General features: G+C 73.6%; 42 protein-coding genes, 10 tRNA genes, 2 pseudogenes and 1 riboswitch. Of the genes and pseudogenes, 27 read left to right on the forward strand and 27 right to left on the reverse strand.

Translation table 11 applies throughout. The annotated features are described in order from the left end of the window. Positions 1 to 351: 351 nt before the first annotated feature. Positions 352 to 894, reverse strand: coding sequence for a MarR family winged helix-turn-helix transcriptional regulator (locus ACFWEG_RS08965; protein WP_387210988.1), 543 nt, complete (start codon positions 892 to 894; stop codon positions 352 to 354). A 122-nt stretch (positions 895 to 1,016) separates the two neighbouring features. On the opposite strand from ACFWEG_RS08965, the gene ACFWEG_RS08970 reads away from it, so the two are divergent. Then, positions 1,017 to 2,300: an MFS transporter gene (locus ACFWEG_RS08970; RefSeq protein WP_387211104.1), complete on the forward strand. Its 1,284-nt coding sequence runs from the start codon at positions 1,017 to 1,019 to the stop codon at positions 2,298 to 2,300. Positions 2,301 to 2,406: 106 nt separating this feature from the next. On the opposite strand, the gene ACFWEG_RS08975 is transcribed toward ACFWEG_RS08970, so the two are convergent. Together ACFWEG_RS08975 and ACFWEG_RS08980 are read right to left on the reverse strand one after the other, a co-directional pair. Next, positions 2,407 to 4,128, reverse strand: a complete 1,722-nt coding sequence (locus ACFWEG_RS08975; RefSeq protein WP_387210991.1) for a SpoIIE family protein phosphatase — start codon at positions 4,126 to 4,128, stop codon at positions 2,407 to 2,409. Between the two features lie 212 nt (positions 4,129 to 4,340). After that, positions 4,341 to 5,678, reverse strand: a complete 1,338-nt coding sequence (locus tag ACFWEG_RS08980) for an NAD(P)/FAD-dependent oxidoreductase (protein WP_387210994.1) — start codon at positions 5,676 to 5,678, stop codon at positions 4,341 to 4,343. Between the two features lie 340 nt (positions 5,679 to 6,018). Between ACFWEG_RS08980 and ACFWEG_RS08985 the strand changes: the two genes are divergently transcribed. Continuing rightward, complete coding sequence (locus ACFWEG_RS08985; RefSeq protein ID WP_387210997.1) at positions 6,019 to 6,822, forward strand: TetR/AcrR family transcriptional regulator; 804 nt, start codon at positions 6,019 to 6,021, stop codon at positions 6,820 to 6,822. Positions 6,823 to 6,982: 160 nt separating this feature from the next. Further along, on the forward strand, positions 6,983 to 8,866 hold the full coding sequence (locus ACFWEG_RS08990; protein ID WP_387211107.1) for a sigma-70 family RNA polymerase sigma factor: 1,884 nt from the start codon (positions 6,983 to 6,985) through the stop codon (positions 8,864 to 8,866). Positions 8,867 to 8,894: 28 nt separating this feature from the next. On the opposite strand, the gene ACFWEG_RS08995 is transcribed toward ACFWEG_RS08990, so the two are convergent. Next, positions 8,895 to 11,027, reverse strand: a complete 2,133-nt coding sequence (locus tag ACFWEG_RS08995) for an asparagine synthase-related protein (protein ID WP_387210999.1) — start codon at positions 11,025 to 11,027, stop codon at positions 8,895 to 8,897. 787 nt (positions 11,028 to 11,814) lie between these two features. Between ACFWEG_RS08995 and ACFWEG_RS09000 the strand changes: the two genes are divergently transcribed. The 4 genes from ACFWEG_RS09000 (at position 11,815) to ACFWEG_RS09015 (ending at position 16,867) form a co-directional block, all read left to right on the forward strand. Continuing rightward, on the forward strand, positions 11,815 to 13,272 hold the full coding sequence (locus tag ACFWEG_RS09000; RefSeq protein WP_387211002.1) for an MFS transporter: 1,458 nt from the start codon (positions 11,815 to 11,817) through the stop codon (positions 13,270 to 13,272). 104 nt (positions 13,273 to 13,376) lie between these two features. Next, positions 13,377 to 14,585 (forward strand): L-2-hydroxyglutarate oxidase, encoded by a 1,209-nt coding sequence (lhgO, locus tag ACFWEG_RS09005; protein ID WP_387211005.1) that lies wholly within the window; start codon positions 13,377 to 13,379, stop codon positions 14,583 to 14,585. A 29-nt stretch (positions 14,586 to 14,614) separates the two neighbouring features. After that, positions 14,615 to 15,421, forward strand: coding sequence for a tRNA (guanosine(46)-N7)-methyltransferase TrmB (trmB, locus tag ACFWEG_RS09010; protein ID WP_387211008.1), 807 nt, complete (start codon positions 14,615 to 14,617; stop codon positions 15,419 to 15,421). Between the two features lie 78 nt (positions 15,422 to 15,499). Beyond that, complete coding sequence (locus ACFWEG_RS09015) at positions 15,500 to 16,867, forward strand: PrsW family intramembrane metalloprotease (RefSeq protein ID WP_387211011.1); 1,368 nt, start codon at positions 15,500 to 15,502, stop codon at positions 16,865 to 16,867. A 25-nt stretch (positions 16,868 to 16,892) separates the two neighbouring features. Here ACFWEG_RS09015 and ACFWEG_RS09020 read toward each other — a convergent pair whose 3' ends face one another. The 11 genes from ACFWEG_RS09020 to ACFWEG_RS09070 all read right to left on the reverse strand — a co-directional run bounded on the left by ACFWEG_RS09020 (position 16,893) and on the right by ACFWEG_RS09070 (position 27,877). Beyond that, the gene (locus ACFWEG_RS09020) at positions 16,893 to 18,020 is read right to left on the reverse strand and encodes a M23 family metallopeptidase (protein ID WP_387211014.1); all 1,128 of its coding nucleotides are present in this window, start codon (positions 18,018 to 18,020) and stop codon (positions 16,893 to 16,895) included. A gap of 11 nt (positions 18,021 to 18,031) precedes the next feature. Next, positions 18,032 to 18,187, reverse strand: a riboswitch (cyclic di-AMP (ydaO/yuaA leader). Positions 18,188 to 18,437: 250 nt separating this feature from the next. Continuing rightward, positions 18,438 to 19,535 (reverse strand): PP2C family protein-serine/threonine phosphatase, encoded by a 1,098-nt coding sequence (locus tag ACFWEG_RS09025; RefSeq protein ID WP_387211017.1) that lies wholly within the window; start codon positions 19,533 to 19,535, stop codon positions 18,438 to 18,440. A 141-nt stretch (positions 19,536 to 19,676) separates the two neighbouring features. Then, a tRNA-Met gene (locus ACFWEG_RS09030) sits at positions 19,677 to 19,750 on the reverse strand. 74 nt (positions 19,751 to 19,824) lie between these two features. Continuing rightward, positions 19,825 to 21,024, reverse strand: a complete 1,200-nt coding sequence (locus ACFWEG_RS09035) for an FtsX-like permease family protein (RefSeq protein WP_387211020.1) — start codon at positions 21,022 to 21,024, stop codon at positions 19,825 to 19,827. Then, entirely contained in the window at positions 21,021 to 21,710 is a 690-nt protein-coding gene (locus ACFWEG_RS09040; RefSeq protein WP_387211023.1) for an ABC transporter ATP-binding protein, read from the reverse strand. The genes ACFWEG_RS09035 and ACFWEG_RS09040 overlap by 4 nt, the downstream gene beginning before the upstream one ends. Before the next feature lie 35 nt (positions 21,711 to 21,745). Beyond that, a complete protein-coding gene (locus ACFWEG_RS09045; RefSeq protein WP_387211026.1) occupies positions 21,746 to 23,335 on the reverse strand; it encodes a hypothetical protein in 1,590 nt (529 codons plus the stop codon). 63 nt (positions 23,336 to 23,398) lie between these two features. Then, a complete protein-coding gene (locus ACFWEG_RS09050) occupies positions 23,399 to 23,848 on the reverse strand; it encodes a hypothetical protein (protein WP_387211029.1) in 450 nt (149 codons plus the stop codon). Between the two features lie 309 nt (positions 23,849 to 24,157). Beyond that, a tRNA-Lys gene (locus tag ACFWEG_RS09055) sits at positions 24,158 to 24,230 on the reverse strand. A 134-nt stretch (positions 24,231 to 24,364) separates the two neighbouring features. Next, entirely contained in the window at positions 24,365 to 26,563 is a 2,199-nt protein-coding gene (locus ACFWEG_RS09060; protein WP_387211032.1) for a DEAD/DEAH box helicase, read from the reverse strand. Between the two features lie 256 nt (positions 26,564 to 26,819). After that, positions 26,820 to 27,383, reverse strand: a complete 564-nt coding sequence (locus ACFWEG_RS09065) for a hypothetical protein (protein WP_387211035.1) — start codon at positions 27,381 to 27,383, stop codon at positions 26,820 to 26,822. Between the two features lie 143 nt (positions 27,384 to 27,526). After that, positions 27,527 to 27,877 (reverse strand): metallopeptidase family protein, encoded by a 351-nt coding sequence (locus tag ACFWEG_RS09070; protein ID WP_387211038.1) that lies wholly within the window; start codon positions 27,875 to 27,877, stop codon positions 27,527 to 27,529. Positions 27,878 to 27,948: 71 nt separating this feature from the next. Between ACFWEG_RS09070 and ACFWEG_RS09075 the strand changes: the two genes are divergently transcribed. From ACFWEG_RS09075 to ACFWEG_RS09105, 7 genes are all read left to right on the forward strand, one after another. Next, on the forward strand, positions 27,949 to 29,514 hold the full coding sequence (locus ACFWEG_RS09075) for a metallophosphoesterase (RefSeq protein ID WP_387211041.1): 1,566 nt from the start codon (positions 27,949 to 27,951) through the stop codon (positions 29,512 to 29,514). An 80-nt stretch (positions 29,515 to 29,594) separates the two neighbouring features. Next, a tRNA-Glu gene (locus ACFWEG_RS09080) sits at positions 29,595 to 29,667 on the forward strand. Between the two features lie 37 nt (positions 29,668 to 29,704). Further along, positions 29,705 to 29,779, forward strand: a tRNA-Asp gene (locus ACFWEG_RS09085). Between the two features lie 27 nt (positions 29,780 to 29,806). Further along, a tRNA-Phe gene (locus ACFWEG_RS09090) sits at positions 29,807 to 29,883 on the forward strand. Positions 29,884 to 30,033: 150 nt separating this feature from the next. Then, positions 30,034 to 30,125 (forward strand) — tRNA-Phe (locus ACFWEG_RS09095). A gap of 128 nt (positions 30,126 to 30,253) precedes the next feature. Beyond that, positions 30,254 to 30,448: a ribbon-helix-helix protein, CopG family gene (locus ACFWEG_RS09100; RefSeq protein WP_387211044.1), complete on the forward strand. Its 195-nt coding sequence runs from the start codon at positions 30,254 to 30,256 to the stop codon at positions 30,446 to 30,448. After that, entirely contained in the window at positions 30,445 to 30,837 is a 393-nt protein-coding gene (locus ACFWEG_RS09105) for a type II toxin-antitoxin system death-on-curing family toxin (RefSeq protein ID WP_387211047.1), read from the forward strand. Before ACFWEG_RS09100 ends, ACFWEG_RS09105 begins: the two co-directional genes overlap by 4 nt. A gap of 44 nt (positions 30,838 to 30,881) precedes the next feature. On the opposite strand, the pseudogene ACFWEG_RS09110 reads toward ACFWEG_RS09105, so the two are convergent. Further along, positions 30,882 to 31,118, reverse strand: a pseudogene (locus tag ACFWEG_RS09110) (ABC transporter permease); the annotation flags it as partial. Between the two features lie 101 nt (positions 31,119 to 31,219). On the opposite strand from ACFWEG_RS09110, the gene hrpA reads away from it, so the two are divergent. From hrpA to ACFWEG_RS09125, 3 genes are all read left to right on the forward strand, one after another. Further along, positions 31,220 to 35,149, forward strand: coding sequence for an ATP-dependent RNA helicase HrpA (gene hrpA, locus ACFWEG_RS09115; protein WP_387211050.1), 3,930 nt, complete (start codon positions 31,220 to 31,222; stop codon positions 35,147 to 35,149). Between the two features lie 82 nt (positions 35,150 to 35,231). Beyond that, positions 35,232 to 35,306 (forward strand) — tRNA-Asp (locus tag ACFWEG_RS09120). Positions 35,307 to 35,424: 118 nt separating this feature from the next. Beyond that, entirely contained in the window at positions 35,425 to 35,631 is a 207-nt protein-coding gene (locus ACFWEG_RS09125; protein WP_387211052.1) for a DUF6274 family protein, read from the forward strand. 401 nt (positions 35,632 to 36,032) lie between these two features. Here the strand turns inward: ACFWEG_RS09125 and bldC are convergent, their stop codons facing one another. Both bldC and ACFWEG_RS09135 read right to left on the reverse strand, forming a co-directional pair. Next, complete coding sequence (bldC, locus tag ACFWEG_RS09130; protein ID WP_003949541.1) at positions 36,033 to 36,239, reverse strand: developmental transcriptional regulator BldC; 207 nt, start codon at positions 36,237 to 36,239, stop codon at positions 36,033 to 36,035. 513 nt (positions 36,240 to 36,752) lie between these two features. After that, positions 36,753 to 37,595, reverse strand: coding sequence for a hypothetical protein (locus ACFWEG_RS09135; RefSeq protein WP_387211055.1), 843 nt, complete (start codon positions 37,593 to 37,595; stop codon positions 36,753 to 36,755). Positions 37,596 to 37,772: 177 nt separating this feature from the next. Here ACFWEG_RS09135 and ACFWEG_RS09140 point away from each other — a divergent pair, with 177 nt between their 5' ends. Together ACFWEG_RS09140 and ACFWEG_RS09145 are read left to right on the forward strand one after the other, a co-directional pair. Then, entirely contained in the window at positions 37,773 to 38,876 is a 1,104-nt protein-coding gene (locus ACFWEG_RS09140) for a Leu/Phe/Val dehydrogenase (RefSeq protein WP_387211058.1), read from the forward strand. Between the two features lie 286 nt (positions 38,877 to 39,162). Then, the gene (locus ACFWEG_RS09145; RefSeq protein WP_387211061.1) at positions 39,163 to 39,423 is read left to right on the forward strand and encodes a DUF3073 domain-containing protein; all 261 of its coding nucleotides are present in this window, start codon (positions 39,163 to 39,165) and stop codon (positions 39,421 to 39,423) included. A 178-nt stretch (positions 39,424 to 39,601) separates the two neighbouring features. On the opposite strand, the gene purM is transcribed toward ACFWEG_RS09145, so the two are convergent. From purM to purS, 9 genes are all read right to left on the reverse strand, one after another. Then, positions 39,602 to 40,687 carry a phosphoribosylformylglycinamidine cyclo-ligase gene (purM, locus tag ACFWEG_RS09150; RefSeq protein WP_387211064.1) on the reverse strand — a complete coding sequence of 362 codons (1,086 nt, stop codon included), beginning with the start codon at positions 40,685 to 40,687 and terminating at the stop codon, positions 39,602 to 39,604. 65 nt (positions 40,688 to 40,752) lie between these two features. Further along, positions 40,753 to 42,276, reverse strand: coding sequence for an amidophosphoribosyltransferase (gene purF, locus ACFWEG_RS09155; protein WP_387211067.1), 1,524 nt, complete (start codon positions 42,274 to 42,276; stop codon positions 40,753 to 40,755). Positions 42,277 to 42,598: 322 nt separating this feature from the next. Further along, positions 42,599 to 43,558, reverse strand: a complete 960-nt coding sequence (locus ACFWEG_RS09160) for an META domain-containing protein (protein WP_387211070.1) — start codon at positions 43,556 to 43,558, stop codon at positions 42,599 to 42,601. A gap of 106 nt (positions 43,559 to 43,664) precedes the next feature. Continuing rightward, positions 43,665 to 44,450, reverse strand: coding sequence for a sterol carrier family protein (locus tag ACFWEG_RS09165; RefSeq protein ID WP_387211074.1), 786 nt, complete (start codon positions 44,448 to 44,450; stop codon positions 43,665 to 43,667). A 107-nt stretch (positions 44,451 to 44,557) separates the two neighbouring features. Continuing rightward, positions 44,558 to 44,716, reverse strand: coding sequence for a hypothetical protein (locus tag ACFWEG_RS09170; protein ID WP_387211077.1), 159 nt, complete (start codon positions 44,714 to 44,716; stop codon positions 44,558 to 44,560). Beyond that, the gene (locus ACFWEG_RS09175) at positions 44,706 to 46,064 is read right to left on the reverse strand and encodes a hypothetical protein (RefSeq protein WP_387211080.1); all 1,359 of its coding nucleotides are present in this window, start codon (positions 46,062 to 46,064) and stop codon (positions 44,706 to 44,708) included. Before ACFWEG_RS09175 ends, ACFWEG_RS09170 begins: the two co-directional genes overlap by 11 nt. 142 nt (positions 46,065 to 46,206) lie before the next feature. Beyond that, positions 46,207 to 48,456, reverse strand: coding sequence for a phosphoribosylformylglycinamidine synthase subunit PurL (gene purL / locus ACFWEG_RS09180; protein WP_387211083.1), 2,250 nt, complete (start codon positions 48,454 to 48,456; stop codon positions 46,207 to 46,209). Next, a complete protein-coding gene (gene purQ / locus ACFWEG_RS09185) occupies positions 48,453 to 49,133 on the reverse strand; it encodes a phosphoribosylformylglycinamidine synthase subunit PurQ (RefSeq protein ID WP_387211086.1) in 681 nt (226 codons plus the stop codon). The genes purL and purQ overlap by 4 nt, the downstream gene beginning before the upstream one ends. Next, positions 49,130 to 49,381, reverse strand: a complete 252-nt coding sequence (gene purS / locus ACFWEG_RS09190) for a phosphoribosylformylglycinamidine synthase subunit PurS (protein ID WP_387211089.1) — start codon at positions 49,379 to 49,381, stop codon at positions 49,130 to 49,132. The genes purQ and purS overlap by 4 nt, the downstream gene beginning before the upstream one ends. 300 nt (positions 49,382 to 49,681) lie before the next feature. Between purS and ACFWEG_RS09195 the strand changes: the two genes are divergently transcribed. The 8 genes and pseudogenes from ACFWEG_RS09195 to ACFWEG_RS09230 all read left to right on the forward strand — a co-directional run bounded on the left by ACFWEG_RS09195 (position 49,682) and on the right by ACFWEG_RS09230 (position 54,529). After that, positions 49,682 to 49,999: an Lsr2 family protein gene (locus ACFWEG_RS09195; RefSeq protein ID WP_387211092.1), complete on the forward strand. Its 318-nt coding sequence runs from the start codon at positions 49,682 to 49,684 to the stop codon at positions 49,997 to 49,999. 187 nt (positions 50,000 to 50,186) lie between these two features. Next, positions 50,187 to 50,258 (forward strand) — tRNA-Gly (locus ACFWEG_RS09200). A 77-nt stretch (positions 50,259 to 50,335) separates the two neighbouring features. Next, positions 50,336 to 50,408, forward strand: a tRNA-Gly gene (locus tag ACFWEG_RS09205). A 176-nt stretch (positions 50,409 to 50,584) separates the two neighbouring features. Next, the gene (locus tag ACFWEG_RS09210; protein ID WP_387211095.1) at positions 50,585 to 51,616 is read left to right on the forward strand and encodes an ABC transporter ATP-binding protein; all 1,032 of its coding nucleotides are present in this window, start codon (positions 50,585 to 50,587) and stop codon (positions 51,614 to 51,616) included. Further along, positions 51,613 to 52,434, forward strand: a pseudogene (locus ACFWEG_RS09215) (ABC transporter permease). The gene ACFWEG_RS09210 and the pseudogene ACFWEG_RS09215 overlap by 4 nt, the downstream one beginning before the upstream one ends. Positions 52,435 to 52,495: 61 nt before the next feature. Further along, the gene (locus ACFWEG_RS09220; RefSeq protein WP_387211098.1) at positions 52,496 to 53,734 is read left to right on the forward strand and encodes a sensor histidine kinase; all 1,239 of its coding nucleotides are present in this window, start codon (positions 52,496 to 52,498) and stop codon (positions 53,732 to 53,734) included. Continuing rightward, positions 53,731 to 54,420, forward strand: a complete 690-nt coding sequence (locus ACFWEG_RS09225; RefSeq protein WP_387211101.1) for a response regulator — start codon at positions 53,731 to 53,733, stop codon at positions 54,418 to 54,420. The genes ACFWEG_RS09220 and ACFWEG_RS09225 overlap by 4 nt, the downstream gene beginning before the upstream one ends. 36 nt (positions 54,421 to 54,456) lie before the next feature. Then, a tRNA-Gly gene (locus ACFWEG_RS09230) sits at positions 54,457 to 54,529 on the forward strand. Positions 54,530 to 54,550 lie beyond the last annotated feature (21 nt).

Raw genomic sequence — 54,550 nt, forward strand, 5'->3', positions numbered from 1 at the left:
CTTCCTTCGTACTCACCCTCTCGGGCTTTCCTCCGGGCTTTTCCCTTCGGTCTTGCGTCTCCGACTCTACCAGACTCTTTCGGGCCCGATTTCCTGTCAGAAACCTTTGTCTTCCCGGCCGTTGGGCCGGTCCGACGTCCCAAACTCTAGCGCTTTCCTCCGGCGACTCATAATCGAGTCTTTCGAATCGAATTCCGGGCACGCCGAAAAAGATCCGGTGGAGGAGGTCGAGCAAGAGGTGGGTGCCGCTCAGGCGGCTGAGACGCTGTCGCAGAACCGTTCCGGCTCCGTGACAACTCGAAGAACTCTACGCACCGGGCGCGGCGGAGTCAAACACGCAGTTCGCCGCTGTCAGTCGAGGTCGGTCAGCCGACCGCCGGCGTCCGGCTGGGCGTCCTCCACGCGGCGCAGCAGCCGGGTGAGGAGCTCGCCGAGCGTCGCGCGCTCGTCGGAGGACAGGTCCTGGAGGAGCTCCTCCTCGAAGACCGACGCGCGGCGCATCGCCTCCAGCCACTTGTCCCGCCCCTCACCCGTCAGCTCGACGATGACGCGGACCCGGTTGGCCTCGTCGCGCTCCCGCGTGACGAGGCCTTCGCCGACCATGCGGTCGATGCGGTGGGTCATCGCGGCCGGCGTGAGGCCGAGCCGCTTGGCGAGGTCGCTGGGGCCCATGCGGTACGGGGCCCCGGAGAGGACGAGCGCCTTGAGCACCTCGAAGTCGGAGTTGCTGACCCCCAGCGCGGCGGTCTGGCGCCCGTAGGCGACGTTCATGCGTCGGTTGAGACGGGAGATGGCCGAGACGACCTGCTCCACCTGCGGATCGAGGTCGCGGAACTCGCGCTGGTAGACGGCGATCTGCTCTTCGAGGCTGCGCTCGAGCGGGGTGTCACCCATGTCCCGAAGTATGACACGCGGTCGCTTGGCGTCGAAGTCCTTCAGCATGTACTGTTTAGCTTCGAAGTTTAGAGCTGAAGTCTTGAAGTCTGAGGGTCGAGGTAGGTGAAGTGACGAAGGCGATGGGTGCCGCGATGCGCCGGATCCAGATGGGGAACGCCCTGAGTGCGTTCGGTATCGGGTTCACCGTTCCGTTCCTGTACGTCTACGTGGCCGACGTGCGCGGTCTCGGGTCGAGCACGGCGGGTCTCGTGCTCGCCGTGTTCGCGGTGGCCGCGCTGGTGGTGCTGCCGTTCACGGGACAGGCCATCGACCGGCGGGGGCCGCTGCCCGTGCTGGTCGGGGCGGCGCTGGTGGCGTCGGCGGGGGCGCTGGTGCTCGGACTGTCGACGGGTGAGCCGGGGGTGCTGGCGGGCGCCGCGGTGCTCGGGGCCGGTCAGGCCGTCATGCAGCCGGCGCTCGCCACGATGATCGTCTGGTGCTCGACGCCCGAGTCCCGGACCCGGGCCTTCGCGACCCAGTTCTTCCTGGCGAACCTGGGGCTCGGCATAGGCGGACTCATCGGCGGCCTGCTCGTCGACGCGAGCGATCCGGGCAGCTTCGTGCTGCTGTTCTCCATCGAGTCGGCGATGTTCCTGGTCCTCGCGGGCATCGCGCTGACCGTCCGGCTGCCCCGCACGCCCCTCATCAAGGACGCGGTCAAGGCCGCCCCGGAGCAGGGCGGCGGGCTGCGCACCCTGCTGCGGCACCGGGCCATGGTGCAGCTGTGCGTCCTCGGTTTCGTCCTCTTCTTCGCCTGCTACGGCCAGTTCGAGTCCGGCCTCGCGGCGTACGGCGTCGAGGCCGCGGGGATCACCCCGCAGGTGCTCGGCTACGCGCTCGCCGCGAACACGGCGGTCATCGTGCTCGCCCAGTTCCTGGTGCTGCGGTTCGTGGAGCGGCGTCGGCGTTCGCGGGTGATCGCGGCGGTCGGCGTGATCTGGACGGTGGCCTGGTTGGTCGCGGGGCTCGCCGGCCTCGGGCACGGCAGCCAGGCGATGGCGACGACGGCGTTCATCACCACGTACGGCCTCTTCGGGCTCGGTGAGGCGATGCTGTCGCCGACCGTCGCCCCCCTGGTGGCCGATCTGGCTCCGGAGCAGCGGATCGGGCAGTACAACTCGGCGTTCGCGCTGGTCAAACAGCTGGCGTTGGCGATCGGGCCGGCGGTCGGCGGGCCGCTCGGGGCGGCGCTGCACGGGCCGTACATCGTGACGTTCGTGCTGTTCTCGCTCGCGATCGTCGTCCTGGGGCTGCGCCTGGGCGGGCGGCTGACCGCTGTCCAGGACCAGCCGTCGCTGGCGGCGTCCCGGGTGGTCGCCTCCGGTGCTCCCGCGCGGGAGGCCGCGGTGGGGGCGTCGGGCTGACGCCTCCGACCCTTGAACGCCCCCGACCCTTGAACGCCACCGCCCTCTGAAGGACGGCCCCCTCAAGGCCGGCCCGTTGGAGGCCGGCCCCCGGCACCCGACGGGATCAGGACGGCGCGCCGGGGAGCGCGAACTCGCACCAGACGGCCTTGCCGCCGCCCGGCGTGCGGCGCGAGCCCCACGAGGTCGCGATGGTGGCGACGATCGAGATCCCCCGGCCGGTTTCGTCCGCGGGCTCCGCGCGGCGCCGGCGCGGAAGGTGGTCGTCGCCGTCGGTGACCTCGATGATCAGCCGCCGGTCGGTGCGGCGCAGGCGCAGCCGCATCGGCGGGGTGCCGTGCTGGAGCGAGTTGGCGACGAGTTCGCTGGCGGCGAGGACCCCGAGGTCGTGCAGCTCGGTGGAGAAGCGCCAGGAGGCGAGGACGCCGGAGGCGAAGGCGCGGGCCCGGGGCGCCGCCTCGATGCCGCCGAGGAGTTCGAGCGCGGCGTTGTGGAAGAGCTCGGCGTCGGGGCCGGTGCGGGTGGGGTGCTGGAGGACGAGGACGGCGACGTCGTCGTCGTGCTCCGCGGTGACGCCGAGGGCGCGGATGAGGCGGTCGCAGACCACGTGCGGGTCGCCGGTGGCGCCGGCGAGGGCCGCCTCCAGGGCGGCGACGCCCTCGTCGATGTCCTCGCCGCGCCGCTCGACCAGGCCGTCGGTGTAGAGCACGGCGGTCGAGCCGGGGCCGAGCGGGAGCGAACCCGAGGTGTGGACCCAGCCGCCGGTCCCCAGCGGCGGCCCGGTGGGCTCGTCCGCGCGGTGGATGACGCCGTCCGCGTCGCGGACGAGGACGGGCAGGTGGCCGGCCGAGGCGTAGACCAGCCGGCCCTCGTTGGGGTCGTGGACGGCGTAGACGCAGGTGGCGATCTGGGAGGGGTCGATCTCGGTGGCCAGGCCGTCGAGGAGCTGCAGGACCTCGTGCGGCGGGAGGTCGAGGCGGGCGTAGGCGCGGACTGCGGTGCGGAGCTGGCCCATGACGGCGGCGGCGCGCACCCCGCGCCCCATCACGTCGCCGATGACGAGTGCCGTGCGGCCGGCGCCGAGGGTGATCACGTCGTACCAGTCGCCGCCGACGGCGGCCTCGGTGCCGCCGGGCTGGTAGGTGGCGGCGACGCGGAGGTCGTCGGGCTGCTCCAACTCCTGCGGCAGGAGCGAGCGCTGGAGGGCGACGGCGGTCTCGCGCAGTCGGCGCTCGCTGGCGCGCAGGCGCTCGGCGGCCTCGGCGTGGGCGGTGACGTCGACGGCGAAGACGAGCACGCCGGACTCGGTCCTGGCGGCGTCCGCGGCGGGGGCGGGCAGGACGGGGGTGCACGTGAACGTGTACGAGCGGCCGCCGGCGACCTTGCGGGACTTGACCGTGCGCGGTCTGCCGCTGCGCAGGACCTGGTCGAGCAGGGGCAGCAGGCCGAGTTCGGCGAGCTCGGGCAGCGCGTCGGCGGCGCGGGCGCCGGGCGTGCGGGGGCCGAAGGCGGCCTCGTACTCCGCGTTGACGTGGGCGATGCGGTGCTCGGGGCCCTGGACGAGGACGACCAGGGCGGGCACGCGGGCCAGGATGTCCTGGACGGTCAGGCCGTCCACGAGGAGGCCGTCGAGGGGGCCGGGGGCGGTCGTCGACGTGGCGAGGGCGGGTCCCGGGCCGTCCGCCGGACCGGTGCGGTCGGCGGGGGTGCTCGGGTCCTCCGGGCCGTGGTGCTCACCGCGGGCCGGCGGGACGGCTCCGTGGTCGTTACGCGCTGCGGCGCGACGCTGTGTTCCGGGGATCCGGGCGCTCCAGCGCGTGAAGTTCACTTCGAAGTACCTCGAACGGGCGGGGCGGCCCGTGGTGGGTCAGGGCTCAGGGGTCAGGGTCAGGCACCCGCGAACAGGAGCGGACAAGAGCGGTGCGGTGCGGGCCGGTTCGCGCGGGGTGGGGCCCGTACGAAGTCGGTCGGGGCCCAGTCTGGCCGACGGCACCGACAATATGCAGACGCCTCGGCATCCCGGGGAGTTCCGGACGGGGGTCAGGACGACTCCTTCGGGCGTTCCCTCCCGGCAGCCAGTTCGAACTCCGCACGCGGGTGCTCGAGCGAGCCCAAGGAGACGATCTCGCGCTTGAAGAGGCCCGAGAGGGTCCATTCGGCGAGGACGCGGGCCTTGCGGTTGGCGGTCGGGACCCGGCTGAGGTGGTACGCGCGGTGCATCAGCCAGGCCGGGTAGCCCTTGACCTTCCGCCCGTAGACGTGGGCGACGCCCTTGTGGAGGCCGAGCGAGGCGACGGACCCGGCGTATTTGTGCTCGTACTCCTTGAGGGGGCGGCTCCGGAGCGATGCGATGAGGTTCTCGGCCAGGATCTTCGCCTGGCGTACGGCGTGTTGCGCGTTCGGGGCGCACTCCGTCCCCGGGGCGGTCAGGTCGGGGACGGCGGCCGCGTCGCCGGCGGCCCAGGCGTGGTCGACGCCGTCGACCGTCAGGCGGGCCGTGCACGCGAGGCGGCCGCGGGCGTTCAGCGGGAGACCGCTCGCGGCGAGGACGGGGGCGGGTCGGACGCCGGCGGTCCAGACGACCGTGCGGGTGGGGAAACGCGAACCGTCGCTGAGGACGGCGACCCGGTCCTCGCAGGACTCCAGCCGGGTCTCCAGGCGCACGTCGACGCCCCGGCCGCGCAGCTCGCGGATCGCGTACCGGCCCATCTTCTCGCCGACCTCGGGGAGGATGCGGCCGGTGGCCTCGACGAGGATCCACCGCAGGTCCTCCGCCTTGACGTTGTGGTAGTACCGCGCGGCGTAGTGGGCCATGTCCTCCAGCTCGCCGAGGGCCTCGACGCCGGCGTAGCCGCCGCCGACGAAGACGAAGGTCAGGGCGGCGTCGCGGATCGCGGGGTCGCGGGTGGCGGAGGCGATGTCCATCTGCTCGATGACGTGGTTGCGCAGCCCGATCGCCTCCTCGACGGTCTTGAACCCGATGCCGTACTCGGCGAGGCCGGGCACGGGCAGGGTGCGGGAGACCGAGCCGGGGGCGAGGACCAGTTCGTCGTAGGGGATCTCGACGGAGCCGGTGCCGTCCTCGGGGGACGAGAGGGTGACGACGGAGGCCGTCCGCCGCGCGTGGTCGAGCGAGGTGACCTCGCCGATCACCAGGCGGCAGCGGCCGAGGAGCCGGCGCAGCGGGACGACGACGTGGCGCGGCGAGATCGACCCGGCGGCCGCTTCCGGCAGGAACGGCTGATAGGTCATGTACGGGTCGGGGGTGACCACCGTGATCTCCGCCTCGCCGGCCTTCAGCTTCCGCTGGAGGCACAGCGCGGTGTACATGCCGACGTAACCGCCGCCGACCACGAGAATGCGCGCAGGTTGTGTCATCACGCGTCCATGACGCACCCGCCGGGGGTTGCTTGTCCACAGGGTCGGCGATTTGTGTGACCGGTGGGAATTCCGGTGAGAGCGCTTGCAGAACGGTCTGGGGAAGGGCGTTCGGGCAGGTCGGGGGCGGTTTCGGCGGGTTTTCGCCAGCGGACGTTCCGGGCAGTTGGTATCCCCGCTCCGATGCGTGGACGGCCCGGGCGGAACTACCCCCTTCTTTCTTGACCGGGGCTCAACTATGTTCGTATCCGGTCGAGGTGTCGGGCGACGAGGCCTGCGCGTCGACGGCCAAGGGACGGGGAGTCTCCGGGGGGAGACGGTCATCACCGGGGGAACACGCATGCGCATTCACGATTCTCATTGGCCCACCGCCGTCACAGCGGGTGGGGGAGCGAACGCGGGCGGGAACGGGCGGGTGGCGGCGGGGGCCGGCACCGACCTGGTCCGCACCGCCCCGCTGCGGGTGGACGCCCAGCGCAATCTGGAGCACGTCCTGCGGGCCGCCCGCGAGGTGTTCGGCGAGCTCGGCTACGGGGCGCCGATGGAGGACGTCGCGCGGCGGGCCCGCGTCGGCGTCGGCACGGTCTACCGGCGGTTCCCGAGCAAGGACGTCCTGGTGCGGCGGATAGCCGCCGAGGAGACGGCCCGGCTGACCGACCAGGCGCGCACCGCGCTCGGGCAGGAGGACGAGCCGTGGTCGGCGCTGTCCCGCTTCCTGCGCACCTCGGTCGCCTCGGGCGCGGGCCGGCTGCTGCCGCCGCAGGTGCTGCGGGTGGGCGTCGAGGAGAGCGGCGAGCAGGCGGCGGACGCCGTCCGGGTCCCGCAGCAGCGGCAGGCGTCCGACGTGCCGGCCGCGTCGGCGGACCAACTGCCCGGCGAGCAGGGCCCGGAGGCCGCCGGCGGCCCGCAGGGCGCCGCGGCGGAGGACGACGGGGGCGCGGCGACGCTGCTCGACGTCGTGGGCCGGCTGGTGGACCGGGCGCGCGCCGCGGGGGCGCTCCGGGCGGACGTGACCGTGTCCGACGTGCTCCTGGTGATCGCCACCTCCGCGCCGTCGCTGCCGGACCCGGCGCAGCAGACCGCCGCCTCCACGCGGCTGCTCGACATCCTCCTCGAAGGGCTGCGGTCCCGGCCGGGGCAGTAGGCCCGACCCACCCGTTCGGGTGACGGTGGGCTCACCTGTTCCGGTGAGCCACCCCGGACGGGTGGTTGCGTGGCGGGACCACCCGGGCCCCGAGCCCGCTGTGGGACGCTCGGCACCGTGTCACCGGTGAGAGTGTGCTGCGCGCGTGGGGGCTTCCGCGATGGGCTTTGAGGAGCGGGACGACACCCCCGACGGGACGGACGACGCGGCCCGCGCCGTGCCGCAGCAGCGCGCGCGGGGCGGCGGGTCGGTGCTCCCGGGCCCGTGGCCCGGCGCCGTCTCCGACGCCGACCTGATCGGCCGGATGCGGGGCGGCGACGACACCGCCTACGAGGAGCTCTTCCGGCGCCACGCCGAGGCCGTCCGGCGGTACGCGCGCACCTGCTGCCGGGACGCGCACACCGCCGACGACCTCACCGCCGAGGTCTTCGCCCGGATGCTCCAGGCGGTCCGCGGCGGCTCGGGGCCCGAGCACGCCGTACGGGCCTACCTGCTCACCTCCGTGCGACGGGTGGCCGCGGGCTGGACGAGGTCGTCCCGCCGTGAGCAACTCGTGGACGACTTCGCGGTGTTCGCCGCCGACGCCGCCCGCGGGCACGACGCGTCCGACGACGACACCGTCGAACTCGGCGCCGACGTACGGGCGATGCAGCACGCCGAGCAGTCGATGGCGATGGAGGCGTTCCGCTCGCTGCCCGAGCGGTGGCAGGCGGTACTCTGGCACACGGCCGTCGAGGACGACGCCCCGAGCGAGATCGCCCCGCTGTTCGGCCTCGACGCCAACGGGACGCGCGTCCTTGCCAGTCGGGCCCGCGAGGGCCTGAAGCAGGCCTACCTCCAGGCCCATGTCAGCACCGCCCTGACCAGTGACGAGGAGTGCGCGAGGTACGCGGACCTGCTCGGCGCGCACGTGCGCGGACGGCTGCTCTCACGCAAGCAGAAGCATCTGCTCGCGCACCTGGAGAACTGCCCGAAGTGCTCGCTCGCCGCACTGCAGCTGGAGGAGATCGGGGCGGGCATCCCGGCGCTGGTGCCGGTCGCCGTCATCGGCTGGTTCGGAGCGGCGGGGTACTCGGCGAAGGCGCTGCTGCTCGTCGGCGGCGGGGCTGCCGGCTCGGCCGGGGCGGGGGCCGCGGCGGCCGCCGCGGGATCGGGCTCCGGGGGCGCGGCGGGGGCAGGCGCCGCGTCCGAGGGGCTCGGCGCGCCCGCGAAGGCGGCCATCGCGGCGACCGTCGTGGCCGCGACGGCGGTGGCGGCGTACGCGCTGCTCAGCGGCGACGGGACGGTACGCGACCGGGCCGATCCGAAGCCGCCCGCGGCGGCGCCGGCCGCCCCGCCGCCGTCACCCCCGCGGGAACGGGAGCGCCCGGGGGAGCCCGCCCCGGTCCGGGCGGCGCCCGCGCCCGCTCCGCAGCCCTCGCCGGCCGCCGTGTCCCCGCCCCCCGAACCCGTCCCGCCGGAGCCGTCCGAAGCCCCGGAGTCCCCGGAGCCCCCGGCGCCGCCGCGCCCGCAGCCCCCCGAGCCGACGCCGTCCCCCGCCCGCCCCGCGCCCGTACCCCCGCCGGCTCCGCCGTCGCCCGCTCCCCCGCCGCCGCCCGCCCCGGCCGCCTTCCACCTCGACGAGATCGGCTACGACCTGCCCGGCCTCGGCGACGGGACGAAGCCGGAGATCGTCATGGCGCGCAGCAGCCCGGTCTGGCAGCGCGGCGCGCTCGACATCGGCGGCACGCGGTACGCGCACGGCGTGACCGTGCAGGCCCCCTCCACCGTGACGATCGCGCTGAACCGGCGCTGCACCACCTACAGCGCGTCCGTCGGCGTCGACGACCTGACCCGGGGCCTCGGCGCGGCGCGGTTCTCGGTCTACGGCGACGGCGAGCGCCTCTACCGGTCGCCGCTGGTGCGCGGCGGGGAGCCCGCGGTGCCGGTGCGGACGGACATCAGCGGGCGGGAGACGCTGCGGCTGGTCGTCGAGCCGGGTCCCGGCGGGCTCGACGCGGTGGCGCTCGCCGGGTGGGCGGAGTCGCGGATCGCGTGCCCGTGAACGCGCGGCCGGTCCCAGGCCGCACCGCTCAGGCGCGCAGCGCGTTCCGCGGCTGCGGGGCCACCCCGCCGGGGACGGCCCGCTGGCGGGGCGCGGTGCCGGTCCAGCTGGTGACCCTGCGGTCCATCAGCCGCCGCAGCCAGACCTCCAGCGAGACCAGGTCGGCGAGCCCGTCGGCCGGTTCGCCCTCGGCGGCCGCGCGCAGCGCCTTGCGGACGACGCGGGCCTCGATCAGGCCGGTGTCGGCGAGGAGCGGCTGGTCGAACAGGGCGATCAGGCCGTCGACGGACGTCCGCAGCCCGGCCCGGTCGGCCGCGCGCCCCGAGGCGGAGGGCGCGCCGAACCCGGGCGGCAGTTCGGGGACGCCCGCGCCCTCCAGGACCCGGCGCAGGATGCTCGCCCGCGCGCCCGGCTGGACGCGCAGCGCCTCGGGCAGCGCCCGGCAGGCGCGGACCACCTGGTTGTCGAGGAAGGGGGCGTGCAGCCGCTGGGAGCGCACCTCGGCGGCCTGTTCGAGGACGCGGTGGTCGGCCGCGTACCGGGCGAGCGCCGCTCTGGCGCGGAGCTCGCCGGGGCGCTGCGAGGGGAGGCTGCCGCTCTGCCGCAGCCGCAGCGACACCTCGGCGAGCGCCTCACCGGTCAGCCAGCGGGCCGCGGGCCCCGGCCGGGCCCAGGCGAGCGCGGCGAGCGACTGGTCCAGCGGGCTCTGGCCGACGGGGTCGAGGCGGCGGCCGGCGAGACGGGCGGCGAGTTCGTCGACGCCGGTGCGGTGGGGCGTGCGGGAGAGGCGGCGGGCGGCGGCGTAGAGGCGGGCCGGGACCAGGACGGACGCGACGGAGCCGGTCGACGCCGTGGGCGAGGCGGAGCTGTCGGCCCGGGCGAGCGCCGCGACCGGGCGGACGATCTTGCGGCGGCGGCGGTCCAGGAGCAGGTCGGCGAGGCGGGCGGGGTGCGCGTCGAGGACCTGACGGGCCCCGTAGCCGGTGAGGTGGTCGGCGCTGCCCGCGGCGAGCCGGCGGCGGTGGCGGGCGGCGCTGGACAGCACGGGTGCGGGCTCGTCGGTGAGCGGGGCCTGCAGGTCGGCGAACGGCAGGGTGTCCTCGTCGCCGGTGACGACGACGTGGTGCAGCCGGGGGTTGGCGGCCAGCGCGGAGGCGCGTTCCAGTTCGCGGGCGGCGGCCGGGGTGCCGGGGACGGCGAGGTCGTTGAAGGTCAGCGCGAGCAGTCGCTCGCCCGCTCCGCCCGCGTGGCCGAGGAGGGAGCCGGCCCCGTACGGCAGGCCGGGCTGGCCCGGCAGGCCCGCGGCGAGCAGGGCGAGGGTGGCGGAGGCCGGGCCGCCGGTGAGGTCCGCGCCGATGCCGGGGACGGGCACGCCGCGCGCGGCGCGCCGGTCGGCGGGGCCCATGCCGGGGACCGGGCCGGGGTCGTAGGCGGGCGTCTCGGCCATGTGCCGGGGGGCCGCGAGGCGGGCGCGGACGGCCTCCACCAGCGCGTCGCGGACGCCCTCGACGGCCCGGTCGGGGTCGAGTTCGGGCGCGGCGACGGCGAGCGAGGCCACCTGCTCGTAACCGGCGACCTCCCGCGAGCCGTCGCGCAGGATCAGCGCGTGGCCCGGCGGGACGCGGTGCACGCCGACGTACGGGGTGGAGTCGCGGATCGCCTCGGGCACGTCGGGGCAGGCGAGGAGGGCGGCCAGGTAGGGGATGTCGAGCTGGGCCTCGACGAGGTCGGCGAGCGGCAGGGCGGCGGTGGCGTAGGCGGTGCCGCCGGACCAGGGGGTGTGGAAGACCGGCCGGGCGCCGGCGAGGTCGCCGGTGACGGAGATCCGGCGGCCGACCTGGACGACGGCGGTGTAGCTGCCGGACCAGGCGGTGAGGTGGCGCAGCGCGCCGCCGCGGGCGGCGATCAGGCCGATGCGCAGCTGGTCGTCGGAGGCGCCGCAGGTGCCGAGCACCGCGAGGCGGGTGTGGCCGTCGAGGGTGAGGACGCGGACCTCGTCGGGGCGCCAGTCGCCGACCGCCCACAGCGGGTCGGGGTCGCCCCACAGGAGCTGCGAGCCGACCGGCCGCACGGTGGTGCTGTCGGGTCGCTGACCGTACCCGTCACCGGAGACCGCCCGCGCTCTCGCGGTGGCACTGCTCCATCCCACCAACCACCGCATCGCCGCCTCCAGAGGCTTCCGGCACAGGTGCACGGGTCCGAGAGCCCCCTGCCGTAGGGGGAATCCCAGGCCCATGCTGCCACGAAGGAGGCGCACGGGAAGGGCCGCGGGGGCGCACGAACGACGCGGCGGGTGAGCCGAACACGCCCCTGGGGGGCGGCGATCGGTCCCGTCCTGCACGCTAATCGATGGTCATGTGCCGATCGGCGAACGGCGGTATTCGGCCAATTGCGGCCATACGGCTGGCACGTGCCAGTTGTCCGGCCGCGGGCGGGCACGGGGACGGGAGGCGTGTCCCCGAGGGCGCTCTCCGGACGCCGTACGGCCGTCCGGGCGCCTCATGCAACGCCTCTTCCCTGTAGGCATGTCGGGGGACGGCCCATGGTCCGGGAGGCGGTGTGCGCGCCTCCCGGACCGGTCCGCCGCCCGCGGGGATGTAGGCGGCGGCGTCCCCCAGCCCGCTGGACCCGTGCAGCGGGCCGACCCACACCGCCATGGAAGCGCTCCCTAGGAGGGTCGGTGAAGAGCGCACGGCCGGGCGCACGGCCACACGGGCGGAGCACGCCTCCTGGGGACGCCGTCCGCGAAGCGGCCTCCGCGGGGCGCCCGTCCGCACGCCACCGCGCCTTTGCGCGGGCCCTGTTCGCGGGGCGCAATCCCGCCATCCGGAAACGCGCCCCTTAACGCTTGGGAGGCGGCGAACTACGCTGTGTTTACGAATGCCCTGTGCGTATGCCACCGATGTCATGGCGTGCAGGTCAGCCGTCGGCGTGTCGAGGGGTGGCACATGTCCAGGGAGCAACGCGGGCCGAACGAGAAGCTCGGCGCCGTTCTCGCCCTCGCGGGGATCAGCAACGCGGGGCTCGCGCGGCGGGTCAACGACCTGGGGGCGCAGCGGGGACTGACGCTTCGTTACGACAAGACCTCGGTGGCCCGCTGGGTCGCCAAGGGGATGGTGCCCCAGGGGGCGGCTCCGCATCTCATCGCGGCCGCGATCGGCACCAAGCTGGGCCGGCCCGTGCCGCTGCACGAGATCGGCCTCGCCGACTCCGACCCCGCCCCCGAGGTGGGTCTCGCCTTCCCCAGGGACGTCGGCGCGGCGGTGAAGTCCGCCACCGACCTCTACCGGCTCGACCTGGCGGGCCGCCGCGGGGGCGGCGGCATCTGGCAGTCGCTCGCCGGCTCCTTCGCCGTCAGCGCCTACGCCACGCCGGCCTCGCGCTGGCTGATAACCCCGGCGGACCCGTCCGTGGAGCGGTCCCTGGAGCGCCCCGGCGCCCCGGCGGGGTCCGCGGGCCCCTCGGAGGACCCTTCGGGGGACGGCCCGCAGCGGGTCGGCCACAGCGACGTCGCCAAGCTCCAGGAGGCGGCCCGGGACGCCCGCCGCTGGGACTCCAAGTACGGGGGCGGCGACTGGCGTTCCTCGATGGTCCCGGAGTGCCTGCGGGTGGAGGCCGCCCCGCTGCTCCTGGGCTCCTACAGCGACGAGGTGGGCCGGTCCCTGTTCGGGGCGACCGCCGAACTCACCCGCCTCGCCGGGTGGATGGCCTTCGACACCGGCCAGCAGGAGGCCGCCCAGCGGTACTACATCCAGGCGCTGCGGCTCGCGCGGGCGGCGGCCGACGTCCCGCTCGGCGGGTACGTGCTCGCGTCGATGTCCCTGCAGGCCACCTACCGGGGTTTCGGCGACGAGGGCGTCGACCTCGCGCAGGCCGCCCTGGAGCGCAACCGCGGCCTCGCCACCGCGCGGACGACGAGCTTCTTCCGGCTCGTCGAGGCCCGGGCGCACGCCCGGGCGGGCGACGCGCCGGCCGCGGGGGCCGCCCTCAGGGCCGCCGAGAGCTGGCTGGAGCGCTCCCGGGAGGGCGACACCGACCCGTCCTGGCTCGCGTTCTACTCCTACGACCGCTTCTGCGCCGACGCCGCCGAGTGCTACCGCGACCTCAAGGCGCCCCGCCAGGTGCGCCGCTTCACCGAGCAGGCCCTGTCCTCGCCCACCGAGGAGTTCGTGCGCTCGCACGGCCTGCGGCTCGTGGTCTCCGCGGTCGCGGAGCTGGAGTCCGGCAACCTCGACGCGGCCTGCGCGGCGGGCGTCCGGGCGGTGGAGGTCGCCGGCCGCATCTCCTCCGCCCGCACCACCGAGTACGTCCGCGACCTGCTGCACCGCCTGGAGCCGTACGGGAACGAGCCCCAGGTCGTCGAGCTGCGCGAGCGGGCCCGGCCGCTGCTCGTCGCCCCCGCCTGACCGGCCGCGGAGGCCTGACGGCGGGCGGCGGGGGCACGTTGTCAGTGGTGGGGTGCAGTATGGGCGCAGGGCTCGGAACAGCGGGTCGCGGCGGGAGGTGAGGTATGTCGGGGAGCGCGCGGGGTCACGACTGCGACGTGGCGGTGATCGGCGGCGGCATCGTCGGCCTGGCCACGGCGTACGCCATCGGGCGGGCCGCGCCCGGCACCCGGGTCACCGTCCTGGAGAAGGAGGCGGGCCCGGCCCGGCACCAGACGGGCCGCAACAGCGGCGTGGTCCACAGCGGGATCTACTACCGCCCCGGCTCCCTCAAGGCCCGCTACGCGGTCCGCGGCTCCGCCGAGATGATCAAGTTCTGCGCGGAGTACGGCATCCCGCACGAGGTCACCGGCAAGCTCATCGTCGCCACCCGCCGCGCCGAGCTCCCCCGCCTGCACGCCCTCGTCCAGCGCGGCCGGGAGAACGGCATCCCGGTCCGCGAGCTGGGCCCCGCCCAGATCGAGGAGTACGAGCCGTACGTCACCGGGCTCGCCGCGATCCACGTCGGGTCCACCGGGGTCTGCGACTTCGGCGCGGTCGCCGAACGGCTCGCGGAGGCCTCGGGCGCGGAGATCCGCTACGGCGCGGAGGTCACCGCCGTCGCCCGGCGCACCACCGGGGTCGCGCTGCGGACCTCCGACGGGGGCACGCTGCTCACCCGGGCGCTGGTGAACTGCGCGGGGCTGCACTGCGACCGGATCGCCCGCCTCGTCGGGGACGACCCGGGGATGCGGATCGTCCCCTTCCGCGGCGAGTACTACGACCTGCTGCGGCCCGAGCTGGTCCGCGGGCTCGTCTACCCCGTGCCCGACCCCGCGTTCCCCTTCCTCGGCGTCCACCTCACCCGCGGCGTCGACGGGCACGGGGTGCACGTCGGGCCGAACGCGGTGCCCGCGCTCGCCCGCGAGGGGTACGGCTGGGGCACCGTCCGCCTTTCGGAGGCCGCGGCGACCGCCGCGTGGCCCGGGTCCTGGCGCGTCGCCCGCCGGCACTGGCGGTACGGGGCGGGCGAGATACGCCGCTCGCTGTCCCGGCGGGCGTTCGCCGAGGCGGTGCGGCGGTTGGTCCCCGCGGTCCGGGACGCCGACCTGCGCCCGGCCGGCGCGGGGGTCCGCGCCCAGGCCGTCCTCCGCGACGGGACCCTCGTCGACGACTTCCTCCTGCGCGAGTCCCTCCGCGCGGTGCACGTCCTCAACGCGCCGTCGCCGGCCGCGACGGCATCGCTCCCGATCGGCCGCGAGGTGGCCCGCCGGGTCCTGGCGATGCTGGCCTGAGCGGGCCCTCCCGTAAAATCGGCCCCATCGTGAACGAGCAGCCGAACACCCCCGCACGCCCCCGAGGGACCCCCCGCTTCCCGGAGGGGCCCGCACCGGACCCCGCCGGGTCGCACTTCGAGCGGCGGATCCGGAGCTTCCAGCCGCGGCGCAGCCGGGTGACGGCGGGGCAGGAGGAGTCGCTGCGGCGGCTGTGGCCGGCCTGGGGGCTGGACATCGACGGGCAGCGCGTGGTCGATCTGGACGCGCTGTTCGGCGGGCTGCCGGTGGTGCTGGAGATCGGCTTCGGGATGGGCGAGGCGACGGCGCAGATGGCCGCCGCCGACCCGGCGACCGGGATCCTCGCCGTCGACGTGCACACCCCCGGCCAGGGCAACCTGCTCGGCCTCGCCGACCGCGCCGGGCTGAGCAACGTCCGGGTGGCGAACGGGGACGCGATCATCCTGCTCCGCGAGATGCTGGAGCCGGACTCGCTCGACGGCCTGCGGGTGTACTTCCCCGACCCCTGGCCGAAGAAGCGCCACCACAAGCGGCGGCTGATCCAGCCCGAGTTCCTGGACCTCGCGGCGACCCGGCTGCGCCCCGGCGCGATCGTGCACTGCGCGACCGACTGGGAGGAGTACGCCGAGCAGATGCTGGAGGTCCTCGACGCCCACCCGGAGTTCGAGAACACCCGGCCGCCCGGCGGCGACGGCTGGGCGCCCCGCCCGGACTTCCGCCCGCAGACGCGGTTCGAGGGGCAGGGGCTGCACAAGGGGCACGTGGTGCGCGACCTGCTCTTCCGCCGCCGCCCGCACACCGACCGGCCCGCCCCGGAGCACACCGCACCCCGCTGACGCAACGCCCGGCGACGGTAACGCAACGAACACCGGGACCCGCTCGCGGCCCCGGTACGCACTCGTTAGGGTCGTTGGATGCCCGTGCCCGTGTCCCCGCCAGGTGTCCGCACCCGCGTCACCGCCGTGTGGCGCAGCCGAGTCGCGCGGGTGGGGGCGCTGGTCGTGCTGCTCGCCCTGTCCGGCGCGGTGATCCTCGCGCTGGTGCGGGAGCAGACCGGCACCCAGGGCTTCCTGGTCGGACTCGCCCTCGCGGTGACCCCCGTGCCGCTGCTCGTCGCCGCCTTCCGCTGGCTGGAGCGGGTGGAGCCGTCCAGATCCTGGCGCAACCTCCTCTTCGCGTTCGCCTGGGGCGCCTGCGCGGCCGCCCTCGTCGCGATCATCGCGAACAGCTTCGCGACGCATTGGATCGCGGTCGCCACCGCCGACCCCGCGGGCGCCGACCTGTGGGGCGCGACGGTGATAGCGCCGGTCGTCGAGGAGTCGGGCAAGGCCGTCGCCGTGCTGCTGCTGTTCCTCTTCCGCCGCCGCGACTTCACCGGCGTCGTCTACGGCGTCGCCGCCGCCGGGGTCACCGCCACCGGCTTCGCGTTCACCGAGAACATCCTCTACCTCGGCAACGCCTTCGGGGAGGACCAGCTCAGCGGACTCGGCGGCTTCGAGTCCGTCACCGCGGCCACGTTCTTCGTGCGGATCGTGATGTCCCCGTTCGCGCACCCGCTGTTCACCGTCCTGACCGGCCTCGGCTTCGGCTTCGCGGTGCTCACGCCGCTGCGGCACCGGGTCCGCCGGGTGCTGCTGCCGGCCGCCGGCCTGCTGCTCGCGATGGGCATGCACGCCGCGTGGAACGGCTCGGCGATGTTCGGGCAGTGGGGGTTCCTCGGCACTTACGCCCTGCTGATGGTCCCGGCCTTCGGCCTGCTCACCTGGCTCGCCGTCCACCTGCGCGGGCGCGAGCTGCGCATCGTCCGCGAGGAGCTGGCCGTCTACGCGACGGCCGGCTGGCTCACCCCGCCGGAGCCCGCCCTGCTCGGCTCGATGCGCGCCCGCGGCCTGGCCTACGGCTGGGCGTTCCGCGCCCACGGCGCGGAGGGCCGCACCGCGGTCCGGGAGTACGTGTCGTGCGCGACGCAGCTGGCGATCCTACGCCGGCGCACCCGGCGCCGCGCGCTCGCCGTCGGCCCCGAGTTCACCGCGCGCGAGCGGGAGCTGCTGGAGGCCCTGTGGCGGCGCCGCGAGCCCGCCCGGGCCGCACTGGCGCACGCCGCCCGCGCGACGGCCCCCGCCCGCCCCGCCCCCCTGCCGTACGTCCCCGCCCAGAGCGGCCCGGCGTACGGCTACGGGTACCCGGCCGCCCCGCCCCCCGGACAGCAGAAAGCCGCGTACCCGTACGGTCCCCAGCAGGTTCCGTACGGGTACGCGGCCCGTGATCCGTATCGCGCCTGATCGCGCGAGTGCGGGCGCGGGCGCCTCAGACGGTGAGGCCCTTGCCCCGCAGCCAGGTCAGCGGGTCGATGTTCGATCCGCCGCTCGTGTGCACCTCCAGGTGCAGGTGGTTGCCGGTGGAGTTGCCGGTGGAGCCGACTCTGCCGATGACCTCGCCGGTCGAGACCTTCTGGCCGACGCTGACGCCGATCGACGACTGGTGCGAGTACGTCACCTCGGTGCCGTCGTCGAGCTTCAGCACGGTGTGGTAGCCGTAGCTGCCCGACCAGCCGGCCTGCGTGATCGTGCCGGAGTGCACAGCCTTGATCGGGGTGCCCGCCGCCGCGGCGAAGTCGAGGCCGGTGTGGGCGCCGGAGGACCACATGGAGCCGGCCTGCCCGAAGGTGGAGGTGATCGTGTACGAGGAGACGGGGAGCGTGTAGCTGCGCGCCAGCTTGGCGAGCCGCTCCTTCTCGGCCTTCTCGGCCGCGGCCTCCTCGGCCTTCTTCTTCTCCGCGGCGGCCTTCTCGGCCTCGGCCGCGGCGGCTTCCTTCTGCTGCTCGGCGGCCTGGTCGGCGGCGGCCTTGGCGGCCTTCGCCTCGGCGTCGGCCTGCGCCTGGGCGTCCGCGGCGGCCTGCTGCTGCTCGGCCTGCTGCAGGATCCGCGCCCGCAGCGTCTCGCCGGCGGCGGCGCCCTCCTGCTGCGCGGAGTTGACGACGGAGAGCGGGGTCGTCGTGTCGAGCGCCTGGGTCACGTCGGCGGAGCCCTGCGGGGCGGCCTCGGCGTCGGTGGAGTCCTCGGAGTCGGCGAGCAGCGCGCCCACGCCGGGCAGCGACTCGGCGTCCGGCAGGGAGTCGGCGACCGCCGAGACGCCCGGCAGGTCCGCCAGGGATATGGAGACCGCGGGCCGCTCCTGCGCGGAGGCCATGCCGGCCCCGCCGACGGCGGCGATCACGCCGACGCCCAGGACCGTGGAGCTGCGGGCGAGACCGCCGCGCTGCTTGGCCACCCGGTGCTTGCCGCGGACCGGACGGATCGTCTCGGCGCTGGGGTTCCACTCGCCGGCCGCCGCGGCGGGTCCGGCGGACACCCACGGTTCGGTGGGCAGGGGGTCCGGACCGGACGCTCCGTCGAGCAGTGCGACCGACTCGGGGGCAGGGCTGTTCGACGCCACGGAGGCGCTCTCCTTTCCTTCCTTCTCGCCTACCGGGTTAGCTGACGGGTTCGGAGCAGGAAGGTCTCCTACGGTCACCTCGACGCCTGAACAGAAGGCGTGAGATGCCCGATTCACCCCAAGAAGTGGTTCCCCGGTTCCCTTGCGGGATTCGGCGCGTGCGCACGGAGTCGACTCTTGCGACGACTGTGACGACCGCTGCGTTATCGAACGTTAATAGACGGCGGGCCTCTATTCCAAGCCGTTCTTGTTGATCGTTAAGGCTTCCGGCCTGGACCAATGCGGCGACGGACGGGCGAAACGGGGCGAGTTGCTCGTGTCCACCCGATGTGATGCCGGTCGCCTGCGTGCTGACGGTTCGTCAATCCGCGCCCACGTGGTCACCTACGGCCACGGCGGCCGTCGCCGTACGGGCGCTCAGCCCGCGCGGGCGGGCCGGCGGAGCGCGAGCAGCGCCATGTCGTCGGTCGACTCCCCGCCGGTGTGCGCGAGGACGTCCGCGGCGACGGCGTCGAGCAGCCGGCAGGGCTCGGTGAACGTCCGGCCCGCCAGCCGCTCGGCCGGGTCGTAGAAGACGCCGTCCGCGTCCCGGGCCTCGCTGAGGCCGTCGGTGTACAACAGCAGCGTCGCCCCCTCCGGGAACGCGTGCTCGCGCGCCCGGTCGGGCCACGAGGCGAGGTCCCCCATGCCGAGCGGCAGCGCGAACTGCTCCGGCAGCAGCACCTCGACGTGCCCGTCGGCGTGGAGCATCAGCGGTTCGGGGTGGCCGCGGTTGACCGTCCGCACCACCTCGGCGCCGTGCGGGATCTCGGCGAGCACGGCGGTGGTGAAGCCCTCCACCGCGTCGAGGCCGTCGCGCCGGGTGCCCTCGCGGGCCAGCGCCCGCTCCAGCCGCAGGGCCACCGCCTCCAGGCTGCCCTCCTGCTCCGCGGCCTCCCGGAAGGCGCCGATGACGACGGCGACCGCCTCCACCGCGCCCATCCCCTTCCCCCGCACGTCCCCGACGATCAGCCGCACCCCGAACGGGGTGTCCTGGACGGCGTACAGGTCGCCGCCGATGAACGCGTCCGCGCGCGCCGCGTCGTACCGGGCCGCGATCCGCAGCCCGCCGATCCGCTCGGCCGGCACCGGCAGCACCGCCCGCTGCGCCGCCTCCGACACCTCCCGCGCGGACGCCAGCTTCTCGCCGCTGACCCGCACCACCCGGTTGATCGGCACCGCGAGCGCGGCGACCGTCGCGACGGTGAGCGTCTCGGCGAGCGCCTGGTAGTGGACGCCGTCGCCCTGGAAGACGTGCAGCAGCGAGATCGCGGCGGTCGCCGCGATCCCGGCCAGCACCGTGCTGCGCAGCGAGAACAGCGGGGCGGCGACGAGGGGGGCGGCCGCGAAGAAGGGGGCGCCGGTGAACACCTCCGGCGTGAGCACGTCGAAGAGGTAGCCGATGACGATCAGCAGCGCCGGCAGCGCCCTGACGAACATCCGCACGGCCCGTCTGCGCCCCTCGGACTTCCCCACCGTTCCGTCTCCTGCCTGCCGCACCTCCCCCAGCCTCACCGCCCCCGCCGCCCCCGGCCACCTGTGCTGCCCCACCCGGGTGAGCCCGCACACGCCGAAGGGCCCGGAACTCGTCTCGAGTTCCGGGCCCTTCGCCATCAGTAGCGGGGACAGGATTTGAACCTGCGACCTCTGGGTTATGAGCCCAGCGAGCTACCGAGCTGCTCCACCCCGCGTCGGTGAACCCAACTCTACGCCATCGCAGAGGCGGTTCCGACCACGGGCGTCGCATCGTGGGCGGATCGGCCGGTCAGGCATGCGCCCGCGCGGTCAGGTAGGGGTCCCTGCGCAGCACCTCGCGGCTGCCGAGCAGCGTCCCGGCGGCCAGCCCGAGTACGGGAAGGAGCAGCGCCGCGGCGGCCCAGCCTGCACCGGGCAGGGCGTCGGCGAGGCCGATGCGGAGACCGAGCAGGTCGCTGAGCGGACCGGCCAGAGCCAGGGAGGTCCCGGTGCCGACGAGCACCCCCACCGCGCCGGCCACACCACCGGAGAGCGCCGCCTCACCGAGCAGGATCCGCCGCAGCTCGGGGCGTCCGGACCCGAGGATCCGCAGCACCGCGAACTGGCCGAGCCGGGCCCGGGCGCTGTCCGAGGCGCGGGCGGCCCCGAGCCCCACGGCGACCAGGGCCAGGACGACGACGCCGGCCCGCGTGGCCAGATCCGCCGCGCCGAAGAGCCCGGGCAGGTTCCGCACCCGGTCGGACACCGGGGACGCCGAGAACCCGGCCTCCTGCAACGCCTCCGTGACCGGCCCCACCTGCCGCTGGTGCCCCACCACGACCACGGCGGACCGCGCTCCCTCCTCGGTACGGAACGTCTCGACGTCGCGGCCCGCACGAGCCGCGGCCAGGGTCGCCGCGGTCTCCTCCGACAGGTAGGCGGCCCCCGGCCCGTCAGCCTGCCAGGCGGGGTCGTACAGCGCGACGACCCTGAGCCGGATGTCCTCGACGGTGCCGGAGTCGGCGCCGGTCGCCTTCGTGTGACCGAAGGAGACCGTCCGGCCGAGGAGAGGGGTGAGGTCGGCGCCCTGTGCGGCAGCCGGCAGGACGACGTCGTTCCGTCCGAGCTCGGCCGGGAGGCGGCCCCCCACGACGGGGAAGTCGTCGGCGGGCGTCAGGGTGCGGCCGGTCAGGTCGTACGTTCCCTCCCCCTCGGCGTAGAGGCCGGCCTCGTAGTCGGGGACCACGCGGCGGACGCCCGGGATCTCCCCGGCGTCCCCCAGCGCGGAGGTGGTCAGCGGACGGGTGTCGGCGGTGCCCTCGAACGCGGAGAGCTCGATCTGGGTGAGGCCCCCGGATCCGAGCACGTCCCGCTCGACCGCTCCGGCGGCGCCGCCCGCCACCCCGGCACAGGTCGTCAGCAGCGCGGCGAGCACGGTCATCGTCGGCAGGGCGCGCCGCAGGCTGCGTCCGTCGCGGCGCCAGGTGAGCAGACTCCAGCGGATCGTCACCGGCCGCCCTCCACAGCGCTCTCCCTGCTCGACAGCGTTCCCTCGTCGAGCACGTAGCGTCGGTCGCACTGTCCGGCGATCGCCGGGTCGTGCGTGACGAGCAGGACGGCCGCGCCCCGTTCGGCGCAGGCGCGCAGGGACCGCATCACGGCCTCCGCCGTCCTGGGGTCGAGTCCGGAGGTCGGCTCGTCGGCGAGGACGAGCACCGGCGTCTTCACGGCCGCCCGCGCGACGGCGATCCGCTGCCGCTGGCCGCCGGAGAGCTCGGCGACCCGGGCCTCGGCCAGCTCCGCCATCCCGAGCTCGCCGAGCAGGTCCCGGGCCGCCGCCCGGTGACGGCTCAGACGGGGGCCGAACGCGGCGGCGACGTTCTCCCAGGCGTTGAGGAAGGGCAGGAGACCGAGGTCCTGCAGCACGATGCCGATCGAACGCTGACGAACGAGGTCACGCTCGGCCCGGCTCAGGGAACGGGTGTCCGCGCCGGCGACGCTGAGCGAACCGGCGGCCGGCGAGAGGATCAGTCCCAGGAGCGCCAGCAGGGTGCTCTTGCCGGATCCCGAGGGCCCCTCGACCGCAGCGGTCGCTCCGGCGTCGAGGAGCAGGTCGGCGCGGTTCAGACCGCTGCCGGAGGTGTATCGGTAGGCGAGGCCCTCGGCCGAGACCGCGGGTGGGGCTGCGGTGGTCATGGAGCGGATGTCCTTTCCGCGCGGGTGGGTGGCGGTCATGCGAGGAGGTAGTAGGCGGACCGGGTGGCGTCGACGGAGGCCGCACCTCCCGGAGTGGGGGCGTACAGGTCCGGGTGCTCCGGGTCGCGGAAGCGTTCGAGGAGGCGCGGGATCTCGTCCCACAGCGCCCGGGGGACGGTCTCGCCGACCGCGAGGGCGGCCTGGATCAGGTCGGCGGCGGCCGTCAGGTCTCCTGCTCGCAGTGCCGCGCGCCCTTGGGCCGCGAAGTCGGACCCGCTGCCGAGGCGTTCCGCCTGTGCCGTGCACCCGGCGTTCGCCAGCGCCACCACGATGCGCGGCAGGCGAGTGGGATCGTCGCGGTTTTGCCGGGGGCGTTCGACGGACGTGCGCGGGCAGCCGAGACCGAACTCCGCGCGGGCCGCCATGGCCCCCGTCCAGCTGCGCTGGTTCGACGGGGTGAGGCGGGCGGGCACCTTCATCGCCGCCGCCTCCTTGACGCCCTTGTCGGCTTGCGGCCCGCACTGCAGCACCACACGGTGGCAGGTCATGGCGAGCAGGAACCGGTCGGTCGGGTCGAGCCCCGGGTCGGAGCCCATCGCCTTGAGGCGGGCCGTGAGCCAGCCCGGGAGACTCCGATGCCCGCCCGCGGCGGCCACGGCCCGAGCCGCCTGGTAGGTGGCGCTGAGCGTCCCCATCGGGGAGGGCGACTTGGCGACCAGGCCGTCGGGCCTGACGCGCTCCGGAGGGGCGGGCAGCGAGCCGGCGCCGCCCGTCATGAGCGCACGCCGCACAACCCAGCGGGTCTGGGTGTCGGCATCCCTCAGCGCGGGCAGCAGGCAGGCGCGCGACTGCGATGTCAGCCTTCCGTGGAGGAGGGTCAACGCGGCGCGCTGCAGGGGCTCGAGGCTGCCGCAGTCGGCCTCCAACCGGCTGCCGGCGTCGCGCAGCACCCGTGTGGCCCGGGCCGGCACACCCGCTGCCCGCGACGCCTCGACGGCGTAGAGCGCCGGGAGGGGTTCGCCGACCTCGGCGACGTCCGCGGCGAAGTGTTCGAGAGCGGTACGGGGCACCTCGTCGTCGCGACCCAGGCACGTGAGGGTCTGCAGGAAGGCGGCCCGGGTGGCGAGCGACGTCAGGGCATCGTCCGCGGCGTCCGGAGCGCGGACATAGGCGAGCGCCTCGCGCTCCGCCTCCTCGCGAAGGTCGGCTCGTTCGAGAACGGTGCCCGCGTCCGTCCCGACGGACAGGCACACGTAGTGCGCCCGCCAGGCGGGGGTGTCGAGCGCGTCGTGGCGGGCCAAGTCCGCCAGCGCGTCGGTACGGACCGGGGGAACGGCGGCAACGGCCCCTCGTCCCGGGACGAGGGCGGCCTCCTGCCGCCCGTAGGCGGTGGGATACAGCGCGGGGTCACGTCCCACCTCCGTGCGCGTGGCACGGACGAGGTCGTTCGCACCGCGCAGGGCGTCGAGCCGGTTCCCCAAGTCGCTGCCGGGGGGCGGGGGACGGTCCACCGACTCCCCGCTGACCGTCGCGACCCCGAACACCATCACTCCGGTCGCCACTGCCGCCGCCGTCAGCGCCCGGGTCCGACGGCGCGCTTCCTCCGCGCCGAGGATCATCTTCATGAGCTTCCTCACCCGCCGAGCGGGGCCGCGCGGCCGCGACCCCGCTGTCTGCCGGACCTCTGGTCAGCCGTTGGCACAGGCGGAGGCGAACGCCTTCACACCCGACCTGAAGGCGCTGCCGTCGGAGCAGGTGGTGATGCTCGTGTTCATCGAGCCGCCCGGGTCGGCGATCCCGCTGATGTCGGAGATCCAGCTGTTCGTGTTCGACCACCGGATCCGGCGGGTGTCCTCACTCACGTACGTGGCGCTCGGGCTCACCGACAGCGTGGCCTGCCACCCGTTGGCCTTGACCGTCGCGACGTTGGTGATCCTGCTGACCTGGTACCTCTCGCTTCCCCGCAGAGCCTTGGTGGACGTCCTGAACGAGCACTTGTCGGCGTAGACGTTGCAGTGCCACGCGTTGACCTGGATCTTGGCTCCCAGACCGGGCAGCGGCGCGGAGGCCGCGTCGGAGAAGGCCGCGGTGGGCGCCGCCGTCCCGGTCGTCAGGATCACCACGAGTCCTGTGGTCATCAGCATCTTCCTCATGTCCTGCTCCCCGTGTTCAAGGTGAGCACTCTCTGCTCACCAGGCACTGGGCAAGATGTCAGACGCGGAGACCGGAGGCGTTCCGCCGAATGGCCGGAAGTGACGCGGCCGCCGCGGAAAGGCGCCGGCCGGAGGGGCTGGCGGAACGTTCACCCCGAATGTTCACTGCGGGTGACCTTCCCCGGCCGCGGGCTCGATCCCGTCAGCGAGCGGTTGCCGGCATTCACCCGTGGGTGGGACGCCACCTCGCGCCGGAAACGGCGAAGCGCCCCGCGGGGCGGGGCGCTTCGGGGGTAGACCCTGTCGGACTCGAACCGACAACCAATGGATTAAAAGTCCACTGCTCTGCCAATTGAGCTAAGGGTCCGCCGCACCGCGCGGGGCGGTGCGTAGACGAGCATAGCCGGAGGTGGCCCGGCATCCGGAACGAGTTCCGGGGAGATGCGACGGCGGGCCCGCCCCGGGGAGGGCGGGCCCGTCGTCAGGGGCGTTGATCAGCCGTCAGCCGTTGCGCTTCCAGCGCGGCTTGTCGTCACGCCGGCCGAAGGAGCCGGTGCTGGTGCCGGAGCCGCGGTGGCCGGAGGGGCGCTCGCTGCTGCCGCCGGAGCGGAAGCCGCTGGAGGGACGGTCGTCGCGACGGTCGCGGTTGAACGGACGGTCGCTGCCGCGGTGGCCGCCGGAGGGGCGGTCGTCCCGGCGGAAGCCGCGGTCACCGCGGTCGTCGCGGCGGTCACGGCCGTAGCCGCCACCGGCGGGACGGTCGTCGCGGCGGAACCCGCCGGACGGGCGGTCGTCGCGGCGGAAGCCGCCGGAGGACGGACGGTCGTCGCGACGGAAGCCGCCCGAGGGGCGGTCGTCGCGGCGGAAGCCACCGGACGGACGGTCGTCGCGCCGCTCGTCCCGACGGAACCCGCCGGACGGACGGTCGTCACGGCGGAACCCGCCCGAGGGGCGGTCGTCACGGCGGAAGCCGCCGCGGTCGTCACGACGGTCGTCGCGGCGGAAGCCCCCGGAGGGACGGTCGTCACGACGGTCGCGCTGGAACCCGCCGCGGTCACCCCGGTCGTCGCGCCGCGGCGCGTAGTTGCCCCGGTCGTCACGCCGCTCGTAAGAGGAGCGCTCCTCGCGCACGACCTGCTCCGGCACGGCCACCTCCGCGGCGACCTCGGCCTCGGCGGCCTCCTTCACCTCGGCGACCGCGGCCGCGACGCCCTCGGCGTCCTCGCCGCGCTCGCGGGCGGAGCGGGCGACCAGGCGGTCGGCCTCCGCACGCAGCTCGGTGGCGCGGCGGGTGGCGCGCTCCAGCTCCTTGGTGAGCTGGGCGACCTCGCGCTCGGCCTGCTTGGCCGCGTTGTCCGAGGCGTCGGCCTGGACCTCGGTCAGCGAACGCGCGCCGGTGATCTCGGCGACCTCGGGGTCGAACGTGCCGCCCCCGCCGATGACGTGGCGCGAGGCGTCGACGCCCGCGTCCTCCATCAGCCGGAAGATCTGGCGGCGCTGGTGCGGCAGCGACAGCGAGACGACGACACCGGACTTGCCGGCGCGGGCGGTACGGCCCGAGCGGTGCAGGTAGTCCTTGTGGTCGCCGGCCGGGTCGACATTGAGCACCAGGTCGATGCCGTCGACGTGGATGCCGCGCGCGGCGACGTCGGTCGCGACGAGCGCGTTGACGTAGCCCTTCTTGAAGTCGTCCAGGACGCGGGTGCGGGCGCCCTGCGTCATGCCGCCGTGCAGCGCGTCGGCCTTCACGCCGGAGTCGCAGAGCTGCTCGGCGATGCGGTCGGCGCCCAGCTGGGTGCGGACGAAGATGATGGTGCGGCCCTTGCGGGCGGCGATCGCGGCCGTGACGGGCGCCTTGTCCTTCGGCTTCACGACGAGGACGTGGTGGGTCATGGTCGTGACGTTGCCCTGCGCGCTGTCGACCTCGTGCGTGACCGGGTCGGTCAGGTAGCGCTTGACCAGCGTGGAGATCTCGTTCTCCATCGTGGCCGAGAACAGCATCCGCTGGCCGCCGCCGGGGATCTGGTCGAGCAGCTCGGTGACCTCGGGCAGGAAGCCCAGGTCGGACATCTGGTCGGCCTCGTCGAGGACGGCGACCTCGACGCTCTCCAGCGAGCAGGCGCCGCGGTTGATGAGGTCGCGCAGCCGGCCCGGGGTGGCGACGAGGATGTCGACGCCGCGCTCGAGCGCGTACATCTGGTTGCTCATCGAGGTGCCGCCGCAGACGACCTTCATCTTCAGGCCGAGCACGTCGCCGTAGGGCTGGAGCGCGTCCGCGACCTGCATGGCGAGCTCGCGGGTCGGGGTGAGGATGATGCCGCGCGGCTTCTTCTTCTCCGTGCGGCCCTCGGCCAGCGCGGAGAGCAGCGGGAGGCCGAACGAGAGGGTCTTGCCGGAGCCGGTGCGGCCGCGGCCCAGGATGTCCTTGCCGGCCAGGGCGTCCGGGATGGTCGCGGCCTGGATCGGGAAGGGGGTGGTGACGCCGTTGGCGGCGAGCTTGCGGACGATGCCCTCGGGCAGGCCCAGGTCGCCGAAGGTGATGGTCGGCTCGGCGGCGTCGGCCGCCTCGTCGGTGGCGTCCCGGGTCTCGGGCGCCTCGACCGCCTCGGCCGGCTCCTCGGTCTCGAGGGCGGCGACTGCCTCGACGACGAGCTCGTCGTTCTCGGGCAGCACGGAGCGGTCAGAACTGGAAACAGACATGCGTATGCGAAACCTTCCGGAGTCTCGGCACGCGCCCACAACTCCGTGATTTCGCAAATCGACCGCCTCAATGCGGTCCAGCCACGGCAAGGGAGAGTACGCGCCACGCGGCGCGCGCCCCCGCTTTTCGAGGGTCGACTTTCTACGCCGGGCAAATGGGATCAAACGATCTACTACTGTACGGCCCCCTCCCGGTGGAATGCAAACCGCTTCATCGCACCGGCCCCCACCTGCGGGAACGCCGGTCGGGGCGGCCTCACTCCGCACCGCCGGCGGGCGGCTCGGTCGGCGCCGGCGGCTCCGTGCCCGACGGTTCCGGCTCGGGTTCCGGCTCCGGCGTCGGGCTCGGGGCGGGCGGCGGCTCCGGCTCCCCCGGCGGGGTCGGCCGCGGCTCGCCCGTCGGGCCCCCGGGCGAGGGGCGGTTGCCCGGCGACGGCTTCGGCGTGCCCTTCGGCGGCGGGGCGGCGGTGTCCCCGGGCCGGGCGCCCGCGGTGGGCTCCCGGCGCTCGCCGTCCTCGGACCCGGCACGGTCCCGCCCGGGCTCGGCGGGCTTCCCCGACGCCGGCGCCGACGGGCCGGCGGACGCGCCCGCCGTCACGAACGGCGGCCCGCCCGTCGGCAGCGCGCCCGCGCCGCCCGGGCCCGGCACCACGGACACCCCGTCGGCCGCCGTCGGACCGCTCTTGGGCCGCAGGGAGTTCGGCCGACCACCCGACCCGTCGCCGTCACCGCTGATGCTCATGCAGCCCGCCGTGGCGGTGACGGCGAGCGCCGTGGCCGCGGCGGCGGCCCAGCGGACGGGGAAGGACAGCTGGCGCACGGGCGGCCACCTCCGGAGCGCGGACGAGGGATCGCCCCCTCAACTCCCGCGCCCCGCCCGAGGACACGCCCGGGCGGCGGGGTTCACCGCACCGCGTCCACCGTGCGCCCGGGGCGGCCGGCGACCTGCGCCGGGAACCGGCCTCAGCCGTACCCCAGCGCGTGCAGCCGCTCGTCGTCGATCCCGAAGTGGTGGGCGATCTCGTGCACGACCGTGATCTCCGTCTCGGCGACCACATCCTCGCGGGACTCGCACATCCGCAGGGTCGGCCCCCGGTAGATGCTGATCCGGTCGGGCAGCACGCCCGCGTACCACTCGCCGCGGTCGGTCAGCGGCGTCCCCTCGTAGAGCCCGAGCAGGTCCGGGTCGGACGGGTCGGGCTCGTCCTCGACGAACACCGCCACGTTGTCCATGAGCCGCATCAGCTCGGGCGGGATCCGGTCGAGCGCCTCGGCGACCAGTTCCTCGAACTCCTCACGCGTCATCTCCAGCACCCGGCCATTGTGTCGGGTGCGCGCCCCCTCGCGCCCGCATGCGCCGCCGTCTCCCTGGGCAGGTGCGCGCCATGGCTCCGCTCCGCCGTCCGCGCGCCGCCGCTCTCGCCGTCGTCCGCCGCGTCCGGGCCCGTCGTCCGCCGCCCGCCACCGCGCTCGTCCCCCCGCCGCACCCGTTCGCGCGGGCGCTCGGCCTGGTGGCGGTCGTGCTGCTCGGGGCGTGGCTCGGGCTGCTGGTCGTGGGGAGCGTGCGGACGCCGGTGGGCCCGATGGACACCCGGATGACGCTGCGTCCTTCCGTGTCCGGCGGCACGAAGATCGACGTGGCGCCGCTGGGGGCGCTCGAACTGGACAGCCACCGCGCCCCGCTCCGGCTCGACGTGGACCTCGACCGGCTCGACCCGGTCAGGTCGCAGGCGCTGGTCGCGAACCCGGAGCGGATCTCGGGTCTCCAGGACGAGATCAACCGCGACGTCCGGGACGGTGTGGCGGACCTCGCCGTGCGCTCCTGCGTCGCCGTGGTCAGCGGGGCGACCGCGCTCGGCCTCGTGGTCTACCGCCGGCCGCGGCGGGCGCTGGCGGCCGGCGGGCTCGCGCTGGTGCTGCTCGCGGGCTCCGGCGGGGTGGCGTACGCGAGCTGGAACCCGAAGTCCGTCCTGGAGCCGAGGTTCTCCGGGCTGCTGTCCTCCGCGCCCTCGGTGGTCGGCAACGCGCGGAGCATCGTCGCCGAGTTCGACGTCTACCAGAAGGAGCTGGCCCGGCTGGTCACCAACGTGACCAAGCTGTACGACGCGACCTCCACGCTGCCGGCGTACCGGCCCGATCCGGGGACGATGCGGGTGCTGCACGTCTCCGACATCCACCTCAACCCGGCGTCCTGGCACGTCGTCCGCTCGCTGGTCGAGCAGTACGACATCGACGTGATCATCGACTCGGGGGACACGATGGACCACGGATCGGCCGCCGAGAACGCGTTCCTCGACCCGATCCCGGACCTGGGCGCGCCGTACGTGTGGGTGCGCGGGAACCACGACTCGATGGCCACGCAGCGGTACCTGGAGCGGATGGGCGGGGGCGTCCACGTACTCGACGAGGGGCGGGCCGTGACCGTGGGCGGGCTGCGGATCGCGGGCTGGGGCGACCCGCAGTTCACCCCCGACCGGAGCGCCGAGAACGACGGCGACCCGGCCGAGGTGCTCGCCGGGGCGCGGCTCGCGTCGAAGATCCGCGACCAGAGGGCGGCGGGGACGCCGGTGGACATCGCGGTCGCGCACAACCCGGTCGCCGCGGCGGAGACGGACGGGACGGTGCCGCTCGCGCTCGCGGGCCACATCCACAAGCAGCGGACCGAGATCCTCAAGCGCGGCACGCGGCTGCGGATCGAGGGGTCGACGGGCGGGAGCGGACTGCGGGCGGTCGAGGGCAAGAAGCCCGACCCGGTCGAGGCGTCCGTGCTCTACCTGGACCGGGACACCCGGCGGATCCAGGCGTGGGACGAGATCCGGCTCGGCGGGCTCGGACTGACGACGGCGGAGGTCAGCCGGCACCTCGCGGACGAGAACGAGCCGGGGGCCCATCCGTCGCCCGAGCCGTCGTCGGGGTCGCCCGCGCCGTCGCCCGCGCCGTCGGGCCGCTAACCGTTTTGGCGATCCCTCCGCCCATCCCATATGCTTCTCACGTCCCCGACGCGCTGCGAGGCGCACAGGCGGGCCAATTAGCCCTCATCGTCTAGTGGCCCAGGACGCCGCCCTTTCAAGGCGGTAGCACGGGTTCGAATCCCGTTGGGGGCACGCACCACCCTGTGCGAGACTGTTCTCGCACGAGCATGGTCCTGTGGAGCAGTTTGGAGTGCTCGCCACCCTGTCAAGGTGGAGGCCGCGGGTTCAAATCCCGTCAGGACCGCTTGCAGCTCACCTCGGTGAACTGCGTGGCTGGGTAGCTCAGTTGGTACGAGCGATCGCCTGAAAAGCGATAGGTCGCCGGTTCGATCCCGGCCCCAGCCACCACCCTCGGAGGCCCCGACCGTCACGGTCGGGGCCTTCGGCGTACCGGACAAGGGCCTCGCCGCATCCCGCCCGGCCGCGCCCGCGGCGGAGCCGCAATCGATGCTGCAGATCCCGTCAGGACCGCTTGCAGCTCACCTCGGTGAACTGCGTGGCCGGGTAGCTCAGTCGGACCCCACCCCCGCACCGCGTGCGATCGCCTGAAAAGCGATAGGTCGCCGGTTCGATCCCGGCCCCAGCCACCATCCTCGGAGGCCCCGACCGTCACGGTCGGGGCCTTCGGCGTGCCTGGTGCCGACGCCCGCGTCCGCACGCCCCGATGCGGGAACGCCCACCATGGTGACAGCTGATACCAGCGCGGTATCATGCGGTCATGGCGATGACACTCCGACTTCCCGACGACCTCGACGCGAAGCTGACGGCACGCGCCGAGCGGACCGGCCGCAGCAAGCAGGCCCTTGCCATCGAGGCGATCCGCGACGCTGAAGCCCGCGCCGAACTCGACGTGCACGACGTCCTGGCCGAGCTGACGGACTCCGATGCGGACATTCTGGAGTACTTGAAGTGAGCGAGGTTCGCTACGTGCAGCTCGACGAGATCCTGGCCGTCGCGGCCAAGGTCAACGGCACCGAGCACAGCGTTCGCGACCTCGGCCTGCTCGTCTCGGCCGTCGAGCGGCCACGCACCAACGTCTTCGGAGCCGTGCTGTACCCCTCGCTCCATCAGAAGGCGGCAGCACTGCTCCATTCCGTTGCGCGCAACCACGCGCTGATCGACGACAACAAGCGCACCGCATGGCTCGCCATGCGCTTCTTCCTGCGCGTCAACGGCCTGCCCGCCGGTCATCCGGTCCCACCGGTCGAGGAGGCGGGCCCGTTCGTCGAGGCCGTCGCCCAGGACCACCTCGACGTGCCCGCGATCGCCAAGCGACTCGCGGAGTGGTTCCCGGTCCGTTAGCCCCCTGCGCGGAGTCAGGCCCGCCGCCCCGCGAACCCACCACCGGCCGTCGGAACGCGGTGCGGCGTCGGGTTCGCCATGAAGTACGTGTACGAGCCGGCGAAGAGTCCCGCCGCCGCGGCCAGGATCAGCACGAGCACGGTCGCGGGCAGCGACGGTGAGGCCTTGAAGTCCTCCCAGCGCTCCCGCCGGGTCCGGGCCCGGCCGTGCGAGCCGGACGCGGGCGGCGGGGCGGTGCGGTCGGGGTCGGACGGGGGCGGGGCGGGCGTCTCCTCGGGCATGTGATCACGCTAAACCGGACAAACCCTCCGCAACCCCGCCGAAAGGCCCGCGTCAAATCCGTTCGCCACTCCTCACCGCCGGGTGAGATCCTGGAGCAGGTATGTCTACTTCCCTCGCCTCCGTCCAGGCCGCCCTGACCGAGCTGTCGCTGCGCGACGCCCACCGACTCGGCCGCCGCCTGGAAGGCGCCCGCCGGATCCGCAAGCCCGAGGCACGCCAGGCCGTGCTCGACGAGATCGGCGCCGAGGCCGAGAAGGGCGCCGCCCGGATGCGCGAGCGTCGCGCCGGGCTGCCGACCGTCACGTACCCCGCCCAGCTGCCCGTCAGCCAGAAGAAGGACGAGATCGCCGACGCGATCCGCGACCACCAGGTCGTGATCGTCGCCGGGGAGACCGGGTCCGGCAAGACGACCCAGATCCCGAAGATCTGCCTGGAGCTCGGCCGGGGCGTCCGCGGCATGATCGGCCACACCCAGCCGCGCCGCCTCGCCGCCCGCACCGTCGCCGAGCGCGTCGCCGACGAGCTGGACACCCCGCTCGGCGAGGCCGTCGGCTGGAAGGTCCGCTTCACCGACCAGGTCGGCGGCGGCACCTTCGTGAAGCTGATGACGGACGGCATCCTGCTCGCCGAGATCCAGACGGACCGCGAGCTGCGCGCGTACGACACGATCATCATCGACGAGGCCCACGAGCGGTCGCTCAACATCGACTTCCTGCTCGGCTACCTCGCCCAGCTGCTGCCCAAGCGCCCGGACCTCAAGGTCGTCATCACCTCCGCGACCATCGACCCCGAGCGCTTCTCCCGGCACTTCGGCGACGCCCCGATCGTCGAGGTCAGCGGGCGGACGTACCCGGTCGAGGTCCGCTACCGGCCGCTCCTCGAGGAGGACTCCGAGAACGAGGACCGGGACCAGATCACCGCGATCGCCGACGCCGTCGACGAGCTCCAGGCCGAGGGCCCCGGCGACATCCTCGTCTTCCTCTCCGGCGAGCGCGAGATCCGCGACACCGCCGACGCGCTGAACAAGCGCAACCTCCGCCACACCGAGGTGCTCCCCCTCTACGCCCGCCTCTCGCACGCCGAGCAGCACCGGGTGTTCCAGGCGCACAGCGGCCGGCGGATCGTCCTCGCCACCAACGTCGCCGAGACCTCGCTGACCGTCCCCGGCATCAAGTACGTCATCGACCCCGGCACCGCCCGCATCTCGCGCTACAGCCACCGCACCAAGGTCCAGCGCCTGCCGATCGAGGCGGTCAGCCAGGCCAGTGCCAACCAGCGCAAGGGCCGCTGCGGCCGCACCTCCGACGGGATCTGCATCCGGCTGTACTCCGAGGACGACTTCGACTCCCGCCCGGAGTTCACCGACGCCGAGATCCTGCGCACCAACCTCGCCTCCGTCATCCTGCAGATGACCGCGGCCGGGCTCGGCGAGATCGAGAAGTTCCCGTTCATCGACCCGCCGGACCACCGCAACATCCGGGACGGCGTGCAGCTCCTGCAGGAGCTCGGCGCGCTCGATCCGAAGGAGAAGGACCACAGCAAGCGGCTCACCCCGATGGGCCGCAAGCTCTCCCAGCTCCCCGTCGACCCGCGGCTCGCCCGGATGGTCGTGGAGGCCGACCGGAACGGCTGCGTGCGCGAGGTCATGGTCATCGCGGCCGCCCTCTCCATCCAGGACCCGCGCGAGCGCCCGGCCGAGAAGCAGACCCAGGCCGACCAGAGCCACGCCCGCTTCAAGGACGAGACCAGCGACTTCCTCGCCTTCCTCAACCTGTGGCGCTACGTCCGCGAGCAGCAGAAGGAGCGCGGCTCGTCGTCGTTCCGCCGGATGTGCAAGGCGGAGTACCTCAACTTCCTCCGCATCCGCGAGTGGCAGGACATCTACACCCAGCTCCGCTCGGTCGCCCGCACCATGGGCATCCAGCTGAACGAGGACGACGCCCCCGAGCAGCACGTCCACCTGTCGTTGCTCGCCGGTTTGCTGTCGCACATCGGCATGAAGGACGTGAAGGAGGGCGCCAAGAACGAGTACCTCGGCGCCCGCAACGCGAAGTTCGCGGTCTTCCCCGGCTCGGCCCTCTTCAAGAAGCCCCCGCGCTTCGTCATGTCCGCGGAGCTCGTGGAGACCTCCCGCCTCTGGGCCCGCGTCAACGCGAGGATCGAGCCCGAGTGGATCGAGCCGATCGCCCAGCACCTCGTCAAGCGCACCTACAGCGAGCCGCACTGGGAGAAGGACGCCGCGGCCGTCATGGCGTACGAGAAGGTCACGCTGTACGGCGTCCCGATCGTGAGCGACCGCAAGGTCAACTACGGGAAGATCGACCCGGAGGCCAGCCGCGACCTGTTCATCAGGAACGCGCTGGTCGAGGGCGACTGGCGCACCCACCACAAGTTCTTCGCCGACAACCGCCGGCTCCTGACCGAGGTCGAGGAGCTGGAGCACCGGGCCCGCCGCCGCGACATCCTCGTCGACGACGAGACGCTGTTCGACTTCTACGACCAGCGGGTGCCCGAACACGTCGTCTCCGGCGCCCACTTCGACTCCTGGTGGAAGCACAAGCGGCGCGACGAGCCCGAGCTGCTCGACTTCGAGCGCTCGATGCTCATCAACGAGAAGGCCGGGGACGTCACCAAGGCGGACTACCCCGACTCCTGGCGGCAGGGGCAGCTGAAGTTCCGGGTGACGTACCAGTTCGAGCCGGGCGCGGACGCGGACGGCGTGACCGTCCACATCCCGCTCCAGGTGCTCAACCAGGTCACCGACGAGGGCTTCGACTGGCAGATCCCGGGGCTCCGCGACCAGGTCGTCACCGAGCTGATCCGCTCGCTGCCCAAGCCGATCCGCCGGCACTACGTCCCCGCCCCGGACTTCGCCCGCCGCTTCCTGGAGACCACGGCCCCGCACGCCGAACCGCTGCCGGTCACCCTGGCCCGCGAGCTGAAGCGGATGGTCGGGGTGCCGGTCACGGCCGACGACTTCGACCTCGACCGGGTGCCCGACCACCTCAAGGTCACCTTCCGGATAGTCGACGAGCGCCGCCGCAACCTCGGCGAGGCCAAGGACCTGGAGTCGCTGCGGCTGAAGCTGAGGCCGAAGGCCCGCCAGGCGATCTCCAAGGCCGCCGCGGCGACCGCCGAGCGCGCCGGCGGCGCGTCGATCGAGCGCGAGGGCCTGAAGGACTGGACGCTCGGCACCCTGCAGCCGGTCTTCGAGACCCGACGGGCCGGCCAGCCGGTCCGCGCCTATCCCGCCCTCGTCGACGCGGGCACGTCCGTCGCGGTGCGGCTCTTCGACAGCGAGGCCGAGCAGCGGCAGGCCATGTGGGCGGGCACCCGCCGGCTCATCCTGCTCAACATCCCGGTCAACCCGGCCAAGTTCGCCTCCGACCGGCTGACCAACCAGCAGAAGCTCGCGCTGTCGTCCAACCCGCACGGCTCGATCCAGGCGCTGTTCGACGACTGCGCCATGGCCGCCGCCGACAAGCTCATCGCCGACCACGGCGGCCCGGTCCGGGACGAGGAGTCCTACCGCAAGCTGTTCGACAAGGTCCGCGCCGACCTCGTCGAGGCGACGATCCGCACCGTCGACCAGGTGCAGCAGATCCTGGCCGCCTGGCAGGCCTGCGAGCGCCGTCTGAAGGCCGCCTCCAGCCCGGCGCTGCTCGCGAACCTCCGGGACGTACGGGCGCAGCTGGACCGGCTCGTGAAGCCCGGGTTCGTGACGGAGACGGGCGTCCGCCGGCTGCCGCACCTGCTGCGGTACCTGGTGGCCGTCGACCGCCGGATCCAGCAGATGCCGACGGGCGTCCAGCGCGACACCACCCGGATGCAGAAGGTCCACGAGATGCAGGACGAGTACGCCTGGCTCCTGGAGCAGCTGCCGCAGGGGCGGCCGGTGCCGCAGCAGGTGCTCGACATCCGCTGGATGATCGAGGAGCTGCGCGTCAGCTACTTCGCGCACGCGCTCGGGACCGCGTATCCGGTGTCGGACAAGCGCATCGTGAAGGCCATCGACGCGGCGGTCCCGTAGGGGCGGGCGATCGGGTTCGACCGCACCCTCCGACCTGCTGTAGAGTCTGTCTCGCAGCCACGGCGACGCGGCTGCGGAGCAAGGTCCTGTGGAGCAGTTTGGAGTGCTCGCCACCCTGTCAAGGTGGAGGCCGCGGGTTCAAATCCCGTCAGGACCGCAGTGAAGTCACCGGAAGGCCCGGATCCCCCAGGGATCCGGGCCTTCCGCGTGTCTTGACGCCGTCGACCGCCACCGGTACTCAACGAACAGGGGGCGCGGGGGGCGGAGGTGAACTGATGGCGGCAGCGGTGGCCCGGCACGAGACCCGCGCGCTGCTCCGCGCGCACCTCTCCGCCGTCGCCGGCTACCGGCACCGCACGGACCACTGCCCCGTCTGCCACCGGCTGCTGCTGCTCGCGCTGGTCGACGACCCGGACGGGGGCGAGGGGGCCGACCCGGGGGACCGAGGTCCCGCGCCCCGAGGACCGAAGCCCAGCGCGTGAGGCCGCCCGCGGTGGGAAGGTGGAAGCTGAGCGGCGGTCAGGCTCCCGCGCACGGAGGCCCGCAGGAGTGTGACGCGTGTCACCGAACGAGTTTTTGTGACTCCCTTACTTACCCCGCCCCTACACCCCGTCAATTTAATACGTGCAATTGCACCACCCGCCGGGCTTGTCCGGCCGCCTCCGGAGCCGGCCGCCCCCGCCCGCCGCGCGACGCGCCCCCGGCCCGCAGGGGCGTCCCGGACCGGGCGGGCCGACCGGAAACGCAGATCGCGCCGGACCCGGCGGAGTCCAGCGCGATCGATGACGTGGAGAGCCTGTTGGGGCAGGCCCGCGGTGTCACGTGGTGCGTTATGTGGGCATACGCCGGGCTGGGGGACCCTGATATGCCGGGTTATGGGTGATCAGGCCTCGCTGCGCTGCTGCGGAATGCCCGCCAGCAGGGCGCGGACCTCGGCCTCGCGGTAGCGACGGTGCCCACCCAGCGTGCGGATGGACGTGAGCTTGCCTGCCTTGGCCCAACGGGTCACCGTCTTCGGGTCCACGCGGAACATCGTGGCCACCTCAGCCGGGGTCAGCAGCGGCTCGGCGTCAGGGGTGCGAGCGGTCATGAGCGGCCTCCTCGGGAGAACCGAACCATCACGGTTCTTTCCTCTAAATTCTGCACCTTGACCCGCGTTGCCCGAAATGGCGGACGCGGGCCGAGTCGGTTATAGGACGAACGGCTTGTCCTCGGCACTACAACTACACCATCCGTCCAGCCACGTCGGGCCAAACCGATGGATTGCCCTCTTGGGCGGCCATCAGCGACGGAAGCCGATGGAACGTGCCATAGCGGACAGTTACCCGCCAGTGACGATCAGTCACAGGCGGGGCCACGCGCCACCACGGCCGCCGAAGCGGGCAGAACCGAGAAATCCCCCCGAAGACGGGTGGAAGGAGCCCTCCCCGGACTCCTTGTCCTATTTTGGCACGAGGTAGGGGGATGAAGGCAAGATGCCCAAAAGTGCGGTCCGTCACGCTTGACACAAAGGCCCGGATAGGGACCATGGTCCCGACCGCGGTCCCGGCCCGCCGGCCCCCGCCCGCCGACCGCGCCCGTACGACGACCCCGTGACGCCGCGTCAGCTCGCGAACTGGCGCTCCCGTACGGACCGCCAGCGCTCCGCCAGCCGCGCGTACGCCTCGTCCACGGCCTCCGCGTCGCCCGCCTTCAGGGCCGCCATCCCCTCCGCCACGTCGGCCGCCGAGCGGTCGGCGTCGAAGTGCTCGTGCGGCATCACGGCGACGAGGCCGCCGTAGTCCAGCTCGACGAGCGAGCGGGGGTGGAACTCCTCCAGCCAGCGGCCGACGTCGAGCAGGCCCTCGGTCAGAGGTCCCTCTTCCGAGTGGTCCCGCAGCGTCCGCAGCGCGCGGGCGACCCGCCGCCGGGCCTCGACCATGGGCGTGCGGTAGGTCAGCGACGCCCCCTTGTCGTAGGACCGCTCCCCGTCGGCGAACAGGACGAACCAGCGCACGGGGACGTGCCAGGTCGCGGTGCGGATCCAGGGGCGGGCGTCGGGGTTGCGGGTGCGCCAGCTCTCGTAGTCCGCGTTCGCCTCCTCGCGCACCACGCGCGGCACGGCGGCGTCCAGGACCGCCGGCGGCAGCAGACCGGTGGCCGTCTCGCGGCCCTCCAGCTCGCCCAGCGCCATCCACCCGCGCAGCCGGGTGCGCCACGGGCAGACGTAGACGATGTCGTCGACCTCGGTGACGAAGGCGTCGCCGCTCTCCCGTACGGGCACGACGACCGGCGGTACGGGCAGCAGGTCGGCCAGCGACCGGCGGAGCTCGTCCTGCGCGGTGGGCGTCGACTCCCGCCGCGCGTAGCGGGTCCAGTGCGCGCGCTCGGCCTCCGGGAAGGCGCCGAGCGGCTCGTAGACGCGCAGGTAGGAGGCGTACGGCACGTTCCCCTTCGGCGGCTGCATGCGGCTCATCGTGCCACGGCCGGCCCCCGGACCGGGGTGATCCCCGGCACGGGACCCGATCTCCGTCCGCGAAGGTGTCGTCGGCCGGCGGGACAGGGCCTAAGGTCTCGCTCAGTGACCTCCGCCACCTTCACGGAGGTCCGGCAACCTGCCGCTCACTACAGGGGAGTCACCACAGTGACCGATGTACACGGCGCTCCGTCCACGTCCCACGACGTGCTGCACACCTTGTTCGACTCCGACCAGGGCGGGCACGAGCAGGTCGTGCTCTGCCAGGACCGCGCCTCCGGCCTCAAGGCCGTGATCGCCCTGCACTCCACCGCCCTCGGCCCGGCCCTCGGCGGCACCCGCTTCCACCCCTACGCCACCGACGCCGAGGCCGTCGCCGACGCGCTGAACCTCGCGCGCGGCATGAGCTACAAGAACGCGCTCGCCGGCCTCGACCACGGCGGTGGCAAGGCCGTGATCATCGGCGACCCGCAGCGCGTCAAGACGGACGAACTCCTGCTCGCCTACGGCCGTTTCGTCGCCTCCCTCGGCGGGCGCTACGTCACCGCGTGCGACGTCGGCACGTACGTCGCGGACATGGACGTCGTCGCCCGGACGTGCCGGTGGACCACCGGCCGCTCGCCCGAGAACGGCGGGGCGGGCGACTCCTCCGTCCTCACCGCGTTCGGCGTGTTCCAGGGCATGCGGGCGAGCGCGGCCCACCTGTGGGGCGACCCGTCGCTCGCCGGGCGGAAGGTCGGGGTCGCGGGCGTCGGCAAGGTGGGCCACCACCTCGTCGGGCACCTCCTGGAGGAGGGCGCCGAGGTCGTCGTGACGGACGTCCGCGCGGAGTCCGTCTCCCGCCTGCTCGCCGCCCACCCGCGGGTCACGGCCGTCGCCGACACCGACGCCCTGATCCGCACGCCCGGCCTCGACGTCTACGCCCCCTGCGCGCTGGGCGGCGCGCTCGACGACGACACCGTGCCCGCCCTGACCGCGAAGGTGGTGTGCGGCGCGGCCAACAACCAGCTCGCCCACCCCGGCGTCGAGAAGGACCTCGCCGACCGCGGGATCCTCTACGCGCCCGACTACGTGGTCAACGCCGGCGGCGTGATCCAGGTCGCCGACGAGCTGCACGGCTTCGACTTCGAGCGCTGCCGGGCGAAGGCGGCGCGCATCTACGACACCACGCTCGCGATCTTCGCACGAGCAAACGCGGACGGGGTCCCGCCGGCCGCGGCGGCCGACCGGATCGCCGAGCACCGGATGGCGGAGGCGCGCGCCGCCCGATGAGTCCCGCGGGCCCGGTCCGGCGGGCCGGCCGCGGCGGAGACATCGCTCACGTCGCTCGGCGGGTCGGGCCCCGGGAACAGGCTAAAATCGCAGCTGACCAGCGGGGACGGGGCTCCTCGCGGGTGCTGCGGCAAGGCGTGTCATGCGGGTGGCGTACCGGATGGCCCCGGAAGCAGGTACGGTTGAAGCCCTACGGACCGGTCTCTCCACGGAGAGCCCGCTCCGAACCATGAACGCGTGTCAAGACTCTGGGGCCAGTGAGCCCCATATCCGAGGGGGTCGAGCCATGGGGCGCGGCCGGGCAAAGGCCAAGCAGACGAAGGTCGCCCGCCAGCTGAAGTACAGCAGCGGCGGGACCGACCTCACGCGTCTGGCCAACGAGCTGGGCGCATCACCTTCGAGTCCGCCTGTGAACCAACCGCCGAACGGCGAGAAGTTCGAGGACGACGACGAGGACGACCCGTACGCCCGCTATGCGGACCTGTACGGGGCCGACGACGACGACGATGAGGACGAGGGTCCCGCGTCGCAACGTCGCGGTGCTTGACTGCCGTAACCGTTTCACCGCTTCACGCGCTCGACCGCCGCGTTGAGCTCTTCACCGACCCGGTCCCGGGTGCTCGCCCGGGACCGGGTTCTGTGTTGTCCGCACCCGGGCGGGGCCCCGTTCCGGCGCCGACCGGATCCGAGGCGGGCCGCCGGGGTTCCGGCGGCCCGTTCGCTGCTCAGGCCGCGTGGTCGCCGGTCAGCTCCGCGCCCGTGGCACGGTCGCCGCGCTCGGTGATCTCCCCGGCGACCCAGGCGTCGACGCCCCGGTCCTCCAGGGTGGCGAGCGCCGCGTCGACCGACTCCTGCGGCACGATCGCGATCATGCCGACGCCCATGTTGAGCGTCTTCTCCAGCTCCAGGCGCTCGACCTGCCCGGCCTTGCCGACCAGGTCGAAGACCGCACCGGGCTGCCAGGTGGAGCGGTCCACGGCGGCGTGCAGGTGGTCGGGGATCACCCGGGCCAGGTTGTTCGCGAGACCGCCGCCGGTGACGTGGCTGAAGGCGTGCACCTCGGTGGTGCGGGTGAGCGCCAGGCAGTCGAGGGAGTAGATCCGGGTCGGCTCGAGCAGCTCCTCGCCGAGGGTGCGGCCGAACTCGGGGACCTCGCGGTCCAGGGCCCAGCCGGCGCGGTCGAAGAAGACGTGCCGGACCAGCGAGTAGCCGTTGGAGTGCAGCCCGGAGGACGCCATCGCGATCACCGCGTCGCCCGCACGGACCCGGTCCGCGCCGAGCAGCCGGTCGGCCTCGACGACACCGGTGCCCGCGCCCGCCACGTCGAAGTCGTCCGGGCCGAGGAGGCCGGGGTGCTCCGCCGTCTCGCCGCCGACCAGGGAGCAGCCGGCGAGGACGCAGCCCTCGGCGATGCCCTTGACGATGGCCGCGACCCGCTCGGGGTGCACCTTGCCGACGCAGATGTAGTCGGTCATGAACAGCGGCTCGGCGCCGCAGACCACCAGGTCGTCGACGACCATGCCGACCAGGTCGTGGCCGATGGTGTCGTAGACGCCCATCTTGCGGGCGAGGTCGACCTTGGTGCCGACGCCGTCGGTCGCGGAGGCGAGCAGCGGGCGCTCGTAGCGCTTGAGGGCGGAGGCGTCGAACAGCCCGGCGAAGCCGCCGAGGCCGCCGAGGCCCGCGACCTCGGGGCGCTGGGTCTTCTTGACCCACTGCTTCATGAGCTCCACGGCGCGGTCGCCGGCCTCGATGTCGACGCCCGCTGCGGCGTAGCTGGCTCCGCCGGCGGCGAGGGGTGTCTCGGACATGGCTTCAGGAAACCTTCGGGTCGGTTCGGGCGGCACGCGGCGCAGGGGGCCGCGTGCCGTGGAGGTCACGGGCGCCGGAGTGCTTCGGACGCGGCGGTGGCGGCCGGACCGGCGGCCAGCTCGGTCTCCAGGAGCTGCTTGCCGAGGAGCTCCGGGTCGGGGAGGTCCATCGGGTACTCGCCGTCGAAGCAGGCGCGGCACAGGTTCGGCTTGTCGATGGTGGTCGACTCGATCATCCCGTCGAGCGAGATGTACGCGAGCGAGTCGGCGCCGAGCGAGGTGCCGATCTCGTCGATCGACATGCCGTTGGCGATCAGCTCGGCGCGGGTCGCGAAGTCGATGCCGAAGAAGCACGGCCACTTGACCGGCGGGGACGAGATCCGGATGTGGATCTCGGCGGCCCCCGCCTCGCGGAGCATCCGCACGAGCGCGCGCTGGGTGTTGCCGCGGACGATCGAGTCGTCGACCACGACCAGGCGCTTGCCCTTGATGACTTCCTTGAGCGGGTTGAGCTTGAGCCGGATGCCGAGCTGGCGGATGGTCTGCGAGGGCTGGATGAAGGTCCGGCCGACGTAGGCGTTCTTCACCAGGCCCGAGCCGTAGGGGATGCCGGAGGCCTCGGCGTAGCCGATGGCCGCCGGGGTGCCGGACTCCGGGGTCGCTATGACGAGGTCGGCCTCGACCGGGGACTCCTTCGCCAGCCGGCGGCCCATCTCGACGCGCGAGAGGTAGACGTTGCGGCCGGCGATGTCGGTGTCCGGGCGGGCCAGGTACACGTACTCGAAGACGCAGCCCTTGGGCTTCGCTTCCGCGAACCGGGACGTGCGCAGTCCGTTCTCGTCGATGGCGATCATCTCGCCGGGCTCGACCTCGCGGACGTAGGAGGCGCCGCAGATGTCGAGGGCGGCGGACTCGCTCGCCACGACCCAGCCGCGCTCCAGCCGGCCGAGGACCAGCGGGCGGATGCCCTGGGGGTCGCGGGCGGCGTAGAGGGTGTGCTCGTCCATGAAGACGAGGGAGAAGGCGCCGCGCACCTGGGGCAGCACCTCGGCGGCGGCCTGCTCGACCGTGAGCGGCTTGCCGTCGTCGTCCACCTGGCCCGCGAGGAGCGCGGTGACCAGGTCGGTGTCGTTGGTCGCGGCGACCGCGTGGGAGCGGCCCTCGCGCTTGGGGAGGTCGGCGACCAGCTCGGCGAGCTGCGCCGTGTTGACCAGGTTGCCGTTGTGGCCGAGCGCGATCGAGCCGTGCGCGGTGGCGCGGAACGTCGGCTGGGCGTTCTCCCAGACGGAGGCCCCGGTGGTCGAGTAGCGGGCGTGACCGACCGCGATGTGACCCGTCAGGGAGCCGAGGGAGGTCTCGTCGAAGACCTGGGAGACGAGGCCCATGTCCTTGAAGACGAGGATCTGGGAGCCGTTGCTGACCGCGATTCCCGCGGATTCCTGGCCTCGATGCTGGAGGGCGTAGAGCCCGAAGTAAGTGAGTTTGGCGACCTCTTCGCCGGGGGCCCAGACCCCGAAGACGCCGCAAGCGTCCTGGGGGCCTTTCTCGCCGGGGAGCAGATCATGGTTGAGTCGACCGTCACCACGCACAGATGTGAGTGTAGGCGAGATCGACCACTGGTCCGAATTGGGGACGGGGGCGGGTGCTCGGCGGGGGGCGGCGGGGGTCCGGGGCGACGGGGCTGACCTGGGGTTCGTCGGGCGGCCGGGGGCCGGGGTGAGATACGTCGCGGCGGGGTGGGGTGTGGGGCGCGGGCGGACCGGGCGCAGACCGGGCGCGGACCGGTTCGGGGACGTGGGCGAGTTGGGGCGCGGGCTGGTCGGGGGGGCGAGCGGTTGGGGCGTGGGTTGGTCGGGGACGAGCGGTTGGGTCGTGGGCTGGTCCGGGGGGCGCGTCGGTCCGGGGGGCGCATCAGTCCACCGCGGCGACGAGACCCTTGCCGTCGCTGTTGGTGACGGTGAGGACGCCGTCCTCGATGCGGTACTCGGCGGTGCCGGAGAGGGCGTCCATGACGGATCGCTCCGTCGCCATCCGCTCCTCGTCGCAGAGCTTCTTGGTGGTGGTGAGGGGGCCGAAGGTCAGCGTGCCGACCGCGGCCTCGGGGTCCGCCGTCTTCACGGTCGCCGAGCCGCCGTTGCAGCCGAAGTCGCCCTGGACACGGCCGTCGGAGAACGTCAGCCCCGGCGCCCGGACGCCCTTGGGGATGCCCTTGACCGCGGGGCCGGGCGCGAGGGAGGTGACCTTCCAGCGGGTGTCGAAGAGCGTGGCGCCGTTGGGGTCGGGTTCGCCCGGTGCGACGGGGGCGGCGGGGTCGGTCGGGGTCGCGGTGCCGGTGGGTGCGCCGGGCCTGCTGGGGTCGGCGGGTTGCGCGGGGGTGCCGGTCGGGGTGTCCGTCGGGGCGTCCGTCGCGCTTCCGGGGGCCTCGCGCTCGGTGAGCGTCAGCTCGACGCCCTCGCGGGTGAGGGTCAGCCGGTTGCCGTCGATCCCGGCGGTCAGCTTGCCGGTGAGCGCCTCGCGCAGGCGGTTCTCGAAGGCCTGGACCGCGCCTCCGCAGTCCATCTGGGTCGACATCCCCGGCGTCAGGGTGAGCACGTCGTCCTTGATCGTCACCTCGGCGCTGAACCCGTTGCAGCCGTACGAACCCTCGGCACCGCCCTTGCCGTCGAACGAGATCCGCGGGGCGCGGTCGTCGGGTGCGGCGCTCGGCGCGGCGGAGCGCTTGCCGTCGACCGTCATGTCGTCGACGGCCCAGGTCACGCCGGTCAGCGGGGTGTCCGACTCGCCGGTGCGCACGCCGTCGCCGGACTGGGTGCCGCAGGCGGTCAGGGCGAGGAGGCCGAGGGCGGTGAGGGTGGCTCGTTGCGTGTACATGGCGGTTTGACGGAGGGAGTGGGGGGATCGGTTCCGCTCCTGGGCGATCGACCCGGGGGCGGACGCCCCCGGCCCCCCGGCGGGTGCCCGCGGGCGGGAGCGGCGGTCAGGTCAGGAGCGGCAGCAGCGCCGACAGGTCCGCGCGCTCGCCGCTCGCGCTGAGCCGGGCGGTGTCGCGGGCCGTGTGCCAGTCGGTCCGGCCGGTCGCGAGCCGCACCCAGGTGAGGGGGTCGGTCTCCACGACGTTCGGCGGGGTGCCCCGGGTGTGCCGCGGGCCCTCGACGCACTGCACGACGGCGAACGGCGGGACGCGCACCTCCGTCGACGCTCCGGGGGCCTTCGCGGCCAGGGCGTCGGCGAGCAGCCGGGTGGCGGCGGCCAGCGCCTGCCGGTCGAGGGGCACGTCGAGTCCGGCCGCGGTGTTCAGGTCGTCGGTGCGGGCGACGAGTTCGGCGCAGCGGGTGACGAGGAGGTCGCCCAGCCGCATGGCTCCGGCGGGGGTGGCGACGAGGCGCTCGTCGTCGGTCACCTCGTCGAGCGCGGCGGTGAGCCGCGCGGAGGCGCGGGCGAGGAGGTCGGTGAGCGCGGCGCCGCCCAGCGGGCCCGATTCGTCCGGGCGCGCGTACCGGCCCGCCCGGGACGGCCACTCCAGGAGGGTCAGCTCCTGGCGGGCCGGTGCGGGCGACTCCAGGCCGCGGGAGACCTCATCGACGACGGGGGCGATCCCTGCGACCAGCTCGCGGACGGTGGTGTTCCGCGGGCCCGCCGGGTTGCTCAGCCGGTCGTCGCCGAGGCCCCGGACCGCCTCGACGAGGTGCTGGGTCTGCGCCAGGACGGCGGTCCTGGTCCTCGCGGGGTCGTAGCGGCGGGGGCGCTTACGGGTCGGCGGCATGCTGGGAGCGTATGCGGTCGGCGGGGCGTCGGGTGGGCCGGTCAGCGCTCGGGGCGACGACGGCCGGTGGCCCGTCAGTGCTCCGAGCGGGGGCGGCCGGTGGCCGGTCAGCGCTCCGGGCGGTGCTCGGTGGCCGCCACGGGGACGCTGAACACGGTGTCGTTGGTCGGGACGCCGACACCGGTCCACGTGAAGGGAACTCCGCGGGCGGTGCCCAGGTCCGGCCGGTCCATTCGACCGTAGAGGAGGCTTTGCTCAGTCGCCACCCCCGCATCCGCCGCCGCAGGACGACGACGAGGAGCAGGTGGACGTCGAGCAGGCGGGGGACGTGCCCGTCGAGCAGGCGGGGTGCGTGCCCGTCGAGCAGCCGGCGGCCGCCCCGCCCCCGGGGTGGTTGCTCCTGACCTTCTCCGCCCCCTTCTTCGCGCCCTCCGCCTCGGCCGCCTTCACCCGTTCCTGCTCCCTGCGGAGGACGAGCGTGCGGGAGGTGTTCGCCGGACGCCAGCCGTGGAGGCGGTCGCGGCGGGGGGCGGGCAGGAGGACGGCCGCGGTCGCCATGGTGGTGATCCTGGGACCGCGCTGGGCGGCCCACTCGAGTACCACCTCCGCGCCCTCGGACGGGGCCCCGTACAGGAACGCCTCGAAGGGTTCGCTGCGCGGGTCGACGTCGTGGTGCTGCTCGCGCAGCCGCTCCTCCGGTCCGCCGAGCAGCACGGTCGGCTGGGCGTAGGTGTGGACGAGGCGGCGGCGGAAGGCGATCAGCGGCGGTGCCGTGGTGGTGTCGGCGTCGGCGAGCAGCCAGCAGAGCTCCCGGCCGTCCGGGACGTCGTCCCGCAGACCCACGCGGAGGACGGGCTGCGGTCCCCGGTGCAGACGGCGGACGGCCAGCCGGGCGGTGAGCCCCCGGCCGAGCTGCAGGCCACCGGCCACGAGGAGCACCATCGCCAGGAGTTGCTGCCCGATGGCGTCGTACGGGCCGGCGCCTCCGGCCGGGCCGCCGTCGGGCGCGCCGAGATCCTCGGCCAGCCCCCAGGCGAGCAGGCCGACCGCCGCGACGCACAGCGCGGCCCCGGAGAACAGCTGCGCCGTACCGCGCCGGTGGTGGGCGTTCGACAGCTCGCGGGGCAGCTCGGCGCGGGTCCCTCCGGCTGCGGCGAGACCGAGGCGGCGTTGGATGCGGCGGCCGCGCAACCGGACGAGCGAGCCGGCCAGCGCCCACAGGCAGAGCGCGATCACCAGCAGCGACCCGGCCACGCCGGCCGTGTCCGCGGGGTCGAGGCGGAGGAGTCCGAGCAGGCCGTGGGCGCCGACCGGCACGGCGGCGACCGCCGCCGCCCCCGGCAGGTGGCGGAACCAGAAGGGCAGCGCGAGCAGCAGGACGGCCGCGGGGTAGCCGCTCCAGGACGTGCCGGTCCCGGCCTCGTCGGGCTCGTTCCAGGCCAGGAGGACGACCGCGAGCAGGACCAGCGGGACCATGAGCCGGCTCGCGAGGACGGGTGCCAGCGCGGCCGGTGGACGGGCCGCGCTCCAGACGTTCGCGTCGGCGACGGTCCACCGGGCCGCGCCGTCGGCGGGGACGGCGGCGTCCGGCAGGTGCTTCACGGGGTAGGTCACGCGCTCAGTATGCCGACGCGGACCGGCCGAATCGGAGACCTGTGGACAAACGACCCCTTGTGGATAAGTCCGGGCACGACGACGGGGGCGCGTCCCGTGAAGGACACGCCCGCGTGGCGAACCGCACGCCCGCGCGCCGGACTTACGCGAACAGCTCCGGCAGGGTCGCCTCGTGCGCCTGACGCAGCTCGGCCAGCGGGAGGGTGAACTCCCCCTGCACCTCCACCGCGTCGCCGTCGACGACCCCGATGCGGGTGACGGGCAGACCCCGCGCCCCGCACATGTCGTTGAACCGGACCTCCTCGGACCGCGGGACCGCGACGACCGCGCGGCCGGCCGACTCCGAGAAGAGGAAGGTGAACGCGTCCAGACCGTCCGGGACGACCAGCCGCGCGCCGTTCCCGCCGCGCAGGCAGGACTCGGTGACCGCCTGGGCGAGACCGCCGTCGGACAGGTCGTGCGCCGCGTCGATCATGCCGTCGCGCGAGGCGGAGATGAGGATCTCGGCGAGCAGCTTCTCCCGGCCCAGGTCGACCTTCGGCGGCAGCCCGCCGAGGTGGTCGTGCACGACCTGGGACCACGCCGAGCCGCCGAACTCCTCGGCCGTGTCCCCGAGGAGGTACAGCAGCTGCCCCTCCTGGGCGAACGCCATCGGGGTGCGGCGGGTGACGTCGTCGATCACGCCGAGGACGGCGACGACGGGCGTCGGGTGGATCGCGACGTCGCCCGTCTGGTTGTACAGCGAGACGTTGCCGCCGGTCACCGGGGTGCCCAGCTCCAGGCAGCCGTCCGCGAGCCCGCGGGTGGCCTCGGCGAACTGCCACATGACGGCCGGGTCCTCGGGCGAGCCGAAGTTCAGGCAGTCGGAGATCGCGAGCGGCTTCGCACCGGTCGCGGCGACGTTGCGGTACGCCTCGGCGAGCGCGAGCTGCGCCCCGGTGTACGGGTCGAGCTTGGCGTAGCGCCCGTTGCCGTCGGTCGCCATGGTCACGCCGAGGTTGGTCTCCTCGTCGATGCGGACCATGCCGGCGTCCTCTGGCATCGCGAGGACGGTGTTGCCCTGCACGAAGCGGTCGTACTGGTCCGTGATCCAGGCCTTGGAGGCCTGGTTGGGCGAGGCGACCAGCTTGAGGACCTGCTCCCGCAGCTCGTCGCCGTTCGCCGGCCGGGCCAGCCTGCCGGCGTCGTCCGCCTGGAGGGCGTCCTGCCAGTCGGGGCGGGCGAAGGGGCGGTGGTAGGTCGGGCCCTCGTGGGCGACCGAGCGCGGCGGGACGTCGACGATCAGCTCGCCGTGCCAGAAGATCTCCAGCTGGGAGCCCTCGGTCACCTCGCCGATGACGGTGGCGATGACGTCCCACTTCTCGCAGATCTCCAGGAAGCGGTCGACCTTGCCGGGTTCGACGATCGCGCACATGCGTTCCTGGGACTCGCTCATGAGGATCTCCTCCGGCGAGAGCGAGGAGTCGCGCAGCGGCACCGTGTCCAGCTCGACGCGCATGCCGCCGGAGCCCGCGGAGGCCAGCTCGGAGGTGGCGCAGGACAGGCCGGCGCCGCCGAGGTCCTGGATGCCCGCGACGAGCTCCTCGCGGAAGATCTCCAGGGTGCACTCGATGAGGAGCTTCTCCTGGAACGGGTCGCCGACCTGGACCGCGGGGCGCTTGGTGGGCTTGGCGTCGTCGAAGGTCTCGGACGCGAGGACCGAGACGCCGCCGATGCCGTCGCCGCCGGTGCGGGCGCCGTAGAGGATGACCTTGTTGCCGGCGCCGGACGCCTTGGCGAGGTGGATGTCCTCGTGCTTCATCACGCCGATGCAGCCGGCGTTGACCAGCGGGTTGCCCTGGTAGCAGGCGTCGAAGACGACCTCGCCGCCGATGTTCGGCAGGCCCAGGCAGTTGCCGTAGCCGCCGATGCCCGCGACCACGCCGGGCAGCACGCGCTTGGTGTCGGGGTGGTCCGCCGCGCCGAACCGCAGCGGGTCGACGACCGCGACCGGACGCGCGCCCATGGCGAGGATGTCGCGGACGATGCCGCCGACGCCGGTCGCCGCGCCCTGGTAGGGCTCGATGTACGAGGGGTGGTTGTGCGACTCGACCTTGAAGGTCACCGCGTACCCCTGGCCGACGTCGACGACGCCGGCGTTCTCGCCGATGCCGACGAGCATGGCGTCGCTGGCCGGCTTCTTCTCGCTGAACTGCTTCAGGTGGACCTTGCTGCTCTTGTAGGAGCAGTGCTCGGACCACATGACGCTGTACATCGCGAGCTCGGCGCCGGTCGGGCGGCGGCCCAGGATCTCGCGGATGCGGGCGTACTCGTCCTCCTTGAGGCCGAGTTCGGCCCAGGGGAGCTCGGTGTCCGGGGTGTCGGTCGCGTGCTTGACCGTGTCCAGGCTCATGCGCTGACCAGCTTCTTGAGGATGGAGGTGAAGAACCCGAGGCCGTCGGTGCCGCCGGTGCCGATCAGCGGCTCCACGGCGTGCTCGGGGTGCGGCATCAGGCCGACGACGTTGCCCGCGGCGTTGGTGATGCCGGCGATGTCGCGCAGCGAGCCGTTCGGGTTGCCGTCCAGGTAGCGGAAGGCGACGCGGCCCTCGGCCTCCAGCTCGTCGAGCGTGTGCTCGTCGGCGACGTACCGGCCGTCCATGTTCTTCAGCGGGACGGAGATCTCCTGGCCGCTCGCGTAGTCGGCCGTCCACGCGGTGTCCGCGTTCTCGACGCGGAGCTTCTGGTCGCGGCAGATGAAGTGCAGGTGGTTGTTCCGCAGCATCGCGCCGGGCAGCAGGTGCGCCTCGGTGAGGATCTGGAATCCGTTGCAGATCCCGAGGACCGGCATTCCGCCGCGCGCCTGGTCGATGATCGACTCCATCACCGGCGAGAACCGGGAGATCGCCCCCGCGCGCAGGTAGTCGCCGTAGCTGAAACCGCCCGCGAGGACGACGGCGTCGACCTGGTGCAGGTCCTTGTCGCGGTGCCACAGGGAGACGGGCTCGGCGCCGGCCACACGGACCGCGCGGAGCGCGTCCCGGTCGTCGAGGGTGCCGGGGAAGGTGACGACTCCGATGCGAGAAGTCACTTCTCCTCCTCCACGCGGACGGTGAAGTCCTCGATGACGGTGTTGGCGAGGAACGTCTCGGCGATCTCGTGGATGCGGGCCAGGGCGGCGTCGTCGACGGGCCCCTCCACTTCGAGCTCGAAGCGCTTGCCCTGCCGTACGTCCACGATCCCCTTGAAGCCGAGGCGCGGCAGCGCACGCTGCACCGCCTGGCCCTGGGGGTCGAGGATCTCCGGCTTGAGCATGACGTCAACTACGACGCGTGCCACTGGCACTCCCGTGGTGTTTCGGTGCGAAGGCGGTTCCGCCAGCGTACCCGGCCCGAAAATCTACGCGCATAGATATCTTTGCTCCCTTCGGGGCCCCCTCATCACGGTCCGGTAAAACCGCGCGAAAAATCCGGATGCCTATTGCGATCTGACACGCGGACGCAATTCACTGGGCTTCGCAATGCAATGCCGGTCGCTGTACAAAGGAAGTCCACCGAAAACGGCATTGCCCCACTTTCGCCGTACAGTCGGTATCGCCGCACGTCAACGCGGCGAAGCCGGACGAAGGGACCGATATTCATGGCGCAGCGTGTCGTGGTCACACTCTCCGACGACATCGACGGCGGCCAGGCCGAGGAAACGGTTGCCTTCGCCCTCGACGGGAAGTCGTACGAGATCGACCTGAATCCCGCCAATGCCGAGAAACTCCGCACCGCTCTCGCGCCCTACGTGGCGGCCGGCCGAAAGCACAGCTCGGCGGGCAAGACGTATCGGAACGTCTCGGTCGCCCCCGATCCGGCCGCCGTCCGCGCCTGGGCCCGGTCCCACCGGATGGACGTGCCGGCCCGCGGCCGCATCCCGAAGAAGGTCTACGAGGCGTTCGAGGACGCGCACTGAGCGGACCGGCCTCCGCCGGTGCTCCCGGCCGCCGCGCGCGAGGGCGGGCGAGGTGTCCGATGCGAGGGGATCTCTGACGGTCCGTCCGCCTCGCCGGGCGGCCGAGTTGCGCAGCACCCCCGACCGTCGGCTAGAGTCTGGAGCACGCCGAGGGGCGCGGCCGGAAGGCCTCACTCCGAAGCAGCGTGCGGGTGTAGTTCAGTAGTAGAACACCCCCCTTCCAGGGGGGAGGCGCAGTGTGCAATTCCTGTCACCCGCTCCGCATCGCCCCCGACCGGTCCGCCGGTCGGTTAGGCTGGTGCCCGCGCCGTCCGGTGAGAGCCGGCCGGATGCAGTGCGAACGTAGCTCAGCTGGTAGAGCGCAACCTTGCCAAGGTTGAGGTCGCGAGTTCGAACCTCGTCGTTCGCTCCGTTCACGAAGGCCCCGGTCCCACGGACCGGGGCCTTCCTCGTCGTCGGGACCAATACGGGTCCGGACGCGAGCTGCGCGTTCTGACATTTGTCATGGTCGGCGATGACGGCTGTCATCAGCAGTGGTGACAGCTCGCACTGCCGCACGGCCGGACGGGGCGGAACCCTGGAGTCATGACACAGGACGTGATCGAAGCCAGGGAACTCCGGCGGACCTACGCCGGCGGGTACGAAGCGGTGCGCGGCATCTCCTTCTCGGTCGCCCGCGGCGAGCTGTTCGCCCTCCTCGGGACGAACGGCGCGGGCAAGACGTCGACGGTCGAGCTCCTCGAAGGGCTCGCCCGCCCGGCCGGCGGCTCGGTCCGGGTGCTGGGCCACGACCCGTTCACCGAGCGCGCGGCCGTCCGCCCGCGGATCGGGGTGATGCTGCAGGAGGGCGGCTTCCCCTCGGACCTGACCGTCGCCGAGACGGTGCGGATGTGGGCGGGCGCCACCTCGGGCGCCCGGCCCACCGGGGAGGCGCTGGAGCTGGTCGGGCTCTCCCGGCGGGCGAAGGTGCGGGTCAAGGCGCTGTCCGGCGGCGAGAAGCGCCGGCTGGACCTGGCCCTCGCCCTCCTCGGCAACCCCGAGGTCCTCTTCCTCGACGAACCGACCACGGGCCTCGACGCCGAAGGCCGCCACGACACCTGGGAGTTGGTCCGCGCCCTGCGCGACGGGGGCACGACGGTCCTGCTGACCACCCACTACCTCGCCGAGGCCGAGGACCTCGCGGACCGGCTCGCGATCATGCACGGCGGGCGGATCGCCGCCGAGGGCCGGCTGGCCGACGTGGTGGCCGCCGAGCCGTCGCAGATCGCCTTCGAACTGCCCGACGGGTACCACGTGGGCGACCTCCCGCCCCTCGCCCCGCTCGGGGTGACCGGACACGAGACCTCGGGCCGCGTGGTCCGCCTGCGCACCGACGACCTCCAGCGGACGACGACCCGGCTGCTGGTCTGGGCCGAGGAGGCCCGCCTGGAGCTGCGCCGGCTGGATGTCCGCTCGGCCTCCCTCGAAGAGGCCTTCCTGCGGATCGCCCGCCGGGCGAAGGACGAGGAAGACGCGGCCGGCCCGCCGACCGACGCCGACCTTCCCTCCGCCGGTCGCGGCAACCGGCCGGGGACCCCCCGCAACGCCGAGCAGACCACGACGGGAGCGACAGCATGACGACGTCCGCGATCGACACCGACCGGCGCGGCACGCCCCGCCCGAAGCACGGCACCACGACGGCGCCCGGGCGCATCGCCGCCATCGGCCGGTCCGAACTGACCCTGCTGGTGCGGAACAAGACCGCGGTCTTCATGGCCCTGGTCATGCCCGTCCTGATGACCTTCAGCTTCAAGGCCGCGGCCGACGAGATGGACCTGTCGGGCACGGGGCTGAACGTGGCGACGGTGCTGCTGCCCGGCGCGATCGGCTTCGTGCTGCTCTTCGCCGTCTACAACAACCTGACCACGGCGTTCGTGGCCCGCCGCGAGGAGTTGGTGCTCAAGCGGCTGCGCACCGGCGAGCTGAGCGACAACGAGATCCTGTTCGGTACGGCGCTGCCGACGGTGGCCACCGGCCTCGCCTAGATGGTGCTCCTCGGGGTGGGCGGCGCCCTCGTGCTGGACGCGACGGCCCCGGAGCAGCCCTGGTGGCTCGCGGCCGGCGTGCTCGGCGGCATGGTCGTCGCCGCCGGACTCGCCGCCGTCACGGCCGCCTACGCGCGGACGGTGGAGACCGCAGGGCTGACGGTCCTGCCGCTGATGCTTGTCTCGGCCTTCGGCTCCGGCATGTTCGTACCGATGGAGCTGCTGCCGGACGGTGCGGTCCCCTTCCTGCGCTTCCTGCCTCTCTCGCCCGTGGTCGCGCTGATCCGGGAGGGTTGGGCCGGCGGCACGGACACCACGGAGATGCTGCTGCAGCTGCTCGGCGCGGTGGCGTGGTCGGCCGTCGCGGTCATTGCCGCGCGGCGGACGTTCCGCTGGGAGCCCCGCAGGTGAGACGGTCATGACGGCGGCGGTCCGGCCGGCCGGGAAGCGCGGGGAGCGAGGTGTCGGCGACGTGTTGAGGCCCATGGAGGGCTGGCGGCGGCGGAGCAAGATCGAGAAGGTGGATCTCTACAGCCGCGGCACCTTCTACGTGATGCCCTGGGTTCTCCTGATCGGCTGGGTCGGCGTGCCCGTGCTCCTGGCGGTGCCGGGCCGGCCGGGGCCGCTCGTGCTGGCCGGGCTGGTCGTCGTCCTCTCGGCCGTGCTGGCCGGGGCGGGCATCGGGGCCGTCCGGGAGGCGCTGGAGCACTACATGCACCGAGGGCCCGCGCCATGGTCGCGGCTGGCCTGGTGCGCAGGGATGACGGTCCTGCTGATGGGCGCGATCGCCGCATTCCAGGCCGTGGTGGGGTTGGACGACGGGACGGCCCCACTGGGCCTGCTCTTCGCCCCGGTGCCGTTCGCCGTTCCGCTGGCGATGGTGGTGTCGATGCGCGTCTTCGCGCTGGTGTACGCGGTGACGTCGTCGGTGGCGACGGCCCTGCTGGCCGCGGCCGGCGAGCGGGGTGCGGAGCTGCTGGTGGCCCCCGTGATCATGCTGGTGGGGTTCCTGCTCTCGGCGCTGGTCGGCCGCCCCGGCGCCTGGTCGCTGTCGTTGATGTGGGAGCTGGAGCGGGCGAAGGACGCGGAGGCGCGGCTCGCGGTCGCCGAGGAGCGGCTGCGGTTCGGACGCGATCTGCACGACGTGATGGGACGGAATCTCGCGGTGATAGCGCTCAAGAGCGAGCTGGCCGTGCAGATGGCGCGGCGCGGCCGGCCGGAGGCGGTGGACCAGATGGTCGAGGTGCAGCGGCTGGCGCAGGAGGCCCAGCACGAGGTGCGCGAGGTGGTCCGCGGGTACCGCGAGGCCGATGTGAGGATCGAACTGCTGGGTGCGGAGGGGGTTTTGGAGGCGGCCGGGGTGCGCTGCACGGTCACCGGGGCGGATCATCCGAAGCTGCCGGCCGCCGTGCAGTCGGCGCTGGGCTGGGTGGTGCGCGAGGCCACCACCAACGTGCTGCGGCACGGGGACGCCCAGTGGTGCGCGATACGGCTCGACGTCACACCGGCCGGGCCGGGGCGGCAGGGGCGGGCGGTGCTCTCCGTCGAGAACGACGGAGCCCCCGAGGGGCCCCCGGGCACCGGCGGGTCCGGGCTTGCCGGTCTGCGCGAGCGCCTGGCCGCCTTGGGCGGGACGCTGACGGCGGAGCCCGGCGAGCGCGGTACGTTCCGGCTGACGGCCGACGTGCCGCTGGAAGGGGTGGCGGCATGAGCGGCGAGCACGACGGGACCGACCGGGGGCCCGACGCGGGAGCGCGCGCCGCGGAGTCCGGGAAGGCGGCGGGGGCCCGGGTGCTGCGGGTGCTGCTCGCCGACGACGAGCATCTGATCCGCGGCGCGATGGCGGCGCTGCTGTCCCTGGAGGACGACCTGACGGTCGTCGCCGAGGCCGCCACCGGCCCCGAGGCGCTGGCCATGGCCCTCGCGCACCACCCCGACGTGGCGGTGCTCGACCTCCAGATGCCCGGCGCCGACGGTGTGAGTGTGGCCACATCGCTGCGGGCCCAGCTGCCGGGCTGCGTCACCCTGATCGTGACGAGCCACGGCCGGCCGGGGCACCTGAAGCGGGCCCTGTCCGCCGGGGTCCGCGGCTTCGTGCCGAAGACGGTGAGCGCCCAGCGGCTGGCCGAGATCATCCGGTCGGTGCACGCCGGGAACCGCTACGTGGACCCGGGGTTGGCGGCCGACGCCATCTCCGCCGGGGACTCCCCGCTGACCGCCCGGGAGGCGGAGGTGCTGGAACTGGCCGCGGACGGGGCGCCCGTCTCCGAGATCGCCGAGCGGGCCACCCTGTCGCAGGGCACCGTGCGCAACTACCTGTCGTCCGCGGCCGCCAAGCTGGGTGCGGACAACCGGCACTCGGCGGTGCGTCTCGCGAGGGAGCGCGGTTGGGTATAGTTGGCCTCGCACCACGGCGGAGACGCCCGGTGCGATGCGAACGTAGCTCAGCTGGTAGAGCGCAACCTTGCCAAGGTTGAGGTCGCGAGTTCGAACCTCGTCGTTCGCTCCGTTCACGAAGGCCCCGGTC

The organism is Streptomyces sp. NPDC060194 (assembly GCF_042728285.1).
Classification (GTDB): Bacteria; Actinomycetota; Actinomycetes; order Streptomycetales; family Streptomycetaceae; genus Streptomyces.

Bases quoted from the DNA above. Each gene is read 5' to 3' on its own strand.
- ACFWEG_RS08965 (WP_387210988.1), bottom strand. From the start codon at position 894: ATGGGTGACACCCCGCTCGAGCGCAGCCTCGAAGAGCAGATCGCCGTC.
- ACFWEG_RS08970 (WP_387211104.1), top strand. From the start codon at position 1,017: ATGGGTGCCGCGATGCGCCGGATCCAGATGGGGAACGCCCTGAGTGCG.
- ACFWEG_RS08980 (WP_387210994.1), bottom strand. From the start codon at position 5,678: ATGACACAACCTGCGCGCATTCTCGTGGTCGGCGGCGGTTACGTCGGC.
- ACFWEG_RS08985 (WP_387210997.1), top strand. From the start codon at position 6,019: ATGCGCATTCACGATTCTCATTGGCCCACCGCCGTCACAGCGGGTGGG.
- ACFWEG_RS08990 (WP_387211107.1), top strand. From the start codon at position 6,983: ATGGGCTTTGAGGAGCGGGACGACACCCCCGACGGGACGGACGACGCG.
- ACFWEG_RS08995 (WP_387210999.1), bottom strand. From the start codon at position 11,027: ATGCGGTGGTTGGTGGGATGGAGCAGTGCCACCGCGAGAGCGCGGGCG.
- ACFWEG_RS09000 (WP_387211002.1), top strand. From the start codon at position 11,815: ATGTCCAGGGAGCAACGCGGGCCGAACGAGAAGCTCGGCGCCGTTCTC.
- lhgO (WP_387211005.1), top strand. From the start codon at position 13,377: ATGTCGGGGAGCGCGCGGGGTCACGACTGCGACGTGGCGGTGATCGGC.
- ACFWEG_RS09015 (WP_387211011.1), top strand. From the start codon at position 15,500: ATGCCCGTGCCCGTGTCCCCGCCAGGTGTCCGCACCCGCGTCACCGCC.
- ACFWEG_RS09040 (WP_387211023.1), bottom strand. From the start codon at position 21,710: ATGACCACCGCAGCCCCACCCGCGGTCTCGGCCGAGGGCCTCGCCTAC.
- ACFWEG_RS09045 (WP_387211026.1), bottom strand. From the start codon at position 23,335: ATGAAGATGATCCTCGGCGCGGAGGAAGCGCGCCGTCGGACCCGGGCG.
- ACFWEG_RS09050 (WP_387211029.1), bottom strand. From the start codon at position 23,848: ATGACCACAGGACTCGTGGTGATCCTGACGACCGGGACGGCGGCGCCC.
- ACFWEG_RS09060 (WP_387211032.1), bottom strand. From the start codon at position 26,563: ATGTCTGTTTCCAGTTCTGACCGCTCCGTGCTGCCCGAGAACGACGAG.
- ACFWEG_RS09075 (WP_387211041.1), top strand. From the start codon at position 27,949: ATGGCTCCGCTCCGCCGTCCGCGCGCCGCCGCTCTCGCCGTCGTCCGC.
- ACFWEG_RS09100 (WP_387211044.1), top strand. From the start codon at position 30,254: ATGGCGATGACACTCCGACTTCCCGACGACCTCGACGCGAAGCTGACG.
- hrpA (WP_387211050.1), top strand. From the start codon at position 31,220: ATGTCTACTTCCCTCGCCTCCGTCCAGGCCGCCCTGACCGAGCTGTCG.
- ACFWEG_RS09125 (WP_387211052.1), top strand. From the start codon at position 35,425: ATGGCGGCAGCGGTGGCCCGGCACGAGACCCGCGCGCTGCTCCGCGCG.
- bldC (WP_003949541.1), bottom strand. From the start codon at position 36,239: ATGACCGCTCGCACCCCTGACGCCGAGCCGCTGCTGACCCCGGCTGAG.
- ACFWEG_RS09135 (WP_387211055.1), bottom strand. From the start codon at position 37,595: ATGCAGCCGCCGAAGGGGAACGTGCCGTACGCCTCCTACCTGCGCGTC.
- ACFWEG_RS09145 (WP_387211061.1), top strand. From the start codon at position 39,163: ATGGGGCGCGGCCGGGCAAAGGCCAAGCAGACGAAGGTCGCCCGCCAG.
- purM (WP_387211064.1), bottom strand. From the start codon at position 40,687: ATGTCCGAGACACCCCTCGCCGCCGGCGGAGCCAGCTACGCCGCAGCG.
- ACFWEG_RS09160 (WP_387211070.1), bottom strand. From the start codon at position 43,558: ATGTACACGCAACGAGCCACCCTCACCGCCCTCGGCCTCCTCGCCCTG.
- ACFWEG_RS09165 (WP_387211074.1), bottom strand. From the start codon at position 44,450: ATGCCGCCGACCCGTAAGCGCCCCCGCCGCTACGACCCCGCGAGGACC.
- purL (WP_387211083.1), bottom strand. From the start codon at position 48,456: ATGAGCCTGGACACGGTCAAGCACGCGACCGACACCCCGGACACCGAG.
- ACFWEG_RS09195 (WP_387211092.1), top strand. From the start codon at position 49,682: ATGGCGCAGCGTGTCGTGGTCACACTCTCCGACGACATCGACGGCGGC.
- ACFWEG_RS09210 (WP_387211095.1), top strand. From the start codon at position 50,585: ATGACACAGGACGTGATCGAAGCCAGGGAACTCCGGCGGACCTACGCC.
- ACFWEG_RS09225 (WP_387211101.1), top strand. From the start codon at position 53,731: ATGAGCGGCGAGCACGACGGGACCGACCGGGGGCCCGACGCGGGAGCG.